The following is a 56,667-nucleotide window of genomic DNA, read 5'->3' on the forward strand; positions in this document are numbered from 1 at the left end:
ATGCTGCGGCGCAATCTCGTGCGTGCCAAGCGCTATCCGAGCATGACCTTCGGCGTCATCGTGATGCCGACGGTGCTGTTGCTGGTGTTCAACTTCGTCTTCGGTGGCGCGCTGGAAAAGTCGTCCGGCGGAAACTATATCGACTATCTCGCACCGGGCATGCTGCTGATGATTCCGGCGTACATGACGGTGTCGGTCGCGGTGGCGGTCGCCACCGACACGACCAAGGGCATCGTGAACCGGTTCCGCACCATGGACATCGCGCAGTCGGCCATGCTGACCGGTCACGTGGTCGGCGCGCTGATCCAGGCGTTGATCGGCATCGCCGCGATGGCGGGCGTCGCACTGCTCATCGGCTTCCGCCCGAACGCGAACCCGGTCGAGTGGCTCGCCGTGTTCGCGCTGCTCGCGTCGGTGATGTTCGCGCTCACCTGGCTGTCGGTGGCGCTCGGCCTGCTCGCGCCGACCCCTGAAAGCGCAAGCAACTCGCCCTTTCCGCTGGTGATGCTGCCGTTCCTCGGCAGCGGCCTGGTCGCCACCGACACCATGCCCGCCGGGTTGCGTCAGTTCGCCGAATACCAGCCCTTCACGCCGTTCACCGAGACCATCCGCGGCCTGCTGATGGGCACCGAGATCGGCGCCAACGGGATCATCTCGCTCGCCTGGTGCGTCGGGCTCGCGGCGGTCGGGTACCTGTGGTCGTCCTCGATCTTCCGGCGGCAGACGCGCTGAACCGGTCGCCGACGCAGAGATCCCCCGCGGGCAGCGCGCCTGGCGGGGGATCGCTCGTTGCTCAGACCGTGCCGGTGAGCAGAACCTTCCCGGTATTCGCCGCGCGGATCTCGACCGAGCGGACCTGGTCGGGCGGGCCCTCGATGGTCTGATCGATGGTCAGCTCGGTGCCGGGGCTCGCGGGCCACTGGCCGAGCTGCTGCTGCAGTCCGTTGATCCGGGTGGCGTACAGCACGAGATTCGGGTTGTAGGGCAATGGCTCGCCGGGGGGATAGCTGCAGGTCATCACGAGTCGCGTCTGGTCACCCGCCGGGATGAGCTTGAAGCTCGCCGAGACCGGAGTCGGCTCGACCGGCGTCATCTGCCGTTCGGCGAACGCCTGCTCGCTGGTGCCCGGCCCCGGCGCGTTGTGCGTTCCGGACACCGTGACCGCGATCGGAACCGCGATCGCCACCGCGGCCGCGGCCGAGGCCAGTGCGATGCCGACCGACGCCCACCCGCTGCGGCGGCGGCGCCGCTCGGCCGCGTCGGCCAACCGCGATGGCGGCGGGAGCTCGGGCATCGGCGGCGGCGGTGGTTCCGGCGCGGCGTGCGCGGGCGGCTCGATCATCGTCGTCGCGATGTCGGCATCCACGAGGGCGAGCATGCCGGGCAAGCCCGCCAGCTCGGCCACGGAGGCCCGACAGTCGGGGCAGCTCGAGAGGTGGCTCTCGTACTGCAAACGCTCGTGGCGGGTCAGGGACCCGAGCACGTACGGGGCGTCCCACGTGCTGAAATCGTCGGTGATATCTGTCACTGGTTTGTCACCCCCATCTCCTGTAATGCCAGGCGCAATGCGCGCATGCCGTAATGCATCCGGGACTTCACCGTGCCCGCGGGTACGTCGAGTTCCTCGGCGATCTGGTGGGTCGACAGTCCCCGGTAGTAGGCCCGCACGATCACCTCGCGATGATCGGCGCTGAGCCTGCCGAGCGCGTCGGCGACCAGCCAGCCGTCCAGCGCGCGGTCGGACTGGTCCGGGGTCGCCCGCTCGGGCGGGTTGTCGGTGCGGAACTCGCGCCTGCTGCGGGCGCTGCGGTGCTCATCCACGGCGAGATTGCGCGCCACGGTGAACAACCACGCCCGCGCCGACGTGGTGGACTGATCCAAGACGTTCGGGCGTTGCCATGCTCGCAGCAACGTTTCCTGCACGATGTCCTCTGCCCGTCCCGGGTCCCGAACCAGGCCGAGCGTGTACCGCCACAACGGGGTGGCGTGTTCGCGATAGAGAGCCCGCATCAATTCGGATTGATCGTCGGGCTGTCCCGTCTCGCCACGTTTCTTGCGCACAACTGGATACCTCTCCGCTCGAGTTGCGGGGCCGGTCGGTGGGCGCACCCGATGCGTCACCCATGCTTTCGCCGGTTCAGTTGTCGTGTCTCATGTCGTGTCTCCTTCGATCCTTTCGAGGAGTACACGTGCTCAGTTGCGTTCGAGTTCAATCGGGTGTGTCGCGAGCAGGGACAGCGGGAGCGGCTGGCGGCGCAGCACGTGCGCCCACAGGTCGGGGCGGCCGGTGCTGATCGGATCGGACGGCAGGGCCGATACCACGATCCAGTCGTCGTTCTCCAACTCGCCCTCCAGCTGCCCGAAGGTCCAGCCGGCGTAACCCGCGAAGATCCGGATGCCCTCGACCAGTGGGCCGACCCGCTCGGGGTCGGCGTCCAGGTCGACCAGCACGACGCGTCCGTCGATGCGGCGCAGCCCGGGGACACCATCGATCCGGGCGCCCACCCGGACCGTGCCCAGGCACAGCGCGGCGTCCCGTTTCACCGGGCCGCCGATGAACAGCGTGCGTGGGGCCGCGACCGCGTCGGTCCAGCGCGGCAGCACCTCGTGCACGGCCGTGTCGCTCGGGCGGTTCAGCACGACGCCGAGACTGCCCGCCTCGTTGTGCTCGATGATGTAGACGACGGTGCGCCGGAAGGTCGGCTCGACCAGTTCGGTGGCCGACACCAGCAGCGTCCCGGCACGAACCACCTGCTCACCGTGCCGGAAATCGCGTCGCCTGCGGTCGCCGTGCCCGCCGCGAGTCTTCCGATCGTCCGGGTCTTCTGCGCGTGCCACTCCGACATCATCGCAGCTGTTCGCCCACAATGCGCCTTCTGCGGCCCACTTGTGTGTTCCGGATTTGCCGAACGGGTCGCGGACCGGGCGTCGGACGTCACGTTGCGCCACCGCCGCCACATCGTAGAGTCCACGTCATGGAACTGCCCGAGGTGCGCCTCGAGAACAACGACGCCGTGTACGACTTCTATCGCGAGCACCGTCAGAACCGTCTGAAGGCATGGGGCGCGTACGCCATTCTCGGCCGCCGCTATCATCCGCGCGTCACCTACGCCGAGGGCGCGCGCGAAGCGCTCCGCACGGTGATCAGGCAGAACAGGCCGCTGCTGATCGCGATCAACCACCTTTCCGAGAGCGATCCGTACACCGTGGCGGCGGCCGCGTGGCGCAGCGGACTACGCCGGGTGATCGGCCGGGTGCGCGTACTGGCCAAGGACGAACTGTTCGCCGACCCCGATCAGCGGCGCAAGATCGACATGATGGGCGGCATCCCGGTGTTCCGTGGCAAGGACCACGGCATTCGCGCGGTGAACGCCGCTGGACAACTCATGATGGACGTCTGCGCGGAGCGGATGGCCCGTGGCGACGGCATCGCGGTGTTCCCCGAGGGCACCTGCAACGACGTGGACCCCTCCCGCGTGCAGGCGGTGGGCAGCGGCATCGGGCACATCGCCTTCCGGGCGATGAAACTCGGCGCCGAGCCCGTGCTGGTGTCCATGGCGCTGAGCTACGGTCCGCGCACGGACCCGGCGGTGCAGCCGACGAAGGAGGAGGCCAAGGGAGCCAGCTTCTACTTCAATGTCCCGGTGCTCGATTTGCCGCCCCGGCCCGGCGACATCGCCCGGCTGGTGCGCACCGATCTGCAACAGGCGCTCGACGGCGCTGTCGCGGCCTACTGAGGCAGGTTCAGCCGGTCGCGCGCCCAGTGCGGCACCATCACCAGGTATTCGGGGCGGGTCTCGATGAAGTGGTGGACCGCCCGGCACATGGGCAGCGCGCCGAGCTTGTCGTCGCGGGTGCTGTCGAGTGCGGTCTCGATCAACAGCCGCGCATAGCCCTGCCCCTCGTAGCGCGGATAGATCTCGGTGTGCACGAACGCGCGCTCGGAGGCCGTGTCCTGGTATTCGGCGTAGCCGGCGATCGCACCGTCGACGTAGATCTCGAAACGTTCCAGTGCGGTGTTGTTGCTGACCTCGGTCGACATGGCTCGACGCTACTCTGTGCGCCGGTGTCCCGGTAAATCACGCTCGCGGCGGGCGGAATCCCGCCACCGACTTGTCTGTCCGGGCGGGCCTGCGCAGAATGCTCTTGGTCGGGTCCGTCGTCGCGCGCGAGCGGGCAGGCTCGGGGAGGTACCGGAATATGTTGAGGACACCGCGCGTTTCGCGGGTCGCGGCCGCCGTCGTCGCCGTGGGCCTGCTCGGTGGATCGATCGTCGCGGGCGTGGCGGACGCCGCGCCGGGCGTCGCGTTCGGCAAGTGCCCCGAGGGTGCCGTGCCCGCCGATCGGGGCGTGCAGTGCGCCGTCGTGAGCGTGCCGATGAACTACGCCGACCCGGATGGCGCGAAGATCGAGCTGACGGTCAGCCGTATCGCGGCTACCGGCGAGCGGGAAGGTGTGCTGTTCGCCAATCCCGGTGGGCCGGGAGCGGATGCGCTGGACTATTGGGCGCGCCGGTTGGACGTGTTCCCCGCCGCGCTGGCCGAGCATTACGACCGGATCGCCGTCCAGCCGCGCGGACTGCGTTGGGCGACACCGCTGCAATGCGGCACGAGCGCGAAGAACGGAGAGGGGCAGCAGGTCTCGCTCGGCGGCGGCAACCGCGACGAGATCAAGAAAGCCTGTGACGCGGCGCAGCCCGGCTACCTGGACACCATCACCACCGAGAGCACCGCGCGCGACCTCGACGCCGTGCGTTCCGCGCTCGGCTTCGAACGGATCGACTACCTCGGCACGTCCTACGGCACCTACCTCGGCGCGGTGTACGCGGCACTGTTCGGCGACCACGTGGACCGGATGATCCTGGACTCCAACGTCAATCCGGACTGGGTGTGGACCGAGGAGTTCGCCCAGCAGCAGGTCGCGGGCAAACAGCGCCTGGACGATCTGTTCGCCTGGATCGCCGACCACGACGGCGAATACCACCTCGGCGACACGGCGTTGCAGGTCTACCGCACCTGGGTCCGGTTGGCGGCAGGCCAGGGCGGCGGTTGGTACGCCAACCTGACCCCGCCGCCAGCGAGCATCGCCGACCTGCCCGGCGTGCTGCCGGAGCCGTTGGCGGAGATCGCCCGGGACGGCTACACCGGCAGCGTGGAGCAACTCGGCAAACTGCAGAATCTGTTGCGCACCTTGGTCAGCGGCGGCGTATCCGCGCAGGTTCCGTTGCTCGGCGCCACCACCGTGGCCACCTATACCCGCACCTTCTGGCCCACCTTCGCCCGCGCGATGGCCGACGCCGCTGCCGATCCGGCGAACGTGCAGCGGCTGCGGGCCATCGAGGGCGCGACTTCGACCGACCCCACCGGGCGGTTCGTGTTCAGTGCGATCACCTGCAACGAGAACGCCGTGGCGGGCAGGCCGGAACTGCTCGGCGCGGCGGCAGGCACCATCGCCTCCGGCGGCAACGCCATGGACGCGCGCGCCGACCTGGTGCGCTCGGGGATGGCCTGTGGTTCCTGGAAACCCGTGACGAAACCGGTGCCGATCACGGGCGCCGGGCTGCGCACCCCGCCCCTGGTACTGCAGAGCCGCCACGACGCGCTGACCAAGTACGAAGGCGGCCCGGCCATGGCCACGGCGCTGGGCGGCGCGCTGGTCGTCGTGGACGGCGGCGACCACGGCACGTTCGGTCGCGGCAATCCGGCGGTGGACGAGGCCGTGCTCACCTACTTGCGCACCGGAAAGGTCGGCATCACACGGGCCGACGAGGCTCCGCTGCCCACACGCTGAAAGTCCGACCCCACGAAAGTGGTTCGCGACCGCTGTCCGACATCGCGAGCTGGGACTCATGGCGGCGCAAAAGCAACTCGTCATCTCGATCGGGCCGACGTTGTCCTCGCCCGCTGTCGATCCGGCCCGGGGTCGGTCGGAGCGCGGCGACCGGCGTGCAGGTCCGGATGTTCGTTCCCTGGCGACGCCGGTGCGATTCACGTCGCGCAGTTCAGCGATATCCGCCGGTCAGGACACCGTTTACCGCTTTCGTGTGCGGAGTCCACGCTTGTCCGAGGTCGGCGAAGGCCAACGACGACGGCTGTGGCGGATGTGTCGTGGTGCGACCGGTCCGGTCGCGTCCGAGAATGTGGGGATGACACCCGCTGCGCGAGTCATCATCGCTCCGGACAAGTTCAAGGGGTCGCTCGCCGCGCCCGAGGTGGCGGCGGCGCTGGCTGACGGTTTGCGGCGGAGCGCGCCGGAGACCGAGATCCGGCAGCTGCCGGTCGCAGACGGGGGTGACGGCACGGTCGAGGCGTTCGTCGCGGCGGGTTGGGCGCGGGTGGAGGTGACCGCTCCGGGGCCGACGGGGGTTCCGCGTCGCACATCCTATGCCCGGCGCGGCGCGACCGCGGTCGTCGAACTGGCGGCCGTGGTCGGACTGTCGATTTTGCCCGAGCGTCGACTGGACCCGTTGGGCGCGAGCACATACGGGCTCGGCGTCGTGCTGGCGCATGCCATGGAGCATGGCGCGACCGATATCGTGCTCGGTCTCGGTGGCAGCGCCTCCACCGACGGCGGCGCGGGCATGGTGCAGGCGCTCGGCGTCCGCGTGCTCGATGCCGACGCACGGGAATTGCCGCGCGGCGGAGCGGTCCTCACCCGTGCCGCGCGACTCGACCGTTCCGGCTTGCACCCCGGCGTCGCGGACACGACGTTCACGCTGGCTTGCGACGTCGACAATCCGCTACTCGGCCCGACCGGCGCGGCGGCGGTGTACGGGCCGCAGAAGGGCGCAGGGCCCGCCGAGGTCGATGTCCTCGAATCCGCTCTCGGCACTTGGGCGCAACTCGTCGGCCCGGAGTTCGCGCGGCTGCCCGGCGCGGGTGCGGCGGGCGGTACCGGTTTCGGCGCGCTCGCCGTGCTGGGCGCGCGGGTCCGCAGCGGCATCGAGGTCGTGCTCGAACTGCTCGATTTCCCCGCCCTGCTCGCTACCGCCACCCTCGTGGTCACCGGTGAGGGATCGCTCGATCGGCAGAGCTTGCACGGCAAAGCGCCGGTCGGCGTGTGCGCGGCCGCGCGTAAGGCCGACGTCCCGGTGATAGCCGTTGCGGGCCGCACGCTGCTCACGCCCGACGAGATCCGGGCCGCGGGCTTCGCGGACTGCTACGCGCTCGCCGCTCTGGAACCCGACCCGGAACGGTCGATGGCCGAGGCGGCGTCGCTGCTCCGACGCGTCGGCGCGCGGATCGCCGCCGACCGGCTGGATTAGCTCGCCGACGCCAGCGTGCTCGCGGCCAGTTGGTGCTTGTGCCGTTCGCCCCATTCCTCGAGCGGGCGCAGTGCCGCGGCCAACTCCTCGCCGAGCGGCGTGAGCGAGTACTCCACCCGGGGCGGGACCTCGGGATAGACCTCGCGGTGCACCACACCGCTGGCCTCGAGCTGACGCAGGTTCTCGGCGAGCACCTTCTCACTGACTCCGTCGAGCAGCTTGCGGATCTGGCCGAAGCGCTGGGGGCCGATGCCGAGGACCCACATCAGGTGCATCTTCCACTTGCCGCCCACGACATCGATCGCGACCGTCATGCCGCACACTTCGTGATCCGCGTCACTGCTCATGCCCACCGCGCTCCTCTGACCTCGTTTCGAACCTCGAGGTAAGCAACCGCACCTCCACGTTCGGTCTTCCCGACTCTACCTGCGGGAACGACGATGAATTCCGGCGCCGACGCAAGTAACCGACGAGAACCGAAGGGACACATCATGTCCGAACAGACCACCGCCCGCGCTGTCTCCGTCGTCGGCCTCGGGCCGATGGGGCAGGCGATGGTCCGGGCCTTCCTGGCCGCGGGCGTCGAGGTGACGGTGTGGAATCGCAGCCCCGAGAAGGTCGACGCCATGGTCGAACTCGGCGCGAAGCGCGCGGCGACCGTCGCCGCCGCCCTCGATGCCAACGAGGTCACCGTGCTCAGCCTGACCCACTACGCGGCGATGTACGACGTGCTCGGTCCGGCGACCGGCCACCTCGACGGCAAGGTGATCGCGAACCTGTCCTCCGATTCGCCGGAGCAGGCGCGCAAGGGCGCGGCGTGGGTCCGCTCGCACGGCGCGCAGTTCCTCTCCGGCGGCGTCATGTCGGCGGGGGACAACATCACGCATCCGGCGTCCTACATCTTCTACAGCGGCCCGCGTGCGGTGTTCGACGCCCACGCCGAGCTGCTGCGCCCCTTGAGCCCGCAGGAGTACCTCGGCGCGGACGACGGCCTGGCCCAGATCTTCTACCAGGGGCTGCTGACCATCTTCCATCCCTGGTTGCTCGCATTCGACCAGGCCACGGCGATGATCGATCGGTCCGGTCACGATGTCGCCGCGTTCGTCCCGTTCGCGATCCGCTCGGCCGCCGCCTTCCCCTACTTCATGGAGGAGCACTCGGTCGCCAACAAGAACGGCGGCTGGGCGTCATTGGCCAGTCTGAAGATGATGGACGCGGGCGCGCAGCACGTTATCGACGCGAGCGAGGAAATCGGCGTCGACGCCGTACTCTCGCACACCGCCCAGGGGCTGTGGCGCAAGGCCATCGCCGCCAGCGAGCGGGCCGGAACCCCCATTTCCACCTACGCCCTGCTGCGCGACCCCGCCTGACGTCGCGGAGTCGGCCGGGTCCTCGCACTGTCGACGCGAGGACCCGACGGGGTCTTCCTCGTCTACACGACCTACATCAAGACCACCGCCGAAAAGCTCTGGCAAGCGCTGACCGATCCGGCGTTCACCAACCGCTACTGGGGGCGCGAGCTTCGCCACGGACTGGCGTCCCGGATCGGAAACGACTTGGCGCCAGCAGAACTGGAGCAGCAAGGCTCCCGAACAAGTCGTGCTGGAGGCCGAACCGTACCGCCGCTTGTCCTACACCTGGCACACCTTCGACCCGGCGCGAAGAGAGCAGTGCTCTTGACTTTGTCGCGCCCTTCGTGGAACACTTCTCTCTATAGAGAGCAGTGCTCACAATAAGGAGTAGTCATGGACCTCAACACCCGCTACGTCGGCCCCGCCGGATTCGACGCGGTCTTCAACCGGATCGCCAACCTGCTGCCCAAGCTGGGCATCAGCGTGATGGGGTCGCGGCTGCTCGCGGTGCGCGGGCGCAAGAGCGGGGAATGGCGCACGACGATGGTGAACCTGATGGTGCGCGAGGACGGCGAGCGCTTCCTCGTCGCGCCGCGCGGGCACACGCAGTGGGTGCGCAACCTGCGCGTGGCGGGCGGGGGCGAGTTGCGGCTCGGCCGCAAGGTCGAGGTGTTCACCGCCACCGAGGTGCCCGATGCCGACAAGGTGCCGCTGCTGCGCCTCTACCTGCGGAAGTGGGGCTGGGAGGTCGGCAAGTTCTTCGAGGGCGTGACCAAGGACGCCACCGACGAGGAACTCGCCGCCATCGCGCCGGGGTTCCCGGTATTCCAGCTGAAGTGAGCTCAGCGCGAGCGGGCCAGGAATTCGATGGCGGCGGCGTAACCCTGGATGCCCATTCCCGCGACCACGGCGGTCGCGATCGGGGAGATGTAGGAGTGGTGCCGGAACTCCTCGCGTGCGTGCACATTGCTGATATGCACCTCGACGATCGGGAGTTCCGGGATCACCAGCGCGTCGCGGAGCGCCACCGAGGTGTGGGTGAGGCCGCCGGGGTTGATCACGATGCCCGACTCGGCGCCGCGCGCCTGGTGGATGCGATCGATCAGCGCGCCTTCGGAGTTGGACTGGAAGGCGACGATCTTCCGGTCGAACTTCGCCGCGGTCCGTTCGCACAGCTCCACGACGTCCTCCAGCGTCGCCGACCCGTACACCTCCGGCTGCCTGGTGCCGAGCATGTTGAGGTTCGGGCCGTTGAGAACCAGGATCGGGCCCGGTGTCGCGTCCGCGGTCACAGCCATGCACGGCAAGATACCGCGTCACACCGCGCCGCCCGACCGGGCCCGACCGGCTACAGCCCCTGCGGGCCTTCCGAACGCAGGTCGTCGACCTTGCGCATGGCTTCGCGCAATTCCTCTAGCCACGTCTCCGCGTGCTTGCCCGCCAGTTTCACCGTCCAGGCGAGCGCGTCGGCGCGGGAACGGGCGACGCCGGCGTCGACCAAGGTGTCGAGCACCTTGCGTTCCGGCTGACGCAACCGGGTCATCACAGGCACGGCCAGGTGGGTGAACAGAATCCGTTCCCCGTCCACCGAGACGCCCCAGGCCACATTGCGCCGGTAGCGGTGCTGCGCTTCGTTCGCGATCTGCATCCGGGCGGGCCGGGTGGACTCGCGGAACCGGGCGACCGCTCCCTCCTTGGTCGCGCGGGGAACGTCTTCGGTCGAGACTTCGGAATCGTCGGCGTCCGGCTTCTTCTCCGGCTGCGGAATCGGCAGCTCACCGATGACGACGATCTCGTCCCGGTCGATCTCGATCACCGGCGGACCGGTGAACCAGTCACTTGGCAATCTTCCGGCGAACCAATCCGGTACGTCCGACGGGTCCGGCAGGTCGGCTTGCTGCCAACCGCCCGTTCGTCCGAAACCCCGGCCGCGGTGTGCGTTTCTCATGGCGGGTCACCTATCTTACTGTGGTGCGTTGCTATCAGTGATTACAAGATTACGTCGCAAATCACGCGGGGGAGTTGCGCTCAGTGCGAACAAGGGTCCGGTTGCTTCGCTCCGCACCCGTCGGGGTATTTATTGATACGAAACGTCGAGTCGGGTAGTAACCGCGCGACTTTTCGAGAAGGCCGGTACGGTAGCGGCGCCGGTTGCCGCCAACCGGCTGGACGATGATCATGAAAGGCCCCCCGAGATGCGTCATCCCGGGGCAGAATTGGGATGCTGAGCATGGGTAACGTCCGCGCTACGGAGGCATCGCGGTCTGGTCTTTTTCGGGTACGGTGGTCTTGTTACTGGAGTGACAAGAGTGAAGAGTGGGCGACATGGACGTGTGGGGATCCCGCCGCTTTCGTGTTCGCGGCGCAATGGCACTCATGGGGGTGGCGGCGCTCGCGCTCGGGATCGGGTCGTGCGGGATACACGAGAAGCAGAATGAAGCGGAAGCGGTCGTAGAGCGCTTCACGGACCTGCTCGACGATCAGGACTACACCAAGGCGGCAGACCTGACGTCGTACCCCATCGCGGCTACAGCAACTCTGAAGCAAATGTTCGAGGGGTTGCACGGCGCCAAGGTCGACTACCGCAAGACCCAGTTCATCGGCCTGGACGCGCAGTCGGCGATCTTCAGCATGGACGTCGAGTGGAGCTTCGGCGAGCGCAAGACCTGGAATTACAGTCTCGAGGGCAACGTGCGCAAGCTCGCCATCGGCTGGCGGATCTCCTGGGAGCCCGCGGTCGTGATGCCGCAGCTGGCGCACAACCGGACGGTGCGGCTGGTGCGCACCTATCCGACGCCGGCGTCGCGGGTCAACGACATCGCCGGTGAACCGCTGATGACCGAGCAGACCATCAACGTCGTCAAGCTCGATCCCGCCAAGATGCCCGACCCGGTCGCGTCGACCGACGCGCTGGCCAAGGCCATCGAGCCGGTCGCGCCGCTGATCACCGGGCCGGCGCTGATGCAGCAGCTGGCCACCTCGCAGGGCAAGCCGATCATCGCGGTGAACTTGCGCGAGGGGGACTTCGCGATCCTGGAGCCGCGGATGGCGCCGATACCCGGCGTGGTGATGGAGAAGCAGCCACGGCTGATCTCCGCCGACCGCCGGGTCTGGTCGCCGATGCTGGACGCGCTGCGCAAGGTGCAGCAGGAGAGTCAGGAAGCGCATTCCGGTTGGGGCGTGCAGCTGTTCGAGCAGGACGGGCGGTTCATCACGCAACTCGCCGGTCAGCAGGGTCCGCCGGGACCGGACATCGCGGGCACGATGGACCAGCGCTTGCAACGTGCCGCCGAGGACGCGGTGGTCAGCGTGCCCACGCAGGCCTCGATCGTGGCGATCCAGCCGTCCACGGGGGCGGTGGTGGCGGTCGCGCAGAACAGCCAGGCCAGTGAGCACGGCTCGGTGGCGTTCACCGGACTGTATCCGGTGGGCGGCAACATGGACCTGTTCCGCGCCGTCGCGGCGTCGGCGAAGAACAAGGCGCCGCAAGATGTCTCGGTGCAGGACGCGGCCGAGGCGGCGACCGCGCTCGGCGTCGGCATCGACTTCAAGGTGCCCGGCCTCGACGAGGTGACCGGCCGCCTGGCCATCGCGGGGCGCAGCGCCGAGCAGGTGCTCCAAGGCGGTGGTTCGGACGCCGTCCTGGCCAGCCCGTACGGCATGGCCATCGCCGCGGCCGCGATCGCGCGCGGGGCCGTGCCGCCGCCGATGATCGAGGCCGGACGCCCGAGCGCCACCGACGCCCGGCTCGATCCGTTGCCGCCGCAGACCGCCGACCGGCTGCGCGGCATGCTGCGCGACGCCACGAACGCCCCGGAACTGGCGAGCGTGCGCCGCTACCGCGACGTCGCCGCGTTCGCCGCGACCGCGGGTCCGGACGGGTGGCTGATCGGGTCGATGGGCGATCTGGTCTTCGCGATCCACATCAACGACGTGGACAGCAAGGACGCGACCGCGCGGATGGCGGCCAGAATGTTGCAGGCGCTGGCGACTCCGGAGCCGTGATCACCGCACGGCTTTGTACACCGCGCGCCAGCCGAGCAGGAACACCGCGAGCACCACACCGGCGACCAGCACGAAGCTGACCGCTGTGCCCTGACCGCTGACCACGCGCAGCAGCATGCCCCCGACCAGGGTGCACGCCCAGATCACGACTCCGGCGGGCCACAGCGGGGTGATGTCGAAGCGCGCGTCGCCCGAGGCGGCGCGCCACCGGAGCGCCACGACCAGCCAGCCGACGACCAATCCCGTCGCGAACGGCCACACGGTGCGCAGCAGCCCGGCGAGCACCGCTTCGTCGTGGCTGCGCCTGCCGATCGCGCAGAAGACGACGACGAGCAGCGCATCGACCACGAAGGGCACCAGTTTCCTCACGCGGGCCAGCGTAACGGCAGCCAGGACGCGGCTTCCGTCACAGCCGCCGCTGCTCGAACTCCTTCTCGAACTCGGCGTCGTCGGCCTGCGGCCTACGGAACAGGAACAGGAACACGATCCACCCGGCGATGGCCACCAGGATGAAGCTCACCATCCGATAGACGAACGCCGCGGCCACCGCCTGCGCTGCGGACAGACCCGCGGCGGCGGTGAGGCCGTAGATCAGCGTCGCGTCGACGTAGACGATGCCGCCCGGCGCGAACGGAATGGACCCGACAGCCTTGCCCACGGCGAACGCGAGCAGCAGACCGGCGATGCGCGGATCGGCGCCGACCGCGTAACAGGCCGCGCCCAGGCAGGCCACGTCGGCGAAACGATGCACCAGCGCCCAGAGCGTGACCAAGACGCCGTCGCGCTTGCCGAGCTCGACCGACTCCAGCTGACCGAGCATGTCTTCGATCTTGGCGGCGCCGTGCTCGGGCGGGCGTTTGCGCAGCCGGTTGACCAGCGCCAGCAGGTTGCGCAGCAGCGCGTCGAGCGAACCGGGATTGCGTGAGACGTGATTGCCTGCCCACACCAGCCCGACGACGGCGGCCAGCGACAGGATCAGCTTCAGCGGGCCGATCTGCCCGCCCGCCAGCAGCGTGCCGCCGACGCCGAGCAGCGCCAGCCCCACCGCGGCCACCACGCCGGAGAACACCAGCTGCCAGGAGGCGACGACCGGACTGGCTCCCCAGCGTCTGGTCTGCCGGTAGGTGAACGTGGTGGAGAACACCTGGCCCGCGGGCAGGGTCACCGACATCGCCGTCGCACCGTAGACCACGGCGACGGACTTCCGCTGACTCACCGCGACGCCACCCGCGTTGAGCAACTGCTTCTGCACCCGGCCGAATCCACTCATCGACAGCGCCTGCAGCCAGATCGCGGCCGCCAGCCAACCCCAGTGGATCTCGGTGAGCTTGCGCCAGGACTCGTGTAGCCGCGGCCAGAGGTACACGCCCTCGGCGATCAGCAGGGCCAGCAGAGCGGCGCCGAGCACCCATTTCAACCAGCGGAATCTGCCACGGCGGGAACCCGCCGTGGGCGGCGGCGCAGGATCGTCTGCTCGTTCCCCGTCGGCCGTCACGCGGTCAGCCTAACGAACGCGCCGTTTCGACATCGGTATCGTCGGGCGCGTCGGCCCGTTCTCGTGGCCAGGCCAAAAGCGTTTTCCTGCGTCTGCCGCGCAGCTGTACCTCGTCGCCGGTTTCCCACTGGTCCTGCTCGCTCTCCTCGGCGAAATACAGCGCGCTGCCCGAGGCCAGCGTTCGGCCGGGACGTTCTTTGGCCAGCTCGGTGAGCCGGGACGCCTCGTTGACCGGATCCCCGATCACCGTGTACTCGAAGCGGTTGGCCGCGCCGATGTTCCCCGCGACGGCCAGTCCCGCCGAAACACCGATGCCGATGTCCAGGCCGGGCACTTCCCGCAGGGTCTCGCGCAATTCGCGCGCGGCGGCGAGCGCGGCGGTCGGCGCGTCCGGGCGGTCCAGCGGCGCGCCGAAGATGGCCAGCGCCGCGTCGCCGACGAATTTGTTGACGAAGCCGTGGTGGCGGTCGATCACATCGACCACGATGCGGAAGAACTCGTTGAGCAGGCTCACCACCTCGGTGGGCGGCCGCTCGGCGGCGGTGGCGGTGGACCCGACCATGTCGACGAACAGCACCGCGACGAACCGGGTCTCGCCGCCGAGTTCGGTGCCATAGTCCAGCGCCCGCTGCGCCACCTCTTCGCCGACGTGCTGACCGAACAGTTCCTGCAGCTGACGGCGCTTGGCCGCCTCCTCCATCATCCGGTTGAAGCCGACCTGCAACAGGCCGATCTCACTGCCGTCGAAGACCTCGACCTGCACGTCCCGCGCCCCGGCCTGGACCCGGTCGATGGCCTGGCTGAGCTGGCGCACCGGGTCGGAGATGCTCGAACCGGTGAGCATGGACAGCGCGAGCGCCTGCATGATCACCACGCCGCACAGCAGCAGGATGGAGATGGCCAGCGACTGGGCGGAGAACTTCACGTCCGAGGAGATCTGGGTCACGCACAGCAGCACGATGGCGATGGTGGGGGCGAAGGTGCCCATACCCCAGGTCATCCCCATCCTGGTGCCGACGCCGGGAGTGAGGGTGTGGTCGAAGGTGCCCTCGGTCAGCGCCTGGGCCGCCACCGGGCGCAGGATGCGCTCACCCAGCATGTAGGTGAAGCCGAACACGATGGTCGCGGCCATGCACTCGGTGACGATGACCGCGCCCGCCAGCGCGGGAGTGTCCCTGATGATCAGCACGGCCAGCACGGCTCCGCCGATCAGCCACAGCGCGAGGTGCAGGATCGCCTGGCGCAGCGGTGCGTGCAACGCGGCCATCTGCTCCTGGCGGCTCGGCGGTCCGCCGCGCATCTGCCAGCGCATCACCGGGCGCAGCATCAGCGCGGACGCGGCCATGCTGAGCAGGCCGCCCGCCACGAAGACGACGGCCGGAATCAGCAGGCCGGTGCTCCTGGCACCGGTTGGCTCGCCCTCGGGGACGGGTAGTCCGTACTGGATGAAGGCCCACACCAGAACCGCGCCGAAAGCGTTCGCCAGCAGCATCGATGTCAGGTACAGCGGCCAGCGCGTTCGCATGGTCTGTTTGACCGCTTCCAGAGGCGCCGACACGGGGTCCAATCTAGCGTTCCGGTCCGGTCGGGCTGTCCGCGGCGCTGACCGCCGGTGAAGGCCGGCAGGCTACGGCCGGGCCGGTTAGGCGTACCTCCGCCTTCGCTCCGGCCATGCGCGAGCTGAGGACGGACTAGGTCCGACAGCACCCGTTAGGCGTACCTCCGCCTTCGCTCCGGCCATGCGCGAGCTGAGGACGGACTAGGTCCGACAGCACCCATTAGGCTCACGGAGGTGACCGACCCGAAGCCAAGTCCAGAGCGGAAAATCACGCTGTCGCGGCCCGCGGCGGAGACGGTGCACCCGATCGTCCGGGTATCGGCGGAGTGGGGCTGGCGGCTGCTGGTGCTGTTCGCGCTGGGGCTCGCGGTCACGGCGATCGTGCAGAAATTGGCGACCGTGGTCATCCCGCTGGCCATCGCGCTGCTCGCGGCGGCGTTGCTCGCGCCGCTGGTGGACTGGATGCAGCGATTGGGCGTGCCGCGCTCGGTGGGTGTCTTCGTCGCGCTGGTCGGGTCGATCGGCGTGGTCGCGGGCATCATGACCTTCGTCGTGGAACAGTTCGTCGCCGGTGTGCCGCAGCTGTCGAACAAGTTCACCGACAGCATCCACCAGATCCAGGACTGGCTGATCAACGGCAGACTGCATCTGAGCAACGAGCAGATCCGCAACGTGGGCGACGCCGTCGTCAAGGCGATCCAGTCCAATCAGGACAGTCTGACCAGCGGGGCGCTCACCACCGCCACTGTGATCGGCGAATTGCTGACCGGCACCTTCCTGACGCTGTTCATCCTGATCTTCTTCCTCTACGGCGGCGATCAGATCTGGGAGTTCGTCACCAGGATCGTGCCCACCGACCATCGCGAGCGGGTCCGCACCGCCGGGCGGCTCGGGTTCGGCACGCTTGTCGGGTTCGTCCGCGCGACCGTCGTGGTCGCGGCGGTGGACGCCATCGGCATAGGCGCCGGTTTGGCCATCCTCGGTGTGCCTTTGGCGTTGCCGCTGGCCTCGCTGGTGTTCATCGGCGCGTTCATCCCGATCATCGGCGCGTTCCTGGCCGGATTCATCGCGGTGTTCATCGCGCTGGTGACCAAAGGGCTGGTCACCGCCCTGATCGTGCTCGGCATCATCATCGCCGTGATGCAGCTCGAGGGCCATGTGCTGCAACCGCTGCTGCTGGGGCGGGCGGTCAGTATCCACCCGCTGGCCGTGGTGCTGGCGATCACGGCGGGCGTGGTGATCGGCGGGATCGCGGGCGGTCTGCTGGCGGTGCCGTTCGTGGCCGTGATGAACACGGCGATCCGGTCGTTGCTGGAAGGCCCCGAGGAACTGTACGGGGAGCTGCAGACCGGCGAGGACCATCACGGGCTGTATTCGGCCGAACCGGATCGGCCCGAGCCCGGCCGGTTCGACGTGGCCGCGACGCTGATCGAGGCGACCAAGAAGCAGGCCACGGAGTCGGCGCAGCGGAAGGCGGAGTCCGATGACGGCGCGCAAGCCGGCGACGGCACGCCGAAGGGCTGAGCTGCGCTCGGCCGACGTTGCGACCACACCGCTGTGGCGGGCCGCGCAGGCGCTGCGGCTGGTCACGCTGCTGTACGCGGTCGGCCAGCAGATCGCTTCGGTGCCGTACTACACGAACCAGCGGTTGAGCTGGGTGCTCATCGCGTTGATGGCGGTGTGGTCGGGCGCTTCGGCGATCATGCTGTCGCAGTGGCATTTCCCCGAGGTGGCGCGGCTGCGCACTTGGGTGGTGATCGGCGATCACGTGGTCGTGATCGGGCTGATGGCCGCGACCCGCCTGGTCGCCGACTACGACTGGTATCACGGGCACCAGACGCTGCCCACCACGCTGTGGGCCACCAACGCCGTGATCGGCGCGGCGATCCTGCGCGGACCGTTCGCGGGCGTGCTGTCCGGAGCGTTGATCGCCGCGGTGTCGCTGACGGTGCGCGACCAGTGGGGTGAGGACGTGTGGGCGGACGCGACGGTGCCGGTGCTCGTCTCGGTGGGTCTCGCACTCGGCTTGGCCGCCAACACCGCGCGCCGCGCCCAGGACCAGCTGGAGCAGGCCGTGCGCCTGACCGCGGCGGCCGAGGAGCGCGAACGGCTGTCGCGCGAGGTGCACGACGGCGTGTTGCAGGTGCTCAGCTACATCAAGCGCCGGGGCAGCGAAATCGGCGGACCCACGGAGGAATTGGCCCTGCGCGCCGGTGAACAGGAGGTGGCGCTGCGCGTGCTGATCACCGAGCAGGCCGATCACCGGGACGCGGGCGGAGCCGAGGTCGACCTGCGGCCACTGCTGACCGCGCAGTCCACGCCGACGGTGTCGGTGTCCACGCCCGGCGATCCCGTGCGGGTCGGCCGCTGGATGGCGAACGAGATCGCCTCGGCCGTGGCCACGGCATTGTCCAATGTGGAGCTGCACGCCGGGCCGGATGCGAGAGCATATGTGTTGCTGGAGGACACCGGCGACGAAGTGGTGATCAGCGTGCGCGACGACGGCGTAGGCATCCCGCCAGGACGGCTGGCCGAGGCGGAAGCCGAAGGGCGCATGGGAGTTTCCCGGTCCATCGTGGGGCGGATCGCGGCACTCGGCGGCAGCGCGGACCTGCTCACCGAGATCGATGGCGGGGTCGGATTCGGCACCGAATGGGAATTCCGGGTGCCCAGATGAGCGAGCGTCGGCGAGGCGCGGGCACGAGCGAAGGCGGAGGCGCTGATGGCGGACCAGACGGCCGGGTCCATTTCGGTGATGGTGGTGGACGACCACCCGATGTGGCGGGACGGTGTCTCCCGCGATCTCTCCGAAGCCGGATTCCGGGTCACGGCCACGGCCGACGGTGTCGCCGCGGCGAGCAGGCGCGCCGGGGCGGTGCGGCCGGACGTGGTGCTGATGGACATGCAGCTGGCCGACGGCAACGGGGCACAGGCGACGGCCGAGGTGCTGCGGGTGTCGCCGCAGAGCCGGGTGCTGGTGCTCTCGGCATCAGCCGAGCGTGACGACGTGCTCGACGCCATCAAGGCGGGCGCCTCGGGTTACCTGGTCAAGAGCGCGTCGGCGGCCGAGCTCATCGACGCCGTGCGCGCCACCGCGGCCGGTCAAGCGGTGTTCACACCGGGGCTGGCCGGACTCGTGCTCGGCGAGTACCGGCGGATGGCGACCACGCCGACGCGACCCGACGAGCCGCACCGGCCCGCGCTGACCGAGCGCGAGACCGAGGTGCTGCGGATGGTGGCGAAAGGGCTGTCCGCCAAGCAGATCGCGACGCGGCTGGGACTGAGTCACCGCACCGTGGAGAACCATGTGCAGGCGACGTTACGCAAACTCCAGCTGGCGAACCGGGTCGAATTGACTCGCTACGCCATCGAACAGGGGCTCGAGTAGTCCGGAGGGTGCTCTCGAATCAGGGATCGCCCTGATGCGGTCGTGGCCGTCCGCTGGGTAACCTCGATCGCATGGGTGGGCCCGAATCGGTATCGAATGCGGTCGGCTCCGGCGGCGCGGTGGGCGACCGGGAACTGCGCGTGTCGGACGCCGAGCGGGAACACGTCGGTCAGCTGCTACAGCGCGCGGTCGGCCTCGGCATGCTCTCGCTCGGTGAGTTCACCGAGCGGATGGACACCGCGCTGGCCGCCAAGACCCGCGGCGAATTGAACGCCGTCCTCATCGATCTGCCCGGCGTCCGCCTGGTGGGGCAGCCCGCCGCGCCGCCGTCGACGTTCGTGAACTCCTCGCCCGCCTTCACCAGGCAGGCGTCCGGCTCGAACGGCGCGAGCAACGTGATCCGTTCGCGGTTGTCCGGGGTGAGCCGCCGCGGCCCGTGGCAGGTGCCGCCCACCCTGTATCTGAACAACTGGCTGTCCGGGGTCACCTTGGACTTCACCGAGGCGATCATGTCGACCCAGGTGGTCGAGCTGCGGGTCGACGACTTCGCCGGTTCGATCAATCTGATCGTGCCCGCGGAGGCCACCGTCGACCTGAACGGGCTGGAGCTGATCGGTTCCAGCGTGAACAACAAGGTCCGCACCGGGCCGCCGCTGGGCGCCCTGCACCTGGTGGTGCACGGCAAGATCCGATTCGGCTCGGTCACCGCGAAGCATCCGTTCATGGCGCAGTGGCGCCGGTTGATGGGGCGCTGAGCGGCTGGTCAGCCCGCCGTGGGAGTCAGGTCGAGCGTCGGGTAGTCGGTGTAGCCTTCCGCGCCGCCCACGTACATCAGATGCGCGTCGCGCACCGGGTTGAGTGGTGCGCCGGTGCGCAGCCGCTCGACCAGATCGGGGTTGGCCAGGAAGGAACGGCCCAGCGAGATCGCGTCCGCACCGCCTGCGAGCAGGCGCTGCGCGGCTTCCCGCCCGCCGTCCTCGGGCAGGGGGACGCCCCAGCCCAGATTCGGGTTGGCGATGAGGGCCCCCGGCCACAGCGCCCGAATCCGTTGGAACAGGGGCTGATCGGAGTCGGCGAAGACGTAGTGCAGGTAGGCGAGGCCCTTGCCGGCCAGCGCCGAGACGAGTGCGGGGTAGATGTCCTCGGTGTCGCCCTCATCGATGCCGTTGACGGACACTCCGGGGGAGATCCGCACGCCGACGCGCTCGGCGCCGATCGCGTCGGCGATCGCCTCGACCACCGCCACGGTGAATCGGATGCGGTTGGCCACCGACCCGCCGTAGGAGTCGGTGCGCTGGTTGGTGTTCTGCGCCAGGAATTGGTGCAGCAGGTAACCGTTCGCGCTGTGCACCTCGACTCCGGCGAATCCCGCCGCGATCGCGTTTTCCGCCGCGGACGCGAAATCGGCGATGGTGGCCTCGATATCGGCGGTGGTCATCTCCAGCGGGACGACGGCATCCTGCGCGCCGCTGGGAGTGTGGATGGGCTCGGGCAACGGAACCGGCGAGGGCGCGACCGGGTGCAGCCCGCTGTTGTCCGGATGGCCGACCCGGCCGCCGTGCTGGAGTTGCAGGAACATTCGCCCGCCCGCCGCCGCGACGGCGCCGGTCACCGCTCGCCATCCCGCCACATGCGCGTCGGTGTAGATGCCGGGGATGTCGGCGTAGGTCTGACCCACCCGGTTCGGCGTGGTCGCCTCGGTGATGATCAGGCCGGCGCTCGCGCGCTGTGCGTAGTAGGTCGCCATGATCTGGGACGGCGTGCCGTCGGCCGCGGCGCGGTTACGGGTCATCGGCGCCATCACCAGGCGGTGCGGCAGCGCCAGGGAGCCGAGGGTCGTGGGCTGGAAGAGATCGGAAGCCGCTGCGTTCGTCATGTTGGTACGGTAAAACTTGACATCAATGTGAGATTCAAGCCCGAAGGCGAAAGGCCAGGTGACGGATGCGAATCGGGGAACTCGCCGAGCGCACCGGCGTGAGCGAACGGTCGCTGCGCTATTACGAGGAGCAGGGCATGCTGGCCTCCGACCGCACGAGCGGCGGTCACCGCGACTATCCGGAGCGCGCGGTGGACCGGGTCATCCACATCCAAGAGTTGCTCGCGGCGGGACTCACCAGCAAGAAGATCGCGCGAATCCTGCCCTGCATGCGCGACGCGGACGGCGGTCCCAACGAGTACGCCACGCCCGCGCTGGTCGACGAGCTGCACACCGAGCGCGAACGGATCACCCGCACCATCAATGATCTCCTGCGCTCGCGCGAGGTGCTGGACGAGGTGATCGAACGAGCCGGGGAACGACCGGCGGGCTAGGTGTTGACCCCGATCCGGCGGGCGAACGCGCGCAGCGGCACCTTGCGGTCGTGGTCGAGCAGTTCGGACACGATGTGGCGCGGCAGCGACTGGTATTTCAGCCAGTCCGCGCCGCCCACCCGTTCCGCGGTGAGCAAGGCGTCCAGCGCGCGCTGGTGCCGGCCGGTGCGGGTCAGCGCGACCGCCGTGTCGGCGAGGTGCCGCGCCCGGGATGCCTGCGGGAGACTGCCGTTGACCGGCATGTCCTTGGCCGCGGCCAGCGCCTCCGGGTAGCGCTCGGAGGAGATGTTGACATCGACCGTCTGCATGACGACTTGGGAAGGGCCGAAATAGGTCTCGTAGTCCTGCCGGTCCGTGCCGATCCGCAGGGCCACCTCGCTCGCAGCCTCCACCAGGGACAAGGCGTCGTGCACGTCCTGGGCCCGGCCCGCCGCGGTCGCGCCCTGCAACACCAGCGAGCCGTAGGCGGACAGATGCGTTGGCGTGACGTCGCCGGAGGGCTCCAGGGTCGCGGCCGCGTTCAGCGCCACGCCGCGTGACTCGTCGTAGCGGCCCTGCACCAGCAACTGCCAGGCCACCGAACCGCGGATGGTGGCCAACAGTAGGGGATCGTTGCCCAGCTCGGCGGCGGCGAGCGCCTGCCGGATGGCCAGGAACGCCGGATCGGTCTGGCCGAGATGCACCAGCGTGCATCCGGTTACCCAGTACATCCGGGCCAGCAACTCGTTGGCGGGTGCGACCGAACCGTTGCGCGCGGCGTGCACGGTGGCGCGCAGCTGGGTCAATCCCGGCGGAAGGATCGAGGTCAGCAGCTCGTAGCGGCCCGACCAGTAGGCGCCCCAAGCGTATTCGACCGAGCGCCGGCCGTCGTCGAGGCTGACCGCCTCCTCTTCCCTTGTCTCGCCGAGCAGGTCGTCTACCGGCGTCAGCGCGCGGCGGATGGCCACGATGCCCGCGTCCGGATTGGTGGACGGCACGCCTTGGCGCTTGCCGATCAGATCGGCGATATCCACGTCCAAGGCGCGCGCGATCTTCTGCAAGCTGGCGATGGAGGCGGTTTGGCGGCCACCCTGCTCGAGTTTGCGCACCAGATCCACGCTGACCCCCGCCTGATCGGCGAGCTGGCGCTGCGTGAGCGCCTTCCCGCGGAATTGGCGGATCCGAACTCCGATCGACGATTCGTCCATACCCAAGTCCTTTTGTTAAATCTGGGTTTCAGAGTACGACGCTATGTTATCTGGGACTACCGAAGTGGGACATTGCGTACGACTCGTTCGCTGCTGGTTGGAATACCGTTGCCTTTCTGCAACTTTGAATGCAAAGGGCGGCGGCAATGAAAACCATGCCGAAGAACACCTTGCAGGCCGGGCGCGCCGATCGCGCGTGGCGGCCTGGTGCACAGACCACGCGACCGGCGCGCCACCGCGCGATTCGACCGCTACGCCAGGTCAGCGCTCTGCCCGCGAACGCCGGAACACGGATGCGCGACCAGCGCGGGTTGCTACCCCGAAAGCCTCTCGTTTCGACCGAATTCGGCTACTGCGATGCGGAGTAAAGCGATGTTCGAGGGCTGTCACGACCCCCAGGAAGTCGCGCATCTGCTGCGGCATACCTACGGGCTTCCGGTTCAGTTGCTGGCCGGACGCCCGACGATAACCACCGGCTCCATCATGGGCGCGATCGTCATGCCGCCGGAACTGGGTCGCAAGGTGCTCGTCCAATTGGACCGCAACCACACCGCACCCGTCATCGCCGATCCGGGCGAGCGCACGTGGACCTTTCTCGTCACGCCCCCGAGCCCCGCTCGGCCGGTCGAGGTCGCGGTCCGGCGCTGTCTCGCCGGTCACGGGGTCACCGTGGTCCCCGGCGGTCGCATCATCCTGCTCCCCAGCTCCGACTCGGCACTGGGCTGGCACTGGGCGGGCGAACCGGCGCCGGGCGTCCTGCGCATGCCGCCGCGCACCGCGGTGATCGAGGCCGTGCACGAGGTCGTCGGGTTGCGCACCTACTGACCACTTGGCGCGACCGGTCCTCATCCGACTGCCCCGGGTGAGGGCCGGTCGGGCGGGTAGAACCCGCCTGTCTACCAGGGGTAACTACTCATGCTCGCGCGCGTCGCGGTGACCAGCATGAAGTCATGACTACCTCCATCGATCCGGCGTTGCTCGCGCGTCTCTCCGGCGAGTTCACGACGCTGGGGACGCAGTTGGGCGTGCTCGGCCGGGATCTGCGTGTGCTACATGAGCAGGTCGTCGCGGATGCGGGTGTCCCGGTGCGTCCGGCCTCATCCGACACGCCGGGTGCGCCCGGGAACGAGGTACCGCGCGGGGCAGCGTCCGGCGAGGCGCGCGATTCGATCGCGCAACCGTCGGTATACGGCGAGACCGGCGGACAGGCGTTCGGCGATGCCTCGGAATCCGGTGCGCCCGCACGCCCGGTTGCGGGGTCATCGAGTGGAATCGGAGGGTCTGTCAGCGGTGGGTTCGCTGGGTCGTCGCGTGCGATGGATGCCCACGCCAGCGGTGGGTTCGCTGGGTCGTCGTCGCGTGCGGCCGACACGTTTGCCGGCGGCGGGTTCGCGGGATCGGGGTACGCGGCGTCCGGTGCGATACCACCGATTACGCCGCCCTGGCCGGGACAATCGTCGGCGGCCGGTGTGCCGGTTCACCCTCCGCAGCCCGCATACGTTCCGCGTTTCGCCCCACCGCCCGGCGGTGCGTGGGGTGGCGCTCCGTGGCCGCCCAACGCGCGGGGACCGATGCCGGGGGCGGTGCCGCCTCGCCCGCCTGTCCCACCGCGCGCGGGGCCACCGGTGCCGCATACGCCGTGGTGGCAACGTGACGGGGTGATCAGCCGGCTCTTGGCGCTGGCGGGTGTGGCGGTGACGTTGATCGGCGTCGCGATGCTCCTGGTTCTGGCTGCCCAGGCGGGATTCTTCGGGCCGGTCCCGAGAGTGATTGCGGGAGCGATTTTCTCGGCTGTGCTGTTGGCTGCGGGAGTACGAGTCTTCCAGCGGACCGGAGGGCGGGTCGGCGGTATCGCACTGGCGGCCACCGGCATCGCGGGCGCCTATCTCGATGTCGTCGCGGTGACCGCCATCTACCACTGGCTGCATCCGGCACTCGGGCTCGCCGTCGCTTTCGGTGTCGCCACCGCGGGCGTCGGTTTGGCGATGCGGTGGCGCTCGCAGCCACTCGCGGTCCTGGTGGTGCTCGCCGCGGCGGCGCTGTCTCCGGTGGTGACCACGCGGGTGGTACTGCTCGCGTTCCTGATCGTGTTGCAATTGGTTTGTGTGCCGGTGCAATTGACGCGGAACTGGCCATACCTGCACGTGGCGCGCACATTGCCCGCGGCGCTGGCGACGTTCGGGTTCGTCGCGGGTGCGGTTCTCGGAACTCCCGCTGGAGAGCGCAGTTGGGTGTTCGTGGCCGCGGTGGCGGTCGCGTTGGTCGGAATCACCGGGACGATCGTCGTCGTCCGGCACCGGCCCGCCGATCTCACCGCCTCGCTGACGATGGCGGCAGCGCTCGTGCCGATGCTGCTCGCCCCGGGGATGTATTCCGAACGGCACATCGCGGTGTCGGTAGCGTCGATCGCCGCCGCGGTGCTCCTGCTCGTCGCCGCGGTGAGCATGGCGCCGAAAGTGAACGAGTTGGTACGGATCCCGGGGCACACGGCCCTCGTGGCCGCCGTCGCGGGCTCGATCGCTGCGCTCGAGGCATGCGTCGGCGCTACCGAGACGCGGACCTTGCCCACGGCTCTGCTGCTGGTGGCGTTGGTCTTCCTCGGCGTCGCGGGCCAGCGGACGTCCCGCCCGGCGGCGGGCCTCGGCGCGGCGTTCGCGGTGCTCGGCGGCTTGGCGCTGCTGAATGTCGCGAGCCCGGGAGTGCTTGCCTCGCAACATCGCTCGGAGGCGAACCTCGGCATGGCGACCGTGCTCGGCGCGACGCTGGCCCTCGCGGTGATCGCGGTGGCGATGTGGTGCGCGCGGCGATTGCCCGGACCTGCCGCGGGCAGCGCGTGGCCGTGGATCGCCGCGAGCGTCGCCGGACTCTACGCGGTGACCACGACGACGGTCTCCCTCGGCGTCGCGACCGGAACGCCGAACGGGTTCCTCCTCGGCCACAGCGCCGCGACCATCCTGTGGATGGCAGCCGCGACCAGCGCCCTCCTGTTCGGACTTCGCGCACTCGCCGACGCACCCGCGGTCGCCAAACTCGCCTTGGGTTCCGGTTTACTGGTCACGGCAGCCGCACTGGCCAAACTGTTCCTCTTCGACCTGGCCACCTTGGACGGCTTGGTCCGCGTCGCCGCCTTCCTCGTAGTCGGCATTCTGCTGCTCTTGGCAGGCGCCCGCTATGCCCGCGCCTTCGCCGACGCGGGAACGGGGAGCGCACCTGATGGCACCGCAACGACTGTCGCGAAGCGAACGGAGGAGCCCGACGACTCCGGTCGAGCGAGCTGACTTACCCGTGACCCGGTCGCGGTGGCCCAGATCGTCGCCACGCTCACCGGGAACGCACTCAAAGCGAGAGGTCGCTGCGCGATCGCTTGCACCGCGTGAGCGAGATCGGCACCGCGTTCGCCCCCGAACAGTGGTCTGCGAACGGGCCGGGTGCCGCGCGGCTACGAACAGGCGAACGCGTGCTCGACCGCCTTCGTGCTCTGCTCGCAGGACAGTTCGGTCGGCAGGCCTGGCCGGTGGCGCTACGCAACGCGCTGAGCGGGAACCGCTGGGCCATGGTGGATTTCAACGACTACGGCGCGGCGGCTTCGCGTCAGCGGTGGCGTCGGCTCACTCGCGGTCGCGGCGGCGCAGGAGTTCGTTCACGCTCACCGTGCGGCCGTCGCCGCCGTGGTGCCTGCCCTCCTCGGGGGCCCGGCCGATGTGGCGGCGGGAGGAGCGCAGTTCGGCCATCCAGCTCTCGATGCTGCTGCGGTTGGTGGTGTCCGGTCCGTTGTACGGCTCCGCGGGGAGCTCGGGTTCGGGTGCGCGGTGCGCGGGGCTGTCGGAAGCGGCCGGAGCATCGGGCGGCAGGTGGCGCGCCGGACCGGGCGCGTCGGGGCGCTGTTGTGCGAGATCGACGGCGTGTTCCTGCGAGATGCCCGACAGCGGGCGTGGTTCCGGTGTGTGGGTCGGGCGCGGGGCGGGTGGCGTGATCGGTGAGACCGCGGGTCGCGGGCTGTGCTCCGGCAGGGTCACCGACGGCACACCGGCGTGCGATGCGTTCGGGTCCTGCGGCAGGCCGGTGGGCGGCGCCGGTCGCGGCGGGTGCACGGGCGGTGCCGGCGGCCGTTGCTCCGCCTGGCCGGGCGAGCGAGGATCGTTCGGAACCTGCGAAATCCGCCGCGGGCGAATCGGTTCCCCCTGCGGGGGTGTGGGATTCCGTGGTGGTTCCGTGCGTGGCCTGGCCGGATCGAGCGGCGGCGGCGCGGGGGTCGGGTGCGGTGCGGGCGACGGCGGTACCCGGTCCAGCCGCCTGGTCGGCGCCTCGGCCTCGATCTCGGCGACCGTGCGCGGCTTGCGCCTGCGCGGCACCTTGTTGGCGGCGGTGACGGCGGGGATCTGCATGGTCACCGGATCGGTGATCGGCGTGGTCTTCACCAGGTCGACGACATCGCTACCGCCGACGCGCTCGTCATCGAGGATCGGCTCACCGAGCCCGACCTTCTCCTGCACCTTCTTCATCCAGGCAGGCGCCCACCAGCAGTCGTCGCCAAGGAGCTTCATGGTGGCCGGGACGAGCAGCATGCGCAGCACGGTCGCGTCGATGAACAGCGCGGCGATCATGCCGTAGGCGATGTACTGCATCATCACCAGGTCGGAGAAGGCGAACGCACCGGTGACGACGAGCAGGATCAGCGCGGCCGCGGTGATGATCCGGCCGGTCTGCGCGGTACCGATCCGCACCGCCTCGGTGGTGCTCGCGCCTTGGGCGCGCGCCTCGACCATGCGCGACATGAGGAAGACTTCGTAGTCGGTCGACAGGCCGTAGATGATCGCGATGATGAGCACCAGCACGGGCGACATGATCGGCTGCGGAGTGAAATTCAACAGTCCCGCGCCGTGGCCGTCGATGAAGATCCAGGTGAGGATGCCGAGCGTGGATCCGAGACCGAGGGCGCTCATCAGCGCGGCCTTGATCGGCAACACCAGCGAGCCGAAGGTCAGGAACATCAGCAGCGTCGTCACGAACAAGACGAGCGCGATCATCAAAGGCATCCGGCCCAGCAGCGCGTTGATGCTGTCCTTCTGGATCGTCGGCTGACCGCCCACGAGCATGGTGACGCCGTCGGGCAACTGCAGCGAGCGGAGGTAATCGATGGTCGGGTCGGCGTCCTGCGAATTGGTCAGCGTGACGGACGTGTTGTAGATGGTCTTGTCGTTGGGAGCCGTGCTGGGCGGATAAGCGAATTCGCCGGCCAGCCCGGGCGCTTTGCTCGCCTCCTTCACCACCTTGGCTACCTGGGGAGCGAGGCTGGGATCGTCGACTACGAAAACCAGTTCGATCGGATCCGATTTGCGCAGCGGAAAGATCGTGTCGAACTCTTTCTGCGCCAAGCGGGTCGGATTGTCCGGCGGCAGATACCGCTCGTTGATACCGCCGAAGCTCAGATTCTTGACCGGGATGATCAGCAGCAGCAAGAGGATGCAGAGCGGGATCGCGATCTTGAGCGGGTGCTTCATCACCCAGCGGGTGGAGCGCCCCCAGATACCGTTCTCCACCTCATCGGCGGTCTTGGTCTGGCGGAACCGCTTGAGGCCGAGCAGGTCGACCCGCTTGCCCAGCACCGACAGCATGGCGGGCAACACGGTGATCGAGGTCAGCGCCGCGAGTGTGACCGTCGCGATGGCGCCGTAGGCCACCGATTTCAGGAAGCCCTGCGGAAACAGCAGCATGCCGCCGAGGCTGGCGACGATCATCGTGGCGGAGAACACCACGGTGCGGCCCGAGGTCATCACCGTTCGGCGGACGGCGGTCCTGGTGTCGTATCCCTCGGCGAGTTCCTCGCGGAAACGACTCACTATGAACAAGCCGTAGTCGATGGCCAGGCCCAAGCCGATCATCGAGACGACCGGCGAGACGAACGAATTCACCTCGGTGAACTCGGTGATGAACCGCACGATGCCCCATGCGCCGATCACGGTGAGACCGCCGACGATCAGCGGCAATCCGGCGGCGACGATGCCGCCGAAGACGAAGAACAGCAGCACGGCCACCGCCGGGATGGCGAGGATTTCCATGCGCTTCTGGTCGTCGGCCATGGTGTCGTTCAGCGTGCCCGCCACGGCCTGCAGACCCGTCACCTGCACATCCACCCCGGGGATGAAGAAAACGTTCTTCACCTTCCGGTAGTTGCGCACCATCTCGGTGTCGTTGTCGCCCTTGATGGCGATGGAGGCGAAGGCGTACTTCTTGTCCTTGGAGCCGAAAACGGAGGCCTGGACCGGAATGTTCGCGCTGTTCCGCCAGTAGACACCGTTGATCTGGGTGATCTCGTCGGGATGCTCCCGGGGGAGACTTCCCAGATTCTCGAGGATCTTGCCGCTGAATTCCGGATCGTCGATGGTCTTGCCGTCCGGCGCCGTGTACAACACGATGACGTCGGATTTGTGATCCCGTTCGAAGGCACCGTCTTTGATTCGCGCCGCGCGCGCCGACTCCGAGGTCGGATCATCCCACCCGCTGGAGCTGAGGTGGTCCTCCAACCCGAGGCCGTAGCCACCGAGAGCCAGAAGACCGGCCACGACCACGCCGATGACGGCGAATCGCAGCCGGTATACCAGATCGCCCCAGCGTGTGAACACTAAGCGACTCCTTGGGCGGGGCGAGAGGTGAGCAGTGCCGACAGCGGCCGGAACGGCTGCAGCCAGGCACCCTCGTCGGGCAGCGAGTCGAGGCTCACCCGGGGCAGCGGTTCACGGAACACGCCCGGAATGTCCTCGAGGTCGATGAATTCGAGAGTATCGGATGTGACGGCCCAACTCGCGTGCTCGCGGAAGCCGAGCACCTGAACCGGCACTCCTTTGGCGGCGAGCGCCTCCAGCGGTTCGCGGAACGCCTGGCCGTCGGCGGAGGCGACCATGATGCCCGCCAAGCCCGCGCCGCGGCTGCGTAAGGCGATGTGCGCCAGCATGTCGGCGTCGACGTCGGAGTCCTCGTCGATCTTCGGTTTGGCGAAGACCGCGTAGCCGACGTTGCGCAGCGCCTCCACCCAGGGCCGCACGACGTCGGCGGTGCCGGGCGCGATGTTGGTGAAAACGGTGGCCTCGGGTTCCACCCGATGCACCGCGCCCACCGACAGTTCCGCGGTCCGGGCCAGCAGCCAGCGGCCGAGCGCGTCGAACCGCGGGCGGTAGGCGGCGGTCGGACGACCGCCAAGAATGGCGCCGAGGCCCATGTCGAGGTTCGGGGCGTCCCACACCAACAGGACGCGGCGCACGTCCGGCCCCGAGCTGCCCAGACCTTCCGCTCCGCCGCCGTGCACCTCCCCGGCAACATCGACCACTTCGTGGGCCATTTCACTGACGCTCATCGGTCGATCTTCCCCCATATGAGCTCCGTGATGGCGCTACCGGCGCGATGTGCCTTGCCCTCGAATTTCGTGACGGGCCGCTCGAAACCGATCGGCGCGGTGGCGCGATGCTCCGCGCTGACACCGCCCGTCGCCTCGTTGAGACCCGAGAGCAGGGGCTCCGTCATGCCGACCGCGTGGATGTGCTCTGCGTAGCCCGCGTGGTCGGTGGCGACGTGCAGCACACCGCCCGGCTTCAGGCGGTTGGCGATCAGCGCGACCGTCGCGGGTTGCAGCAGCCGCCGCTTGTGATGGCGCGCCTTCGGCCACGGGTCGGGGAAGAACACCCGGACGCCGGTCAGCGACTCCTCGGCAATCATGTTTTCCAGTACGTCGACCGCGTCGCCGCGCAGCAGGCGGATGTTCTCGATCCCTTCGCGCTCGACGCGCTGCACCAACTGCGCCAGGCCGGGCTGATACACCTCGATGCCGATCAGGTTCAGGTGCGGTTCGGCCTGCGCCATGACGGCCGTCGCGGTGCCCGTGCCACAGCCGATCTCGATGACCAGCGGAGCGTCGCGACCGAACCAGGCGGCGGCGTCCAGCGGCTCGTCGGCGACCTCGCGGCCGATCGAGGGCCACATCCGGTCCCAGGATTGCTGCTGGGTGGCGGTCAGCGCGCCCCTGCGCGACCGGAAGCTGGTGACTCGTGGGTACAGGCGGGAGCCGGTCTTGTGCCTGGGCCCGCCCTCGGCCGGAGCCGAAGCTGTGGACGGCGGGCCCGGAACTGACTCGGCAGTATGGTTCGCGGCGTCGTTCACGGCGTCCATTGTCCAGCATCCGGCGATCAGTGCGGCAAGCGGTTGTGCACGGGCCGCTGAGCAGGAGGTCAGGCGGCGCGCGCGGGCGCGATCCTCGGCTCGGTCGGCCGTTGTTGACGCAGCGGTCTTCCGAGCGCGACCTTGGCCGCGGTCACCGCCATCTCCAGCAGTCCGCGCACGCCCGATGGTGAGGCCGCGACCGACCAGACAGTGCTGTCGCCCGCGTCGCTCACCGGTTGCCCGGCGAACCGGTCTGCCAGCCAGTCCAGGCTGATCGGCGTGGACAGCGGCAGCAGCGAGAAGTGCTCGCTGAGCCGGTCGCGAACGTAGGTCACCGCGGCGCCGCCGCGACGGTAGCGGGCCACCTGGCCGTCGATGCCCTCGATGTGGATGACCTGGTCGTGGATGGGTTGCACCACCAGCAGCGGGCAGGCCGGCGTCGTATTGCCGAGCCGCAGATCGTCGAACATCGCCCGCAGCTCCGGGGTGTCGAGCACCTCGGCGAGCGGGCGGTCGAGGAAGTCGTCCACCTTCTTGCCCGCCAGCCCGAGGATCGCGCCGACCGGCGTCGCGTTCTCGGCGCGGACGACGAACCGGTGGCCGTCCGGGCTGAGCTCGTTGTCGATCAGCGAGCTCAGCGCGGGATACAGCCTGCGCAGGGCGGCGATGACGATGGCGGGCAGACCCGCGAAGGGCGTGCCGTTGAGCCGGTCGAAGACCTGGCGCGGGTCGCCGACCGGGGCGCCGAGCACCGCGCCGACGATGTCGAGTTCGGGGGCGTAGGTCGGCGCCATCTCGACCGTCCACGAGCTGGCCATGCCGCCGCCGGAGTAGCCCCACACGGCGACGCGGGTTTCCGGGCCGAGCCCGAGGGGGTCGAAGCGCAGGGCGGCGCGGATGCCGTCGAGCGCGCGGTAGCCGGGCTCGCGCGGCGCGCCGAAGTTCCCGTGCGGTCCCTCGTGGTCGGCGATGCTCACGGCCCAGCCGCGCCGCAGCGCGTTCGCGACCAGGAGCCATTCGAACTGGGTGATCGAACCGAGCGCCCGCGAGCCGTGACGCAGCGCGTAGGACGGCGAGCATTTCTCGGTCACCGCGTCCATCGCGGTCTGGAAGGCCAGCAGCGGGCGATCCTCGTCCGGTTCCGCGCCGATCGGAAGCAGTACGGTGGTGATCGCCGCTTCCGGCGCCCCGTGCAGATCACAGCTGCGGTAGAGTAACTGCCAGGCCGAGACCTGTTGCGGGACAATTCCGAACAGCGCGACTTCGATCTTCCTGCTGCGCAGAATGGTGCCCGGCGCCTTGGCCGCGAACCCTTTCGGCGGTCGATGGAACGGGTCCGTGCTGGGCAGCAAGGGCTTGCGGTCCGCGGGACAGGCGGGCTCCCGGTCGACAGCGCCGATGACATTCGCGGTCATCGCAACCTCCTCATCTTCGAGGTCGGTTGCCGCATGCGAAAGTTCAAGCTGCGCACCGGTTATGGTGCCGACCACTTCTGCAGGGTAAGTGACCGACCGGGCGTCTGGGAACCCCGCGATACACGGCATTCCCGGCACTAGACTCCCCGGCATGAGCAGACCGACAGTATTCATCACCGGCGCGGCGGCGGGTATCGGGCGGGCCACGGCCTTGCTTTTCGCTGCGCAGGGATACCAAGTCGGGGCTTACGACATCGATGAAGTCGGGCTGACCAGGCTTTCCGGTGATATCACAGCCAAGGGTGGCGTAGTTAACACAGGAGTGCTCGATGTGACGAACGCCACGCAGTGGGCGGAGCGGCTCGCGGAGTTCCACGCCGCGACGGGACGACTGGACATCCTGGTCAACAACGCCGGGATCCTGCGCGCGGGGCCGTTCGAGGAGATCGACATCGCCGCCCATCGGGCGATCGTGGAGGTCAACGTGGTGGGCGTGCTCACCGGGACACACAGCGCGTTCCGCTACCTGCGCGACACGCCGGGCGCGCAGGTGGTCAACCTGTGCTCGGCTTCGGCGATCTACGGCCAGGCCGAACTCGCGAGCTATGGTGCGACCAAGTCCGCCGTCAAGAGCTTCACCGAGGCGCTCGACCTGGAATGGGAGCGCCACGACATCCGCGTGCTCGCGATCTGGCCGCTGTTCGTGGCCACGGCCATGGTGGACGGCGTGACGACCGGGACGACGAAATCGCTGGGCGTACGACTGACCGCCGACGACGTCGCGGCCGGGATCTGGGAGGCCACCCGCAAGCGCGCCCGGTTGCCGAAAGTGCACTATGAGATCGGCGCGCAGGCGAAGGTGCTCGCGACGGTGGGGAAATACGCGCCGAACTGGATGGTGCGCACCGCCAACAAATACTTCAGTGGCAGCTGAGCCCGTCGAACCTGCCCGGCGAGCCGACTTCTGACACAATTGCGCACCGTAAAAGGGGGTGTGTGCAGCATGCCGACAGCCACTGATTCCGATGGGCCGCTGCGGGAGCGTGGCGTGCCGACGTCCGCGCACGATCAGCTCGACAGGCTGCTCGCCGAGCTGCGCTTCGGCACCGGGCGGGATCCGCAGATCGGGTACGCCGCGGCGGCGGCCGTCAGCGCGTGGCGCAAGCCGCCGCGCATCCAGGTGACCGGGCGCGCGCACGCGGGGCGGACGACGGTGCTGCACGCGCTGGCGCTCATGTCTGCGGTGGAGACCGATCCGGTGGACCGGCCGGATGCGCCCGACCCCGACCTCGACGCCGACATCGTCGTCTACGTGCTGTCGGCCGCGCCGACGCCCGCCGATCGGAGGGTGCTGGCCACGCTGCCGCCGCAGCGCACGATCGCGGTGCTGAACAAAGCCGACGCGATCGGCTCTCGCTGGGGCGATGCCGTGGCCTCGGCCCAGCAGTACGGCAGTCAGCTGCGGATTCCGGTCGTTCCGGTGGTCGCCTCGCTCGCGATGCGCACCAGGGCGGGCGCGCTGACCGGCGCGGAGCTGGAGCTGCTGCGCAAACTCGCCACCGAAGCCGACACCGCGTTGCTCCTCGCGCCGGACCTGTTCGTCGCACCGGGGCCGGATGCCGCCGAGCGCGAGGAACTGCTGCGCCGCTGGGATCTGTACGGCGTGGCCTGCGCGTGCACGGCCCTACGGCACGATCCGGATCTCGCTCCGCAGGCGCTGCTGCAGATCTTGCACGCGGCCAGCGGCATCGACGCGCTCCACCAGTTGCTGCACCGCCGCTACGAACAAGTGTCCGCGCTGCGCGGCGGCGAGCTGCTCGACGAGCTGGCCCGGCTCGCCGCCCGCGCGGTCCCGGAGGAGGGCGGCCGGGCGCGCGACCTCCTGGAGGCCTATCTGTACGGCGACGACGCCGTCTGGCTCGGGCTCTGCGCGGGCTTGGCGGGGCCCGAAGTGGCCCACCTCGCCGCGGGGTATTCCGCGCCCGCTCCTTCCGACGCCGACGATGCGCTTGCCCGCGCCACGCGCTGGCACGCGGTCGTCACAAGCGATATGCCCCCGACCGCCCGCCGCGCCGCGTTGCGGGTGCACAACGGGTACGTCCGACTATGGGAACGGATGAGCAGTGCCGGTCTCTGAGCCGCCGGAATCGGCGTCGCCTGGTGCGGCTGCCGCGGTGGATCCGCCTTCTCACACGGCGGGCGACTCCGCCGACGGCGAAGCCGAGCGCCCCGCCGCGCTCGTCCCCGAGCTCGCGGCCGTGGTGGAGCGATGGAATCCGCAAGGTATGGCGCTGCTGCGCGCGGTGCACGACTCCGGTGGCGCTCGTACGGTCACGGTGATCGGCCCCGCCGACGTCAACACGACCTTGTTGCGCACCGAGTTGGCCCGGTTCGAACCGCGCCTCACGCTGTCGGAGCCCCGCGCCGACGCCGTATCGGAGTCCACCCCGCACGCGGTGGCGTTGATCCTGCTCGACGCGGGCACCATCATCGGCGCGGACACGCTCGGGGTGGTCGATCGGTTGCGCGCGGACGGCGCCCGCCTGCTGCTCGCGATGAACGGCGTCCACGCCCACCGGGACTGGCACGCCGTGCGGGAGCGCGACCTGGAGTTGCTCGCCGCGTCGGGCGCGGACGATCTGGACATCGTGCCGGTCTCGGCCCGGCTCGCGGCCGCCGCACGCGCCGCGGGCGACGCCGGACTGCTCGATCGCTCCGGTGTCGGCGCGTTGCACGCGCGGCTCACCGCGGCAGCCGCCGCAGGCGGTGACCGGCCGGGCGCGGTGACCGGCCGGGTCCTCGCCGACACGCGCCGACGGGTGGCCGAACAGGTGGCGGTGCTGCGCTCCGGCGCCGATGCGGCCCGGCTGCGCGAGGAGCGCGCCCTTCTGTTGGCCGGTCGCGACGGGGGGCGCGCCACCGCGATGTCCACCCTGCGCGGGCAGTTGCACCTGGCCCGGGTGGACCTGATGACCGAGATCGGCGCGAGCATCCGGGCGCTGCACACCGCCGTGCGCGCCGAGCTGGACCGGCTGCGGCCCGCCGAGCTCGGCGGCTACCCCACTCGGCTGCAGCAGTCCGTCACCGAACTGACCGGCGCCCTCGACCACGTCATCGACCAGCGCATCGCCGAACTGAGCGCCCGGATCGAGAGCACGGATCGGGGTTCGCCCACGCGGCGGCGCGACCAGGCCCCTCGAGTCGGCCCGGACCCCGAGCCACGCCATCGGGGTGTCGAAGATCACCTTATGATCGCGCTCGGCGCGTCGGCCGGTGTCGGTCTGGGTCGCTTGCTGGTTGCTCCGTTCTCCCTGGTATCGGCCCTCGACGTCGCGAGCGTGCCGGTAACGTTGCTGCTCGGCGGCGGTGCGGCGGCGTGGGTGGTCCGAGCACGCCGCCAGCTGGCCGATCGAGCGCACATCCGGCAATGGGTCGCCGACGCGTTGGTCAACGTAAAAGCGCAGCTCGAGCAGCGCGTGGTGACCGCACTCGTGGAAGCGGAGACCACTTTGGCCGATCACGTGGTCCAGGCAAGCACCGCGCGAATGGTCGAGACGGATCGCAGGGTGGCCCGGCTGGAGGCCGAATTGCGCCGGATGGCGGCCGAGCAGCCGGGGCAGCTCGCCGCATGCGAGCGCGACGTCCGGATCCTCGATCGCTGGATCGCGCCTGTTGAAACGAACGACCAATTGGGTACACAGTGAGGAACCCGATACCGTACCGGCCGTCACATCGCGTTAACCTCTATTCAGGAACTTGGGCGTCCGCTAAGTCCTGATCTGCCGCCCTCCTGGGGTGCGCGTTCGACCGGTCGGAGCGGGCGCCTTCCCGCCAACGGTGGCGCTCGGTGCATTCGCGCTGGTCATGGGCCTAGGGCCAGGCGGCGGAGCATCGAACAGCCGCCCATCTCAGGAGAGTTTTCATGACGTCAGCGACCATTCCTGGTCTTCGTGGATCCGACGGCAAGGCGCCGACCGAGCACAGCGAACTACTCGCCTGGGTACAAGAAGTCGCCGAACTCACCCAGCCGGATCGAGTGGTGTGGGCAGACGGCTCCGACGAGGAATGGGAGCGGCTCACCGAGCAGCTCGTCGCGGCGGGGACGTTCAAGCGGCTGGACGAGAAGAAGAAGCCGAACTCCTTCCTCGCCCTCTCCGATCCCTCCGACGTGGCCCGGGTGGAGTCGCGCACCTACATCTGTTCGAAGACCGAGGCCGACGCGGGCCCGACCAACAACTGGGTCGACCCGACCGAGATGCGCGCCACGATGACCGAGCTGTACCGCGGGTCGATGAAGGGCCGCACCATGTACGTGGTGCCGTTCTGCATGGGCCCGCTGGGCGCCGAGGACCCGAAGCTGGGCGTCGAGATCACCGACTCCGAGTACGTCGTCGTGTCGATGCGCGTGATGACCCGCATGGGCGCCGCCGCCCTGGAGAAGCTGGGCGCCGACCGCCCGTTCGTGAAGGCGCTGCACTCCGTGGGCGCGCCGCTGGCCGACGGCCAGGCCGACGTGCCGTGGCCGTGCAACGACACCAAGTACATCACCCACTTCCCCGAGGATCGGGAGATCTGGAGCTACGGCTCCGGCTACGGCGGCAACGCGCTGCTCGGCAAGAAGTGCTACTCGCTGCGGATCGCCTCGGCGATGGCCCACGACGAGGGCTGGCTGGCCGAGCACATGCTGATCCTGAAGCTGATCTCGCCGGAGAACAAGGCCTACTACATCGCCGCCGCGTTCCCCAGCGCCTGCGGCAAGACCAACCTCGCGATGATCCAGCCGACGGTGCCGGGCTGGCGCGCGGAGACCTTGGGCGACGACATCGCCTGGATGCGCTTCGGCAAGGACGGCCGTCTCTACGCGGTGAACCCCGAGTTCGGCTTCTTCGGCGTCGCGCCGGGCACCAACCGCAGCTCCAACCCGAACGCCATGGCGACCGTGGAGGCGGGCAACACCGTCTACACCAACGTCGCGCTGACCGATGACGGCGATGTGTGGTGGGAGGGCCTGGAAGGCGAGCCCGATCACCTGATCGACTGGAAGGGCAACGACTGGTACCAGCGCGAGACCGAGACGCTGGCCGCGCACCCGAACTCCCGCTACTGCACGCCGATGGCGCAGTGCCCGATCCTGGCGCCCGAATGGGACGACCCGCAGGGCGTGCCGATCTCGGCGATCCTGTTCGGCGGCCGCCGCAAGACCACCGTCCCGCTGGTCACCGAGTCCTTCGACTGGCAGCACGGTGTTTTCATGGGCGCGACGCTGTCCTCCGAGCAGACCGCGGCCGCCGAGGGCAAGGTCGGCACCGTCCGCCGCGACCCGATGGCCATGTTGCCGTTCCTCGGCTACCACGTCGGGGACTACCTGGGCCACTGGATCAACGTCGGCAAGAACGCCGACGCGGCCAAGCTGCCGAAGATCTTCTACGTGAACTGGTTCCGCCGCGGCGGCGACGGCCGCTTCCTGTGGCCGGGCTTCGGTGAGAACTCCCGCGTGCTGGAGTGGATCATCGGCCGCATCGAGGGTTCCGCCCAGGCGGAGGCGACCGCGATCGGCAACGTGCCGACCGCCGCGCAGCTCGACCTGGAGGGGCTGGATGTCGACCCCAAGGACGTCGACGAGGCGCTCGTCGTGAACGCCGACGAGTGGCGCAAGGAGATCCCGCTGATCGAAGAGTGGTTCGAGTTCGTCGGCGACAAGCTGCCTTCCGGCGTGCGTGACGAGTTCGAGGCGCTCAAGCAGCGTCTGGGCTGACACTCCACCCAAAGTAGCATTCGCCCGCACCATCCGGCAGATGGTGCGGGCGATTTGTTCTGCGAGACAAACGTTTCCGTGCTCAGCGCGGTCCGGAAGCACCCTTCGAGCGTCGCGGTCGGCCGTGGAGCTCGCCGGACCACTCCGCGCGGTCCGCACTCCACGAACCATGGCTTGTCGTCCAGCGTGGTCGTCGCTCTACCGCGCGGAGATCGCGGATCATGGCTGCCGGAAACGGCGACACCGTGTCGGTCATAGAATCCCGAGGGCTTCGAGCTGATCCAAAATTTCCGACACTCGTGTGTGAATCGATCTCATGCAGGCGACGAGCGGCACATCGTCATCGGTATCCGGAACATTGACGACGACAGTCGCCACGAGTCGGTTGTTGTATGTGAGCTGAGATTGTGTGAACCCAGGGCGAAGCTTCAAACGGAAATGTTTGAAAACAGCTCCCGGCACGAGTTCGTGGACTGCCAGTCCTGGAATATCCACGACTTCGTAGTCATCCGATGGGGCGAAAATAAGCTCGGTCCTGAAGGAGTTGGTGACGAGCACTCGGCGGTGCGCGTCACGGTCGACGAGTTCGCGGAGAAGCCCGAGTGGGTGATGTGTCGGCTGCGGATCGTTATATGGCTGATGGCGGAGAATTATGGCTGTGGTCGTGGCGTCGAATATCTCCTGAACGCATATCTCCTCACCCCTGCTGTCCGTGCTGCTCAGCAAGATCGGGAAATGCTCCGCGTGCGGGTAGACGGCGTGGTCGAGGGCGGCCCTCGAGTTGGTGAGCGCGTCACCGGTGATCAGTCCCCACTCGTCGGGCACCTCGGATACGCTCACTGCGGCTACCTGGCAATCGATCTCGTTCTCGTATTCCAGGCTCGGGGAAAGGTCGACCCGGACTTCGACCTGGTTCGCGTTCTGGTATTCCGAGATCATGCGTTCGAGGTCATTGATGTGGTGTCCCGCGCGAGCAAGCTTGTGCCGTGCGCTTGCGATGCCGGTGACACCGTTCATAACGTTGAGCATACCGATCGGTCTGACGGGGCGGCTTGGTTATTCGGCGAACGGGGACATCCGGATCATGGCCAGGAAACCCGCCCTGTTGAGCCAATGAATCCGGCCTTTCGGCATCGCCTTCGCTTCCGCTCGGAAGGCGGCGACGACATGCCGTGCGAACTCCAGTCGCGGGTGCCGCCGCAGCAGTTCGGCGACCCACTCGCGGTCCAGTTCCGCCAGTCGCGTCCCGAGTACGTCCACCGAGGCTCCCGCGGAGACGAAGCCGCCGGGGTCGCCGAGATCGTCGGCGACCCCGGGCGTGATGTGGGCGGCGATGGCCGCGCCGATCGCTTCGGCCCGTTCCGGCGGCGCGCCCGCGCCCAGTGCGACGGCGGCCGCCCGCTCGCCGCCGACCACGGCGAAACACCTTCCGGGCGTGGGATGTTCGAGTTGCAGGTCGTGCAGTAGACAGGAGACGTAGACGAGTTCGTCGTCGTAGGCGGCGCCGTCGAGATCCGCCAGGACCCGTCCGAAGTAGTAGGTCCGCAGCGAATGGTTCAGCACATGCGGCGACAGCGACTCCCGCGCCTCGGTCTCCGCCGCGACGGCGAGCTGGGAGTCGGGTAACCGCAGGCCGGCGAACTCCAGCCGCCCGCGTCCCCGCCTGCCCAGTGCCAGCCGGAGCCGGTTGGGCGCCATGGCGGGCAGCGTGCGGGCGGTCGCGACGGCCAACGCGCGGCGTTGCTCTTTCGACAGAGCGCCCCCGGTGCGGGTCGCCCATGCCCAGTCGAGGCCCGTCGGTGCGGCCACGATTCCTCCTTCTGGTCGGAACTCGGTGTGCACTGAAGTCAAGCGTGTGTCCGGATCCGCGGCGAGTGGCGGAAATGACAGTATTGCTCGGATTCGTGCCAAACTGGGGACGATGAAGCAAGTCGTGGCGCTCGCGCTGGACGGGGTGATGGCCTTCGACCTGGCCTGTGCTGTTCAGGCGTTCCGGCACGGGCCGGGCAAGACCGGCGAGCCGTCCGGGTTCGAGATGCGGACCTGTGGGGTGCGTCCCGGGCCGGTGTGGACACCCAACGGCTTCGAATTGCGCGTGGAGCACGGGCTGGAGGCGTTGGCGGAAGCCGATGTCGTCGTCGTGCCCGGCATCGGTATCCCGACGCTGCCCACCCCGCGGGAGGCGCTCGCCGCATTGCGCGGCGCGGCCGCGCGGGGCGCGACCATGGTGAGCATCTGCGTCGGCGCGTTCGTCCTGGCCGAGGCCGGGCTGCTGGACGGACGACGCGTGACTACGCACTGGGCCTATTGCGACGAGTTCGCCGAGCTGTATCCGGCGGTGCGTTTGGACCCGACGGCCCTCTACGTCGATGACGGTGACGTGCTGACGTCGGCCGGGCTGTCGGCGGGTCTCGATCTGTGCCTGCATATCGTCCGCCGCGAGCTGGGCGCGCACGCGGCGGCGGAGCTGGCCAGGTGGAACGTCACGGCCCCGCACCGGGAAGGCGGTCAGGCGCAATACATTCCGGATGCACCCGCCGCGCGTACCGATGACGGTCTCGCCGCGACGCTGGCCTGGGCGGTGGCGGAACCAGCTGCGGCGGTGGATGTTTCGGCGCTGGCCGCGCACGCGCTGATGAGCGAGCGGACTTTCATCCGCCGCTTCAAGGCGCAAGTCGGCACCACGCCGCGGCGGTGGCTGGATGCCCAGCGCACCGCACGGGCGCGCGAACTTCTGGAAACCACGCGTTTGCCAGTGGAAGTCGTCGCGGTGAAGGCCGGGTTCGGCAGCGTCACAGCGCTCCGGGCGCACCTGCGTGCGGCGACGGGCGCGACACCGGCCGCGTATCGCCGGTCGCTGGGCCGGTGAACGCACCGGGGTGAAGTGCCTGGTGCGGCGAATGACCCTGCGGGGGAGATGATTCGGTTGCGCCGACCTCGGCGCTCTGGAGTCGGGCGGTCGGATCGGTGTCCCGCGTCACACTCGAGTTCGCGAAATTCCCACGGACCGATCGGTTTAGCCGGATGGGAAAGGGGGTAATGATCTTGTCGAGAGATTTCGTGTATTCGTAACCTATGCTTGGCGTGTTCTTCCTTCCGCATCACCCAGTCGGATTACTAGCGGTTAACTGATCGACTGAACGACTTCCCTACCGATATCGGACCCGCGATGCCGCGGCGCACGGCGAGATCGACGCGAGAGGTGGATGGAGCATGGCCGATCCGGAGATGACGATGTCGGTTGCCCCGATGGTGGCCGAATTCGAGTTCGAGACCGTGAGCACCCCGCTGCGCCGGGCCGCGGGACGGCTGCGCGCGGTGCTGCCGCCCGGGTGGCGCGTCGAGATCGTCGACGCACCACCCCGGCGTTACGGCAACCGTGCTCCGCTGCTGCGTGTGGTCATGCCACCGGAGTGATCAGCCGGTCCAGCCGAGCGGCATGAGCAGCGACTTCTGCTCGCAGAACGAATCGAGACCCTCCGGGCCGTTCTCGCGGCCGAGTCCGGAGGCTTTGTAACCGCCGAACGGCGAACTCGGATCGAACGCGTACCAATTGATCGCGTAGGTGCCGGTGCGCACCCGCGCCGCGATCTCGGCGCCGTGTTCGATATCGGTCGTCCACACCGAGCCCGCGAGACCGTAGACCGAGTCGTTGGCGATGGCCACGGCCTCGTCCTCGGTCTCGTACGGGATGACCGAAAGCACCGGTCCGAAGATCTCCTCTTGGGCGATGGTCGACTTGTTGTCCACGTCGGCGAAGATCGTCGGCTCGACGAACCAGCCCCGGTCCAGCCCCTCCGGGCGACCGCCGCCGAGCACGAGTCGCGCTCCCTCGGCCTTGCCCTTGGCGATGTAGCCCTCGACCCGATCGCGCTGGCGTTCGGAGATCAGGGGACCCAGCTGCACGCTCGGGTCGTTCGGGTCGCCCACCTTCATCGTCTTCACGTGTTCGACCAGCGCGTCGAGAATCTCTTCGTACCGGCTGCGCGGGGCGAGGATGCGGGTCTGCGCGACGCAGCCCTGCCCGCTGTTCATCAGGCCGGAGAACGCGAGCACCGGGATATTGGCCGCGACGTCCATGTCGGGCAGCAGGATCGCCGCCGACTTGCCGCCGAGTTCGAGCGAGACGCTCTTGAGCTGACCGGTGGCGATGGCGCCGATCTTGCGGCCGACCGCGGTGCTTCCGGTGAAGGTCACCTTGTCCACGCCGGGGTGTGACACGAGGTACTCGGCCGCGTCGGGCTCGGCGGGCAGCACCGAGAGCACGCCTTCGGGCAGGCCCGCCTCGGTGAAGATGTCGGCGACCAGGTTCGCCGTCAGCGGAGTCAGCGGGGCGGGCTTGAGCACGATGGTGCAACCGGCCAGCAGGGCGGGCGCGAGCTTGTTGACCGCGAGGAACAGAGGGACGTTCCACGCGGTCACCGCCGCGACGACACCGCGCGGCTCGCGGGTGACCCGAGTGGTGCCGAACCCGCCCACCCGGGTCTCCGACCACGGGAAGGACTCCGCCAGGGCCGCGTAGGCGTCCAGTGCGGCGACCGCGGGCAGCTGGTTCAGCGTCATCGCGATCATTTGCGGCGCGCCGACCTCGGCGGTCAGCGCGGCGAGCAGATCGGCGGAACGCTGTTCGATCAGCCGGGCGGCGCGGGTGAGTACCTCGGCTCGCTCCTTCGGGGGCGTGGTCGGCCACGGTCCGTGATCGAAGGCGTGCCTGGCCGCGGCGACCGCGGCGTCGACATCGGCCCGGCTCACCGCGGGGACGCTGCCCACCGGCTCGACCGTGGCCGGCGAGATGACCTGGATGCGCTCGGCGGTGGCTGGCGCGGTCCAGCGGCCGCCGATGAACAAGCTGTCGTAGTGCATGAGAACACGTTACAGTTTTGCCTCCGCATTGTCTGTAACCTGTTCCAGTTTTGCGGCGCGGCGGCGCCCTGGCCAGTGTGAATTCCGACCTCTCGGTTCGCTTTTCGCAGAACGCACTATTGCGTTCTGTTGCTGGAAGGGGGATGCTGTATCGACATATCAGCTCGCTCCATTACCGAATCGTTACCGCAAACTGGGGAGTCCGAGTCATGGCGGTGCAAGTGATCGGCCGGTCGCTGATGACCAGTGATCAAACCGAGCATCAGGCTAAGAGTGTCGGCAGCGGCGGGTGGGTGGTCTCGTTCCTACCCGGACGCACCCTGACAATCGAGCAGGCGACGGCGGCTATGCAGGCCGCGGAGGCGGTCGCCGCCGTAGGGATGCTGGCCGACCTGGTCGGGCTCACCACGCTCGAGACCGTCGGGTTGGCTATGCGCGAATCGCCGTGGAGCGAGCCCGTGCACGCTCCCTGTGGGAAGCGGCACTGGCGTCGCGGATGGCTGGAGCCGTACTTCGGCTAACTTTTGGTTGCCACCACGACCAGATTGCTCACAAGTAACTCACGCACCATCGGCACCCGGATCAACCACCACGCCCAGCGGGGGTGGTAGCGCGGGAAGACCGTGTGCACCTCCGCCGGAGTACGTGCCGCCCAGCGCAATCCGTCAGCGGCCCGCACCGCGAACAGCGACGTGCCGAACCTGTTCTTGGGATCGCGCCCGTGCTTGCGCCGATACCGCCGGGCGGCGTACTCGCCACCGAGGTAGTGCCACGGCCCGGTCTCGTGGCCGCCGAACGGGCCGTGCCACACCGTGTAGGAGAGCACCATCAGCCCGCCCGGCCTGGTCACCCGCACCATCTCGTCGGCCATCACCCACGGCTTCGAGACATGTTCGGCGACGTTCGACGAGAAACAGATGTCGACCGCGTCGTCGCGGAACGGCAGCGCCATCCCGGACCCGCGGACCGCGCCCGCCACGGAAAGGCCCGCGGCGTGCATCTCCGTCGGGTCGGGCTCCACCGGAATGTAGCGAGCCCCCGTCCGGGCGAACTCGTCCGCGAAGTAGCCCGGACCGCCGCCGACGTCGAGTATCGTCGCCCCGTCCAGCGACCGGCCGGTGAGATCGGCGTAGAAGTCGGCGATCAGCGCCGCGCTGTCGGCGGCCAGACCTCCGTAGAACAGGGCCGGGTCGGTCTGCTCGAACCGGAAACTGCCGAGCAGTCGCAGCGACCGGCGCAGGGTCGCCCGGCGGGCGAACCGAGGCGAACTCCTGCGTGTCGGCGTCTTCGCGGCTTTGAGCACGGCGCCGAGTCTCGCACAACCCCGATGCCGGCCTGCTCGGGCGGGTGCTCGGGATAGGGTGTAGCGCGACGTCCGACATTCCCACCGGGACCTACTGACCGAGAGAAGCTCCACCGTGCGCGAAGTCCTCCTGCTCTGCTGGCGCGACACCGGGCACCCACAGGGCGGCGGCAGCGAGCGGTACCTCGAGCAGGTCGGCGCGCAGCTCGCGGCGCGCGGGGTTCGAGTCACCCTCCGTACCGCCCGCTATCCGGGGGCGCCGCGGCGCGAACACGTCGACGGCATCACCATCAGCAGGGCGGGCGGACGCTACACGGTGTACCCGCGAGCGCTGGCCGCGCTCCTGCTCGGCAGGATCGGTCTCGGCCCGTTGCGCGGCGTGCGGCCGGACGCGGTGATCGACACCCAGAACGGCATACCGTTCTTCGCCACCGCCGTCACCGCGGCCCCGTCGGTGGTGCTGGTGCACCACGGTCACCGGGAGCAGTGGCCGGTCGCGGGTCGGCTGGTCGGCCGCGTCGGCTGGTGGATCGAGTCGTGGCTGTCGCCCCGCGTGCACCGCCGCAATCAATACCTGACCGTTTCACTGCCGTCGGCGGAAGAGCTGGCCACGCTCGGTGTGGACCGCTCCCGAATCGCGGTGGTTCGCAACGGAGCCGAACCTGTTCCAGTGGACGCACCCACCGGCGCCGCGGAAACCCGCACTCCCACACCAACTGTCGTGGTGCTGTCCCGGCTGGTGCCGCACAAGCAGATCGAGGACGCGCTCGCGGCCGTGGCCCGGCTGCGCGACCGCATCCCGGGTCTGCGCCTCGACGTGATCGGCGGCGGCTGGTGGGCGGACAACTTGCGGGACAACGCCCGCGAACTCGGTATCGCCGACGCCGTCACCTTCCATGGGCACGTGGACGAGCGCCGCAAGCACGAACTCCTCGCGCGCGCCTGGGTGCACGTGCTGCCTTCCCGGAAGGAGGGGTGGGGGCTCGCGGTGATCGAGGCGGCCCAGCACGGTGTTCCGACGGTCGGCTACCGCAGCTCGCGCGGGCTCACCGATTCCATTGTGGACGGCGCCACCGGAATCCTGGTCGACGACGTCGCCCAGTTGGCCGACGCCGTCGGCGACCTGCTGGACGATCCCGGCGCACGCACGGTCATGGGGGAGAAGGCCCGCGCCCGCGCGCGCGAATTCTCTTGGGAGCAAACCGGAAACGGAGTCTACGAAGTACTGGCGGCGGCCGCCCGCGGCGAGCACACGAGCGGGTTGATCGCGCCGCGGACGGCGGACTGAACGACGCCTCTACGGCCTCGCACATCGTTCCGCGCGCCCTTCAGTCGTTCGCAAAGCACTATTTCACAGCAGTATTCGCGTCGCACCTGGTCGGGCTCGTCGTGTCCAACGGGTGACGCTGTCTACTGTGCTGATCCCGAGGTGGTCCGCCCGGCGTGAGGTATTCGACGCCTTCGCCTCGTTCGTGCGGGGATGTGCGGCTAGAGGGGCGCGTTCGTACGACGAGGTCCGGTGGTCAGCCTGCCTGCCCCGCTCCGGCGCTCATGAATTCGACGTCGCGGTACCGAAATTGCCGACGAGACATTTCATACCGTTGTTCAACGGGACGATATATGGTGGTTCGTTGACTGCGTCTTCGATGGCGACGCCGTGACAGGAGGCCGATGCGGTTCAAAGTGGCTACCACGATGCTCATCGTCGTGGCGCTGGTGTTCGCTGTAGCGGGTTGCGGTAGCGACGGGTCCCGTGCGAACACGATCAGGGTGGTGTACCGGAGCTATAGCGACTTCACCGCGATGGGTCCGTTGCTGACGGCGGTCAAGACGGAGTTCGAGGCCGCGAACCCGGGCATGACGGTGCAACTCGTCCCGGTGACGGCGCTGGACGACGACTATCAGCACAAGCTCCAGTTGATGCAGCGGTCCGCGGCGACGGCGCCGGACGTGTTCTTCGAGGACAGCTACTACGTCAACTCAGACGCCGCCGCGGGCTATTTGCTTCCGCTGGACGACTATCTGGGTTCCTGGTCGGATTGGCACAGCCAGTTCATCGAATCCACGAAGCAGGCCGGCAAGTCCGTCGACGGGAAGACCTACGGCGTCCCGTTGGGTACGGACAGTCGCGGTTTGTGGTTCAACCGGAACATTCTCGCTCGAGCCGGGTTGCCTGCTGACTGGCAGCCCGCGACGTGGGACGACGTACTGGGAGCAGCCAGGAAGATCAAGCAAGTCGAGCCCGACGTCGAACCGCTGTATCTCCCGGTGGGAAAGCCTATGGCGGAGGGCACCTCCATCACGCTGCAGATGCTGCTCCACGGTACCGAGACCGCGAACTTGTACAACGCCGCGACCAATAGGTGGGTTGCCCCGAGCCGGGGGATGCAGGATGCGCTGAACTTCGTCGCCACGGCAATGCGGGAGGGCTTGATGCAGACGGCGGCGCAGGCCGAGGACACCCAATGGTCTCGTGTCGAGCGAACCCGCCTGATCGCTCAGGAGAAGATCGCCATTGTCATGGACGGCAGTTGGTATCCCTCGTTCTGGAAACCGGGTGGTGTGTCCCCTTGGCCGAACTGGTCACAGACGCTGGGTACGGCCGCGTTCCCCACCCAGCACGGTCAGGCACCCGGAAAGGTGAATCTGTCCGGTGGTTTGACCCTGGCGCTCGGCGCGCGCACCGCTCATGCGCAGGCCGCCTTCCAGTTCGTGACCATCGCTGTCAACCAGAAGAACTCGGCGGCCATGGCGCTGGCATGTTCGTGGTTGCCCGTGCGTAAAGATGTTCAGGCGGATCCGCGGCTGTCGCAGGCCGACTCGAGCGAGCCCTTCTGGGCAGGTCTGCTTCCGCTTACCCACTATCGCCCCACCTTGGCCGACTACCCGAAAGTATCGGACACGATGCAGACCGCGGGTGAGTCGGTCATCAACGGTGCCGACCCGAGTCGAGCCGCCCAGCAGTGGGCCGACGCTGTTGTTCGTCTCGTCGGGTCCGGTGAAACCGAGGCCGGATGATCTCCGTACCCATCACCGCCCGCGCGCGGATCGGCCGATGGCTTCCGTTGACCCCGGCGACCGTGCTACTCGGAATCTTCGTTGCGGGCCCGGTCCTGTGGTGTGTGTTCGCGGCTTTCACCGATACGGCGTTGACCGGGGCGGCGGCCCGGGATCCTGAATTCGTCGGTTTCCAGAACATCGAGCGGGTACTGACCGGTCCGGACATCGGCGCGTCGATGTGGTCGACCGTGGTGTTCGTCGTCGGGTCGGCGGTGATCGGGCAGAACGGCCTGGGCCTGCTGTTGGCGGTACTGATCCAGCACCGGAGTCGATTCGTGCGTCAAACCGTAAGTGCAACTGTGATATCGGCGTGGGTGCTGCCAGAAGTTGTCGCGGCCTTGGCGATTCACGAAGTCCTCAACGACCACGGACCGATGAATCAGCTGTTCCGGTTCATGGGCACCGGTCCACAGGAGTGGCTCTACACGGCGCCGATGTCAGTGGTGATCGTGGCCAACGCCTGGCACGGGGCAGCCTTTTCGCTGTTGATCTACCAGGCTGCGCTCGATGAGGTGCCGGGCGAGTTGATCGAGGCGGCACAGATTGACGGTGCCGGACCGGTACGCCGATTCCGTTACGTGGTGCTGCCGCTGATCCGGAGGACCATCGCCGCCAACCTGGTGCTGGTGACTCTGCAAAACATCGGCATGTTCAGCCTCATCTTCGTGCTGACCGGTGGCGGACCGGGTAACAAGACCGAGACGCTGCCGTTGCTGATGTACGAGCAGGCGTTCAAGTACGGCCGGATCGGGTTGGGGGCCGCGATCGCCCTGGTGCTGCTACTACTCGGCGCGGTGTTCTCATCGGCCTACGTTCGTAGCCTGAGCAGGCAGGTGTGAGCGGTGCCGCGTGCCAGAATCACGGTCGACCTCATCCTTGCCGCGGTGGTGTTGCTGTTCGCCGCCCCGATGGTGTGGCTGTTGGTGACGGGCGTCGGCGTGGACGGCATAATCGGCGGCCCGGCTCCAGTGCGGTTCACCGGTGCCAACTTCGGTGCGGTGCTGACCTGGGACGTCGCCGGTCGGCCGCTGCTCAATGGCCTGCTGATCAGTGGGGGAGCAGCGATCATCACAGTGCTGGTGGCGTTGCCCGCCGCTTATTCGCTCTCGCGTTACCAACTTCGTTTCGGCCGGATTTTTCTCTACACGGTCTTGTTCGCCACGGGACTTCCGCTCAGCGCCGTGATGGTGCCGGTGTACGGGTTGTTCGTACGCCTGCAACTGGTCGACTCGCTCGTCGGCACAACCCTTTTCCTGGCAGCCACCTCGCTGCCGATGGCCATCTGGATGACCAAGAACTTCATCGACGGCGTGCCGCTGAGCCTGGAAGAAGCCGCCCAGACCGACGGCGCCTCATCCCTGCAGCGGCTGCGGCACGTTGTTCTGCCGCTGACGTTGCCGGGCCTCACCGTCGTCGCGATCATCACCTTCATCAGCACCTGGGGCAACTTCTTCGTCCCGTTCACCCTGCTGCTGGACCCGGGCAAGCAACCGGCCTCGGTGGATATCTTCTCGTTCTTCGGCGAGCACGGCGCCATCGCCTACGGCCAACTGGCCGCATACTCGATCGTCTACACCACCCCCGTGATCGGCCTGTACCTCCTGGCATCGAAGACGCTCGGCGCGGGCTTCGCACTGACCGGCGCGATCAAGGGATAGCCGATCCGGCCAATGGTGCCTTCGGCGCTCGATATCGAGCTTCCCGCCGGTCACTGTCCTCCGACTGCCGATGAGGAGTTGCACGGCGGCGTGGGTCAGTTCCGTGCTCGTCTATGGAGTCGCGCTCGCGCGCCGAGGACGACGACGGGCCCTGCGATGAGCGACGCGCCCCAGAGCACATGGGCTGCCGCCGCGACCCAGCGTTGCGCGGTAGTCGGTGCACCACGCTCGATGACACCCGGCACGCGATACAGCGCGAGGTCGGGGTCCTCGTAGACCCGCTCCACCTGGGCGAGGGTCGAGGCCGATGCGCCGAGCGGTCCAGGGGTGGTCCGTTCGACGAGGATCCAGCCCACTCCGAGGCGTGCCAGGTCTGCGGGCGGGCCACCGTGGAGCAGCAGGTTCTCCACTTCTCGTGCGCGGGCGCCTTCACCGGAGACGGTGCGTCCGCGCACCGGCAATTCGCCCGTCTGCAAGACGTCGTTGGGCAGCATGCGCGGGGCGGGGTCGAGCACGGGAGCCGCGCCGCTGTAGCGGAACTTGCGGAACATTCCGCCCGGCAGCACCGCGACGTCGCCCGGACCGTCCATCCTTGCGGCGACCTGCTGCCAGCCGGCGGGATAGTGCACGGGACGGACGGCTCCACCGACGCCCCAGGCGAGGTCGTAGAGCGGCAACACCAGAAGCGCCACGAATACCGCTGTGACCGTTGCCGTCGTGGCCGGAGACGCCGTCGCGGGCCGGTCGGTCGTCGCGTCCGCGCGGGAAAGACGCCGAGCCGTCACCGCGCACCCCGCCGCCGCGCACAACGCGAAAGCAGGCATGGCCAAGGCCGCGTACTTCTGGGTGTCGCGCAGTAGACCCGCGCCGGGAACGTGGGCGACCAGCCATTCCAGTGCGTGCATGCCCCACGCGGTCGCGCCGAGCGTGGGGAACAGGATCGCGATCACGGCGAGCAGCAACAATGCCCGGCGGACGTGGCGGTTGTCGGGATCGGGGCCGCCGGTGGCGACGGAGCGCACGCCCAGCACGACTATCGCCAGCAGCGCCAGCGTGCCGATCGCTGCCAGCGGTATGGTGCGCGAGTCCGGTACCGCCTCGGCGTTCCAGATCCCGCCGAGACCGGCCAGGCTCCCGAGCGTGCCCAAACCGGGTTCGGCCCGCGCGGCGAAGGCCGCGATACCCGCGGGATCGGATGGCTCCGCGCCCGCGCCGGACAGCGCGGTCGCGGCCAGCCATGGCGCGGAGGCGGCCAGCCAGAGGACGAACGTCGCGGCGAGTTGACGTCGATGGACCAGGGCGAAAGCGGTCACGCCCGCCAGCAGTGCTCCGGTCGGAGTGAGTCCGGCCGCGGCGAGCGATCCGGCCAGGGCCGCCCAGGTGGATGCCGTTCGGACGGTCGCGCGCGGCGCCGCTGTGACGCTGAGCCGATTCGACCCGCCTTCGCCCGCCGTGCCGGTTGGTACGGAGTTGCGCGGATGTTCGGCTGAATCGGCCGGAGCGGTGTCGTCGGAACAATGGGAGGAGCCGGGCGCGGCTGGTTGCCAGGGTGACTCGGCTGCCCCGCCGCGGTGTCCGGGTGGGTGACGCGTAGCCAGTGGCGGTTCGGCTCGGCCGGTCGACCCGGTGTGCTCACGGGCCTCGGTCGGTGCGACTCGGCTCGCACGATCCGACACGTGGTGCGTAGTCGCCGGCGCTTCCGCTGGGACAGCTGTTTCGGAACGCGGGCCGTTACCGGTGGTGTCAGCAGGCGCTTCGCTGGGGTGATCGATTGTGTCCGGGGTGCCCAGCGGTTCGGCGTGCGGGGTGGGCTCGGTGGTGTCGGCCGAGGCGGGTGTGTTCGACAGGATTCGTCGGCGTCGCTTCGCAGTGGCCGTACCTCGAAGGCGGTAAGCGGCCAGCGCTGTCCACGGCAACGCCGCATAGCCCGCGAGCAGGCTCCAGTGTCCCTGGAGCAGGCGCTCGGCCACGTACGGATTCCACAACGCGACCGTCGCGGCGACCAGTTGCGGGCCGAGCGACGCGCGCAGCAATTCACGCGCGAGCGTCGCCGCTCCGTACGCCGCGGCCCACAGTGCGACGAGCAGAATCGCCTTGACCACCAGCCCGCCGTCCGCGAACGACGTCAGGGCCGCGAGCAGAGCGTCCTGCGGCACCGCCCGTGGCGCGGCGTCGCCGAGGCCGAGCGCCGCGTCGGTCGCATAGTTGCGCGGCGTGCTCACCGCGTCCCGCAACAACAGATACCCCGGCGCGAGCAACGGCCCGGCGACGAGCAGCGCACCGGCCGCGCTGTATGCCGCGACCACCGCTCGAGTCCGACTGCTCCCGCTCACGCCTGAGCACTGTACGTCCCGGCCACCACCGCCGCCGATCCAGCGGCGTCGGCGCGGAAATGTCACGGCTGAATTCGGGGGGACCGTGGGGGTGCTGTGTACCAGCGCCGTCGCAGCCGCCCGTACTCCGGTATCAGCTGGCAGGCGCACCGTCTGCTGGGGTGATGTGTTGCCGCGAGGATGACGAGGACCAGCGCGGCTGCTGTGTGGTCGCGAGCCTGTCGAAGCCGAAGACTGTCGGGACGGCGGCGAGCGCATTGCCTGTCCCATGGTCCGGCGGGGCGCGACAGGCGGCGGTCCGTGCGAGTGGGACGATGGGCGGCGTGTCTGCTGTCCGTCGATTTCCTGTGGTGGCGGATCTGACGTGGGTGACGGCCGGTGCGATGACCGCGAACGTCGCAGGGTATCTGCTGCAATTGCTGGCCGGGCGGTGGCTTGGCGTCACCGGGTACAGCGAGTTCGCGAGTCTGCTCGCCGTCCAGCTGCTGTGCGCGGTGCCCGCGCTGGCGTTGCAGAACGTGGTGGCAAGGGAACTCGTTCGCGGCGCGGGAACGGCGGCGCTGCGCGGGCTGCAGTGGCGCTGTGCGGTGATCGTCGCCCTGGTGGCCGCGGCGCTGGTGCCGCTGGTCGCCGTCACGTTGCACGTCGGGGTGGCCGCCACCGCGGCGGCACTGGGTGCGGCGCCCGCGCTGGTGCTGTTGTCCGGCGAGCAGGGCGTGCTGCAGGGCAGCAAGCGGTTTCGAGCGCTGGGAGTCGTGCTCGGCGCCGCCGGGGTCGCTCGGGTCGCGCCCGCGCTGATAATCCTCGCGCTGGGCGGCGGTGCGACGCTCGCGCTGTGGGCCGCCGCATGCGGCATCGCGACGGCGGCAGTGTTGGCCAGGATCGTCGCCGGTGCGCCGTCCGCGCGCGCCCGAAACGAACCCGGCGAGATCTCCACGCCCGGGGTGCTGCCGGTGCTGCGGGCCGCCCAAGTGCAGGCGGCGATGATGGCTCTCTCGTCGGCGGACCTGATCGTGGTCCGGATCGTGCTCGACGACGTGGACGCCAGCCGTTACGCCCTCGGCACCATCGCCACGAAGATCGCCTTCTGGCTGCCGCAGGCGGTCGGTGTCGTGCTCTATCCGCGAATGGCGCAGCCGACGCACTCGGCGAGCGCGATCCGGGCGGCGCTGGCGGTGCTCAGCGGCATCGGTCTCGTCGCCGTGCTCGGGGCCGCGCTGGCCGCGCCGCTCGCCCCGCTGCTCGCGGGCGAGGACTATGCCCCGATCCAGGGCCTGCTGTGGTTGTTCGCGTTGCACGGCGCGCTGCTGGCCGTGCTGCAAGGCGCGGTGCTCTCGGCCATCGCCGTCGACCGCACTTCCCTCGCACTGGTCACCTGGCTGGGCCTGGTCGTCGAAGTCACCCTGATGCTGTCGCTGGCCCGCTCGATTCCGGCGCTGATCACCACGGCGGTATCGGTCGCGGCCGCCACCACCGTCGTGGTCGCCGTCATGGTCCTGCGCGCGGCCGACCACACGGCGCGCCCCGAACCGCTGCGCCCGGTCGGCTGACCGAAACGAATTCGGCTCCCCCGCCGGAGGGCGGGGGAGCCGAATTCAGGAACGCTCAGCCGGTCAGGGCTGCTTATCGATCCGAATCTGTTCGGTCGGCGCGTCGTCGGCGCCGCGGTTGATGCGCGGGGCGGGGCTGGTCGGTGCCGAGCCGCCCGGACGCTGGAACGGGGCGCCGCCCGCCCGGGCGGGCGTCGGAGCCGAGCCGCCGCGAATGCCGAGAACCACACCGACGATCAGCGCGATCACACCGAGGACGCCCAGGATGATCGGCAGGATCCGGCCGTACAGCGACAGCTTGTCGATGTTCTCCTTGGCCACCGACAGCTGCGACTCGATCGTGTTCTCGTCGAACACCAGGTGCGACTTCAGCGCGGTGACCTCCGGCTTGTCCGCGGTGCGCGAGTAGTAGAGGTGGAGCGCCTCGCCGCCCTTGACGACCGTGCCGGTCTGCGGCTCCACCCACAGGTCACGGGTGTTGGTGTAGTAGCGGGTCATGGTCACCGGGGCATCGCCGCCCTCGACGCCCCACTTGGCGGCGGGCAGACTCAGCCGGTTGGTCGGCGCCTGCACGACGTCCCAGAGGCTGGTGGCGGGCACCGACATCTGGAAGTGGTAGACCTTCGTGTTGTTGATCTCGGTCTCTTCGATGAAGTTCGCGTCGAAGGTCTTGCGGACGTTGAGATCGAAGTACGGGTAGGTCTTCTTCTCGGTGCCGATCGGGAATCGGTACTGCAGACCGGTGTGCTGCACCGGCTCCGCGAGGCTCTGGCCCTCCAGGTTCGCGGTCACCGCGATCGAGCCGTTGGGCTCGGTGCTGACGGGCTCACCGGTCACCCGGTCGATGGTCACCCGGTCGACGGTCGCGGTGAGCAGGCCGGTGTCGCCCTGTTTGTCGATGCGCCGCAGCGTCTGGCCCGCCTGCACGGTCATCTGGTGGGCGTCGGCCGGGTCCTCGACGGTGAGGAAGCGCTGCGAGACCAGCGGGACGTTGGTGTCGACCTTCGCCGAGCCTTCCGGAGCGGTCAGCGACTTGGCGTCGAGTACCAGGCTGTCCTCAGCCTGCTGGTTCGTCGCGATAGTGGTGATCTCCAAATCGAGGGGAGTTTTCGCCAGTTTGTCGACGGTGTAGGTCGGGATCATGATTGCGGCGACGATCAGCAACGCGCCGAGACCCACGAGCAGGCAGGCCACCGTCCTTCTGGTACCGGCACTCAGTGCCATGCAAACTCTCCTCGTCGTAGAACACAGGTCGCTCCGGCGAGTACTGCGGGCACGCCGCGGCACTCGTGAGCCCCGACACTAACAGTCCGATGTCGTACCATGCGGCGTCGAGGCCGGAAACGGCCGAGAAATCGCCCGAGTCTAGCGCGAAATCTGAAACGTCGGGTTATCAACTGTGGACCCGCCGAGGCAGACTGGAGCCCGATGACCGCAACCCTGCCCAGCACCGCGCCCGCGACCGAACGGGTGCGCCCCCGCGCGTTCGTGCCTGCCTTGGAGGGCATGCGCGGTATGGCCGCCCTCGGTGTGCTGCTGACCCATGTCGCCTTCCAGACCGGCGCCGCGGGCACGCCGGTCGTCGGACGGGTGTGGGGCCGGTTCGATATGGCGGTGGCGGTGTTCTTCGCACTGTCCGGTTTCCTGCTCTGGCGTCCGCACGCGGCGGCGGCGCGCGGACTCGACACCGCCCCGCCCGTGGGCTACTACCTGCGGCATCGCGCCGCCCGCATCCTGCCCGCGTACTGGGTGGTGGTGTGCGCGGTCCTGGTGCTGCTGCCCAGCGCCGCCGGAACCGCGGGCCTTCGGGTCTGGGTGTCGAACCTGGCGCTGTTGCAGGTATTCGTGCCGCTGACGCTCACCGACGGCCTCACGCAGATGTGGAGCCTCTCGGTGGAGGTGGCCTTCTATCTGGTGCTGCCGTTGCTGGCGTTCGCTCTGGTGCGCCTGCGCGGACCGGCGGCGCGGTGGCGGGTGCCGGTGCTGGTCGCCGTCGCCCTCATCAGCCTCGGCTGGAATTTCATTCCGGTCCCGACACCCGACGCGATCCACGCGGACAACTGGCTGCCCGGATATCTGCCCTGGTTCGCCGCTGGCATGCTCCTCGCAGAGCTCGCTGAACATAGCGTTCGGCTATCACGCTGGTGGAAAGTCGGCGGGAATCAGCCGCTGATGTGGACCGTCGCGGCGGTGGCATTCCTGCTCGCGGCTACCGATCTGGCCGGTCCGGCGGGTCTGACTCGGGCCGAACCATGGCAGTACGCGGTGAAGATGGGGCTGGGCGCGATCATCGGCTTCGCGCTGCTCGCGCCGCTGGTGCTGCGGGACCCGGACGCGCGCGGGCATCGCTGGCTGGAGTCGCCGGTGGCCGCGACGCTCGGACGCTGGTCCTACGGCATCTTCATCTGGCACCTCGCGGTGCTGTCGATCGTCTTCCCGGTGTTCGGCATCCTGCCGTTCCAGGGCGACTTCGGTTACGTCCTGGTTCTCACGCTCGCCATCACCCTTCCGGTCGCCGCGGCCAGCTATGCACTGGTGGAGGAGCCGGTGCGGCGCTGGGCTCGCCGCCGGGACCGGGTGCGACGGAGCTCCGAACCCGAGCCCGCGCCCTGATCGGCGGTCCCGCCCGAGGTCAGCCGTCGAGTTGCCGGTGGATGTCCATCAGGTGGTGGCGCAGCTCGTGCAGGGTGTGCACCGCCAGCCAGCGCAGGGAGCGATCCGCGGGTTCGGGGTAGAGGAAGACGAGGGTGCGTTCCCAGTCGTCGTCGCCGAGTCGTTCCAACACGTTGGCGAACAGCAGGGCGGCGTCACGGATCTGTCGGGCCACGTCGGCGGGGTTCTGCTGGGCGTAGCCGTCGTGCTCGACTCGTTCGTCCCGGCCCATCGCGGTGATGGGCGGGTTGTCCGAACGGCGAGCGGCCAGCACGCGTTCGCGCTGGGCCAGCAGCACATCCCGGACGTGACAGGCGTACTCCAGCGGCGACCACACATCGGGCTTGCCGCGCTCGCGCAACTTGACGCTGTCGGCGCCGAGCAGGTCGGCGTATTCCACGGCGTGCTCCCGCGCCAGCGACGGCACGTCGGCCGCCGAAGCCAAGTCGTAGACGAAACCGCATTCGGCACAGGTGTTCACGCGTGGTCACGTTAGCAACGGGCGCTGTTGCGGCGCACGGCGAATGGGCGTCTTGTCCAGCGGCGCCGCCGCGCGTTCACGCGGGCCGAGGTCGCCGGCCGGCGCGCGGGCCGAGGGTCAGTGCTCTCCGGTCGACGGATCGGTTTCGTCCGGCCGGATCGCGCCGGGCCGACCGGCGTGTTTCGGCCGAGGCAGCGCCGCGATGCCCACCGCGATGATCGCGAGCACCGCGGGCAGCTGCACCAGCACGGAGCCGCCCATATAACGGTCGGGCGAACGCCACGGGCCCGTGGACAGCGCGGCAGCGGACAGCATGGCGCCCATGCCCGCGACGACGACGAGCGCGCGCGGAGTGACAAACCGCGTGAAACGCGTTGCGGCCAAGGCGATCACCGTGGCGGCACCGCCCACCGGACCCGCGATCACGGTGGCCGCGCCGGTGAGCCCGATCGCGCCCATCCAGCGACGGCCCCAGGTGCCGGGCACTTCGGTGCTCGAATTCGCCTGGTCGGTAGGCATACCCGCGGCAGGCCGCGCGCGGCGGGGAACGGCCAGCACCGCGAGCGGAAGGAGCAGCAGCAATCCGCCGAAGATGGCGAGGCGATACCACCGGTCGACCGGGAAGGTGATCGTCACCGGGCCGGTGGCATCGGCAGGCAGCAGCCAGGCTTGCTGCCAGCCGTCGACCACCACGGGTTCGAGCACGCGCCCGTCCGCGTTGGTCGCGCGCCATCCGACATTGGTGCTCAGCGGCAGCACGAGCAGGCGGTCGCCCGCGTTCGTCGGCGGTGCGGCGGCGGCTTCCGCCCCGGTTCGGTTCAGGCGCAGGCGATCCACGAAGAATAGGTCGGTCGGACCGACCGCCACGTCGGCCCGGCCTTGCGGCA

At 68.9% G+C, this 56,667-nt stretch carries 52 protein-coding genes (2 of these 52 only partly in view); 28 read left to right on the forward strand and 24 right to left on the reverse strand.

Features of this window, described 5'->3' with window-relative positions:
- A protein-coding gene (locus tag ACIA5H_RS09860; RefSeq protein WP_355071293.1) for an ABC transporter permease crosses the window boundary here: on the forward strand, window positions 1-732 show its 3' portion. Its footprint begins 36 nt before the window's first position; the window shows 732 of its 768 coding nt (coding positions 37-768); the start codon falls outside the window, past its left edge; its stop codon occupies window positions 730-732.
- A 61-nt stretch (window positions 733-793) separates the two neighbouring features.
- Here ACIA5H_RS09860 and ACIA5H_RS09865 read toward each other — a convergent pair whose 3' ends face one another.
- From ACIA5H_RS09865 to ACIA5H_RS09875, 3 genes are all read right to left on the reverse strand, one after another.
- Complete coding sequence (locus tag ACIA5H_RS09865) at window positions 794-1,528, reverse strand: anti-sigma factor family protein (protein WP_379249375.1); 735 nt, start codon at window positions 1,526-1,528, stop codon at window positions 794-796.
- Entirely contained in the window at window positions 1,525-2,061 is a 537-nt protein-coding gene (locus ACIA5H_RS09870; RefSeq protein ID WP_355071297.1) for a sigma-70 family RNA polymerase sigma factor, read from the reverse strand. Before ACIA5H_RS09870 ends, ACIA5H_RS09865 begins: the two co-directional genes overlap by 4 nt.
- A 132-nt stretch (window positions 2,062-2,193) precedes the next feature.
- Entirely contained in the window at window positions 2,194-2,838 is a 645-nt protein-coding gene (locus ACIA5H_RS09875; protein ID WP_039803016.1) for a YqgE/AlgH family protein, read from the reverse strand.
- A 137-nt stretch (window positions 2,839-2,975) separates the two neighbouring features.
- On the opposite strand from ACIA5H_RS09875, the gene ACIA5H_RS09880 reads away from it, so the two are divergent.
- Window positions 2,976-3,737: a 1-acyl-sn-glycerol-3-phosphate acyltransferase gene (locus ACIA5H_RS09880; protein WP_355071299.1), complete on the forward strand. Its 762-nt coding sequence runs from the start codon at window positions 2,976-2,978 to the stop codon at window positions 3,735-3,737.
- On the opposite strand, the gene ACIA5H_RS09885 is transcribed toward ACIA5H_RS09880, so the two are convergent.
- Complete coding sequence (locus tag ACIA5H_RS09885) at window positions 3,731-4,042, reverse strand: GNAT family N-acetyltransferase (protein WP_355071301.1); 312 nt, start codon at window positions 4,040-4,042, stop codon at window positions 3,731-3,733. The two genes, ACIA5H_RS09880 and ACIA5H_RS09885, sit on opposite strands and share 7 nt — an antisense overlap.
- Window positions 4,043-4,200: 158 nt before the next feature.
- Between ACIA5H_RS09885 and ACIA5H_RS09890 the strand changes: the two genes are divergently transcribed.
- Both ACIA5H_RS09890 and ACIA5H_RS09895 read left to right on the forward strand, forming a co-directional pair.
- Window positions 4,201-5,790, forward strand: coding sequence for an alpha/beta hydrolase (locus ACIA5H_RS09890; RefSeq protein ID WP_397075226.1), 1,590 nt, complete (start codon window positions 4,201-4,203; stop codon window positions 5,788-5,790).
- A 355-nt stretch (window positions 5,791-6,145) separates the two neighbouring features.
- On the forward strand, window positions 6,146-7,264 hold the full coding sequence (locus tag ACIA5H_RS09895) for a glycerate kinase (protein ID WP_397075228.1): 1,119 nt from the start codon (window positions 6,146-6,148) through the stop codon (window positions 7,262-7,264).
- Here ACIA5H_RS09895 and ACIA5H_RS09900 read toward each other — a convergent pair.
- The gene (locus ACIA5H_RS09900; RefSeq protein ID WP_379249368.1) at window positions 7,261-7,611 is read right to left on the reverse strand and encodes a winged helix-turn-helix transcriptional regulator; all 351 of its coding nucleotides are present in this window, start codon (window positions 7,609-7,611) and stop codon (window positions 7,261-7,263) included. The two genes, ACIA5H_RS09895 and ACIA5H_RS09900, sit on opposite strands and share 4 nt — an antisense overlap.
- Before the next feature lie 144 nt (window positions 7,612-7,755).
- On the opposite strand from ACIA5H_RS09900, the gene ACIA5H_RS09905 reads away from it, so the two are divergent.
- The 3 genes from ACIA5H_RS09905 to ACIA5H_RS09915 all read left to right on the forward strand — a co-directional run bounded on the left by ACIA5H_RS09905 (window position 7,756) and on the right by ACIA5H_RS09915 (window position 9,456).
- Window positions 7,756-8,634, forward strand: coding sequence for an NAD(P)-dependent oxidoreductase (locus ACIA5H_RS09905; protein ID WP_397075230.1), 879 nt, complete (start codon window positions 7,756-7,758; stop codon window positions 8,632-8,634).
- A 115-nt stretch (window positions 8,635-8,749) separates the two neighbouring features.
- Entirely contained in the window at window positions 8,750-8,944 is a 195-nt protein-coding gene (locus ACIA5H_RS09910) for an SRPBCC domain-containing protein (protein WP_397075490.1), read from the forward strand.
- Between the two features lie 65 nt (window positions 8,945-9,009).
- Window positions 9,010-9,456, forward strand: coding sequence for a nitroreductase family deazaflavin-dependent oxidoreductase (locus ACIA5H_RS09915; protein ID WP_355071310.1), 447 nt, complete (start codon window positions 9,010-9,012; stop codon window positions 9,454-9,456).
- Between the two features lie 2 nt (window positions 9,457-9,458).
- Here the strand turns inward: ACIA5H_RS09915 and aroQ are convergent, their stop codons facing one another.
- Together aroQ and ACIA5H_RS09925 are read right to left on the reverse strand one after the other, a co-directional pair.
- Complete coding sequence (gene aroQ, locus ACIA5H_RS09920; RefSeq protein WP_355071312.1) at window positions 9,459-9,914, reverse strand: type II 3-dehydroquinate dehydratase; 456 nt, start codon at window positions 9,912-9,914, stop codon at window positions 9,459-9,461.
- 50 nt (window positions 9,915-9,964) lie between these two features.
- Window positions 9,965-10,564, reverse strand: a complete 600-nt coding sequence (locus tag ACIA5H_RS09925; protein ID WP_397075233.1) for a hypothetical protein — start codon at window positions 10,562-10,564, stop codon at window positions 9,965-9,967.
- Window positions 10,565-10,941: 377 nt separating this feature from the next.
- Between ACIA5H_RS09925 and ACIA5H_RS09930 the strand changes: the two genes are divergently transcribed.
- Window positions 10,942-12,621, forward strand: a complete 1,680-nt coding sequence (locus tag ACIA5H_RS09930) for an NTF2-like N-terminal transpeptidase domain-containing protein (protein WP_397075235.1) — start codon at window positions 10,942-10,944, stop codon at window positions 12,619-12,621.
- Here the strand turns inward: ACIA5H_RS09930 and ACIA5H_RS09935 are convergent, their stop codons facing one another.
- From ACIA5H_RS09935 to ACIA5H_RS09945, 3 genes are read right to left on the reverse strand one after another with little or no spacing between them, the layout of a single operon-like run.
- A complete protein-coding gene (locus ACIA5H_RS09935; RefSeq protein WP_397075237.1) occupies window positions 12,622-12,990 on the reverse strand; it encodes a DUF3054 domain-containing protein in 369 nt (122 codons plus the stop codon).
- A gap of 37 nt (window positions 12,991-13,027) precedes the next feature.
- On the reverse strand, window positions 13,028-14,116 hold the full coding sequence (locus ACIA5H_RS09940; protein WP_379249354.1) for a YbhN family protein: 1,089 nt from the start codon (window positions 14,114-14,116) through the stop codon (window positions 13,028-13,030).
- Between the two features lie 4 nt (window positions 14,117-14,120).
- Window positions 14,121-15,641: an adenylate/guanylate cyclase domain-containing protein gene (locus tag ACIA5H_RS09945; RefSeq protein ID WP_379250098.1), complete on the reverse strand. Its 1,521-nt coding sequence runs from the start codon at window positions 15,639-15,641 to the stop codon at window positions 14,121-14,123.
- Between the two features lie 267 nt (window positions 15,642-15,908).
- On the opposite strand from ACIA5H_RS09945, the gene ACIA5H_RS09950 reads away from it, so the two are divergent.
- The 4 genes from ACIA5H_RS09950 (at window position 15,909) to ACIA5H_RS09965 (ending at window position 19,817) form a co-directional block, all read left to right on the forward strand.
- Window positions 15,909-17,198, forward strand: coding sequence for an AI-2E family transporter (locus tag ACIA5H_RS09950; RefSeq protein ID WP_397075240.1), 1,290 nt, complete (start codon window positions 15,909-15,911; stop codon window positions 17,196-17,198).
- A complete protein-coding gene (gene macS / locus ACIA5H_RS09955; RefSeq protein WP_379249350.1) occupies window positions 17,158-18,351 on the forward strand; it encodes a MacS family sensor histidine kinase in 1,194 nt (397 codons plus the stop codon). The genes ACIA5H_RS09950 and macS overlap by 41 nt, the downstream gene beginning before the upstream one ends.
- 45 nt (window positions 18,352-18,396) lie before the next feature.
- A complete protein-coding gene (locus ACIA5H_RS09960) occupies window positions 18,397-19,062 on the forward strand; it encodes a response regulator (protein ID WP_379249348.1) in 666 nt (221 codons plus the stop codon).
- A 119-nt stretch (window positions 19,063-19,181) separates the two neighbouring features.
- Entirely contained in the window at window positions 19,182-19,817 is a 636-nt protein-coding gene (locus ACIA5H_RS09965) for a DUF1707 domain-containing protein (RefSeq protein ID WP_356963483.1), read from the forward strand.
- Window positions 19,818-19,825: 8 nt separating this feature from the next.
- Here the strand turns inward: ACIA5H_RS09965 and ACIA5H_RS09970 are convergent, their stop codons facing one another.
- Window positions 19,826-20,938: an alkene reductase gene (locus ACIA5H_RS09970; protein ID WP_397075243.1), complete on the reverse strand. Its 1,113-nt coding sequence runs from the start codon at window positions 20,936-20,938 to the stop codon at window positions 19,826-19,828.
- A 65-nt stretch (window positions 20,939-21,003) separates the two neighbouring features.
- Between ACIA5H_RS09970 and ACIA5H_RS09975 the strand changes: the two genes are divergently transcribed.
- Window positions 21,004-21,372 carry a MerR family transcriptional regulator gene (locus ACIA5H_RS09975; RefSeq protein WP_355072089.1) on the forward strand — a complete coding sequence of 123 codons (369 nt, stop codon included), beginning with the start codon at window positions 21,004-21,006 and terminating at the stop codon, window positions 21,370-21,372.
- Here ACIA5H_RS09975 and ACIA5H_RS09980 read toward each other — a convergent pair.
- Window positions 21,369-22,559 (reverse strand): helix-turn-helix transcriptional regulator, encoded by a 1,191-nt coding sequence (locus tag ACIA5H_RS09980; RefSeq protein WP_355071325.1) that lies wholly within the window; start codon window positions 22,557-22,559, stop codon window positions 21,369-21,371. The two genes, ACIA5H_RS09975 and ACIA5H_RS09980, sit on opposite strands and share 4 nt — an antisense overlap.
- 357 nt (window positions 22,560-22,916) lie before the next feature.
- Between ACIA5H_RS09980 and ACIA5H_RS09985 the strand changes: the two genes are divergently transcribed.
- Complete coding sequence (locus ACIA5H_RS09985) at window positions 22,917-23,384, forward strand: hypothetical protein (protein WP_355071326.1); 468 nt, start codon at window positions 22,917-22,919, stop codon at window positions 23,382-23,384.
- A gap of 833 nt (window positions 23,385-24,217) precedes the next feature.
- The gene (locus tag ACIA5H_RS09990; protein ID WP_397075247.1) at window positions 24,218-25,837 is read left to right on the forward strand and encodes a DUF2339 domain-containing protein; all 1,620 of its coding nucleotides are present in this window, start codon (window positions 24,218-24,220) and stop codon (window positions 25,835-25,837) included.
- A gap of 330 nt (window positions 25,838-26,167) precedes the next feature.
- Here the strand turns inward: ACIA5H_RS09990 and ACIA5H_RS09995 are convergent, their stop codons facing one another.
- Genes ACIA5H_RS09995 through ACIA5H_RS10010 form a run of 4 tightly spaced genes read right to left on the reverse strand, consistent with a single transcriptional unit; the run spans window position 26,168 to window position 32,125 of the window.
- Complete coding sequence (locus ACIA5H_RS09995) at window positions 26,168-29,182, reverse strand: MMPL family transporter (RefSeq protein WP_397075250.1); 3,015 nt, start codon at window positions 29,180-29,182, stop codon at window positions 26,168-26,170.
- Window positions 29,182-29,910, reverse strand: a complete 729-nt coding sequence (locus ACIA5H_RS10000; RefSeq protein WP_195044044.1) for an NYN domain-containing protein — start codon at window positions 29,908-29,910, stop codon at window positions 29,182-29,184. Before ACIA5H_RS10000 ends, ACIA5H_RS09995 begins: the two co-directional genes overlap by 1 nt.
- Window positions 29,907-30,719, reverse strand: coding sequence for a tRNA (guanosine(46)-N7)-methyltransferase TrmB (gene trmB, locus ACIA5H_RS10005; RefSeq protein ID WP_379249339.1), 813 nt, complete (start codon window positions 30,717-30,719; stop codon window positions 29,907-29,909). The genes ACIA5H_RS10000 and trmB overlap by 4 nt, the downstream gene beginning before the upstream one ends.
- A 59-nt stretch (window positions 30,720-30,778) precedes the next feature.
- Window positions 30,779-32,125, reverse strand: coding sequence for a lipase family protein (locus tag ACIA5H_RS10010; RefSeq protein WP_355071331.1), 1,347 nt, complete (start codon window positions 32,123-32,125; stop codon window positions 30,779-30,781).
- Between the two features lie 151 nt (window positions 32,126-32,276).
- On the opposite strand from ACIA5H_RS10010, the gene ACIA5H_RS10015 reads away from it, so the two are divergent.
- The 4 genes from ACIA5H_RS10015 (at window position 32,277) to ACIA5H_RS10030 (ending at window position 37,880) form a co-directional block, all read left to right on the forward strand.
- Entirely contained in the window at window positions 32,277-33,059 is a 783-nt protein-coding gene (locus tag ACIA5H_RS10015; RefSeq protein WP_355071333.1) for an SDR family oxidoreductase, read from the forward strand.
- A 69-nt stretch (window positions 33,060-33,128) separates the two neighbouring features.
- Window positions 33,129-34,262, forward strand: a complete 1,134-nt coding sequence (locus ACIA5H_RS10020; RefSeq protein ID WP_397075253.1) for a hypothetical protein — start codon at window positions 33,129-33,131, stop codon at window positions 34,260-34,262.
- 37 nt (window positions 34,263-34,299) lie between these two features.
- Complete coding sequence (locus ACIA5H_RS10025; protein ID WP_397075255.1) at window positions 34,300-35,829, forward strand: hypothetical protein; 1,530 nt, start codon at window positions 34,300-34,302, stop codon at window positions 35,827-35,829.
- Between the two features lie 218 nt (window positions 35,830-36,047).
- The gene (locus ACIA5H_RS10030; protein WP_379249333.1) at window positions 36,048-37,880 is read left to right on the forward strand and encodes a phosphoenolpyruvate carboxykinase (GTP); all 1,833 of its coding nucleotides are present in this window, start codon (window positions 36,048-36,050) and stop codon (window positions 37,878-37,880) included.
- A gap of 252 nt (window positions 37,881-38,132) precedes the next feature.
- Here the strand turns inward: ACIA5H_RS10030 and ACIA5H_RS10035 are convergent, their stop codons facing one another.
- Window positions 38,133-38,897, reverse strand: coding sequence for a hypothetical protein (locus tag ACIA5H_RS10035; protein ID WP_355071340.1), 765 nt, complete (start codon window positions 38,895-38,897; stop codon window positions 38,133-38,135).
- 39 nt (window positions 38,898-38,936) lie between these two features.
- Window positions 38,937-39,689: a phosphohydrolase gene (locus tag ACIA5H_RS10040; protein ID WP_356962981.1), complete on the reverse strand. Its 753-nt coding sequence runs from the start codon at window positions 39,687-39,689 to the stop codon at window positions 38,937-38,939.
- A gap of 103 nt (window positions 39,690-39,792) precedes the next feature.
- On the opposite strand from ACIA5H_RS10040, the gene ACIA5H_RS10045 reads away from it, so the two are divergent.
- On the forward strand, window positions 39,793-40,749 hold the full coding sequence (locus ACIA5H_RS10045) for a GlxA family transcriptional regulator (RefSeq protein ID WP_397075494.1): 957 nt from the start codon (window positions 39,793-39,795) through the stop codon (window positions 40,747-40,749).
- A gap of 344 nt (window positions 40,750-41,093) precedes the next feature.
- Window positions 41,094-41,297: a hypothetical protein gene (locus ACIA5H_RS10050; protein WP_356962979.1), complete on the forward strand. Its 204-nt coding sequence runs from the start codon at window positions 41,094-41,096 to the stop codon at window positions 41,295-41,297.
- Here ACIA5H_RS10050 and ACIA5H_RS10055 read toward each other — a convergent pair whose 3' ends face one another.
- Window positions 41,298-42,743 (reverse strand): aldehyde dehydrogenase, encoded by a 1,446-nt coding sequence (locus ACIA5H_RS10055; RefSeq protein ID WP_379249328.1) that lies wholly within the window; start codon window positions 42,741-42,743, stop codon window positions 41,298-41,300.
- A gap of 209 nt (window positions 42,744-42,952) precedes the next feature.
- On the opposite strand from ACIA5H_RS10055, the gene ACIA5H_RS10060 reads away from it, so the two are divergent.
- Window positions 42,953-43,264, forward strand: coding sequence for a hypothetical protein (locus tag ACIA5H_RS10060; protein WP_355071348.1), 312 nt, complete (start codon window positions 42,953-42,955; stop codon window positions 43,262-43,264).
- Here ACIA5H_RS10060 and ACIA5H_RS10065 read toward each other — a convergent pair.
- Complete coding sequence (locus ACIA5H_RS10065; RefSeq protein ID WP_379249326.1) at window positions 43,261-44,046, reverse strand: class I SAM-dependent methyltransferase; 786 nt, start codon at window positions 44,044-44,046, stop codon at window positions 43,261-43,263. The two genes, ACIA5H_RS10060 and ACIA5H_RS10065, sit on opposite strands and share 4 nt — an antisense overlap.
- 115 nt (window positions 44,047-44,161) lie before the next feature.
- Between ACIA5H_RS10065 and ACIA5H_RS10070 the strand changes: the two genes are divergently transcribed.
- From ACIA5H_RS10070 to ACIA5H_RS10085, 4 genes are all read left to right on the forward strand, one after another.
- Window positions 44,162-45,334, forward strand: coding sequence for a glycosyltransferase family 4 protein (locus ACIA5H_RS10070; protein ID WP_364424766.1), 1,173 nt, complete (start codon window positions 44,162-44,164; stop codon window positions 45,332-45,334).
- Between the two features lie 383 nt (window positions 45,335-45,717).
- On the forward strand, window positions 45,718-47,064 hold the full coding sequence (locus ACIA5H_RS10075) for an extracellular solute-binding protein (RefSeq protein WP_397075261.1): 1,347 nt from the start codon (window positions 45,718-45,720) through the stop codon (window positions 47,062-47,064).
- Window positions 47,065-47,195: 131 nt separating this feature from the next.
- Complete coding sequence (locus tag ACIA5H_RS10080) at window positions 47,196-47,945, forward strand: carbohydrate ABC transporter permease (RefSeq protein ID WP_397075263.1); 750 nt, start codon at window positions 47,196-47,198, stop codon at window positions 47,943-47,945.
- 51 nt (window positions 47,946-47,996) lie between these two features.
- Window positions 47,997-48,764, forward strand: a complete 768-nt coding sequence (locus ACIA5H_RS10085) for a carbohydrate ABC transporter permease (RefSeq protein WP_397075265.1) — start codon at window positions 47,997-47,999, stop codon at window positions 48,762-48,764.
- A 95-nt stretch (window positions 48,765-48,859) separates the two neighbouring features.
- On the opposite strand, the gene ACIA5H_RS10090 is transcribed toward ACIA5H_RS10085, so the two are convergent.
- Entirely contained in the window at window positions 48,860-51,097 is a 2,238-nt protein-coding gene (locus tag ACIA5H_RS10090; RefSeq protein WP_397075267.1) for a hypothetical protein, read from the reverse strand.
- Window positions 51,098-51,411: 314 nt separating this feature from the next.
- Between ACIA5H_RS10090 and ACIA5H_RS10095 the strand changes: the two genes are divergently transcribed.
- Entirely contained in the window at window positions 51,412-52,647 is a 1,236-nt protein-coding gene (locus ACIA5H_RS10095; protein ID WP_397075269.1) for a polysaccharide biosynthesis protein, read from the forward strand.
- A gap of 63 nt (window positions 52,648-52,710) precedes the next feature.
- Here the strand turns inward: ACIA5H_RS10095 and ACIA5H_RS10100 are convergent, their stop codons facing one another.
- Window positions 52,711-53,871 (reverse strand): DUF3068 domain-containing protein, encoded by a 1,161-nt coding sequence (locus tag ACIA5H_RS10100; protein WP_397075271.1) that lies wholly within the window; start codon window positions 53,869-53,871, stop codon window positions 52,711-52,713.
- 204 nt (window positions 53,872-54,075) lie between these two features.
- On the opposite strand from ACIA5H_RS10100, the gene ACIA5H_RS10105 reads away from it, so the two are divergent.
- Entirely contained in the window at window positions 54,076-55,260 is a 1,185-nt protein-coding gene (locus ACIA5H_RS10105) for an acyltransferase family protein (RefSeq protein ID WP_397075273.1), read from the forward strand.
- Between the two features lie 19 nt (window positions 55,261-55,279).
- Here ACIA5H_RS10105 and ACIA5H_RS10110 read toward each other — a convergent pair whose 3' ends face one another.
- Entirely contained in the window at window positions 55,280-55,699 is a 420-nt protein-coding gene (locus tag ACIA5H_RS10110) for a DinB family protein (RefSeq protein ID WP_379250094.1), read from the reverse strand.
- A gap of 198 nt (window positions 55,700-55,897) precedes the next feature.
- Window positions 55,898-56,667 carry the 3' portion of an alpha-(1->3)-arabinofuranosyltransferase gene (locus ACIA5H_RS10115; protein WP_397075275.1) on the reverse strand. 3,613 nt of this gene lie beyond the right edge of the window, so only the last 770 of its 4,383 coding nucleotides appear in the window; the start codon falls outside the window, past its right edge; its stop codon occupies window positions 55,898-55,900.

This window comes from Nocardia sp. NPDC051900, assembly GCF_044452545.1.
Taxonomy (GTDB): domain Bacteria; phylum Actinomycetota; class Actinomycetes; order Mycobacteriales; family Mycobacteriaceae; genus Nocardia; species Nocardia sichangensis.

What these genes read in the sequence shown, in the direction of transcription:
- ACIA5H_RS10100 (WP_397075271.1), bottom strand. Translation starts at nt 53,871, where the DNA reads ATGGCACTGAGTGCCGGTACCAGAAGGACGGTGGCCTGCCTGCTCGTG.
- ACIA5H_RS09885 (WP_355071301.1), bottom strand. Translation starts at nt 4,042, where the DNA reads ATGTCGACCGAGGTCAGCAACAACACCGCACTGGAACGTTTCGAGATC.
- ACIA5H_RS09900 (WP_379249368.1), bottom strand. Translation starts at nt 7,611, where the DNA reads ATGAGCAGTGACGCGGATCACGAAGTGTGCGGCATGACGGTCGCGATC.
- ACIA5H_RS09890 (WP_397075226.1), top strand. Translation starts at nt 4,201, where the DNA reads ATGTTGAGGACACCGCGCGTTTCGCGGGTCGCGGCCGCCGTCGTCGCC.
- ACIA5H_RS09895 (WP_397075228.1), top strand. Translation starts at nt 6,146, where the DNA reads ATGACACCCGCTGCGCGAGTCATCATCGCTCCGGACAAGTTCAAGGGG.
- ACIA5H_RS10035 (WP_355071340.1), bottom strand. Translation starts at nt 38,897, where the DNA reads ATGAACGGTGTCACCGGCATCGCAAGCGCACGGCACAAGCTTGCTCGC.
- ACIA5H_RS10020 (WP_397075253.1), top strand. Translation starts at nt 33,129, where the DNA reads ATGCCGACAGCCACTGATTCCGATGGGCCGCTGCGGGAGCGTGGCGTG.
- ACIA5H_RS10075 (WP_397075261.1), top strand. Translation starts at nt 45,718, where the DNA reads ATGCGGTTCAAAGTGGCTACCACGATGCTCATCGTCGTGGCGCTGGTG.
- ACIA5H_RS10010 (WP_355071331.1), bottom strand. Translation starts at nt 32,125, where the DNA reads ATGACCGCGAATGTCATCGGCGCTGTCGACCGGGAGCCCGCCTGTCCC.
- ACIA5H_RS09980 (WP_355071325.1), bottom strand. Translation starts at nt 22,559, where the DNA reads ATGGACGAATCGTCGATCGGAGTTCGGATCCGCCAATTCCGCGGGAAG.
- ACIA5H_RS09880 (WP_355071299.1), top strand. Translation starts at nt 2,976, where the DNA reads ATGGAACTGCCCGAGGTGCGCCTCGAGAACAACGACGCCGTGTACGAC.
- ACIA5H_RS09915 (WP_355071310.1), top strand. Translation starts at nt 9,010, where the DNA reads ATGGACCTCAACACCCGCTACGTCGGCCCCGCCGGATTCGACGCGGTC.
- ACIA5H_RS09985 (WP_355071326.1), top strand. Translation starts at nt 22,917, where the DNA reads ATGCGGAGTAAAGCGATGTTCGAGGGCTGTCACGACCCCCAGGAAGTC.
- trmB (WP_379249339.1), bottom strand. Translation starts at nt 30,719, where the DNA reads ATGGACGCCGTGAACGACGCCGCGAACCATACTGCCGAGTCAGTTCCG.
- aroQ (WP_355071312.1), bottom strand. Translation starts at nt 9,914, where the DNA reads ATGGCTGTGACCGCGGACGCGACACCGGGCCCGATCCTGGTTCTCAAC.
- macS (WP_379249350.1), top strand. Translation starts at nt 17,158, where the DNA reads ATGACGGCGCGCAAGCCGGCGACGGCACGCCGAAGGGCTGAGCTGCGC.
- ACIA5H_RS10030 (WP_379249333.1), top strand. Translation starts at nt 36,048, where the DNA reads ATGACGTCAGCGACCATTCCTGGTCTTCGTGGATCCGACGGCAAGGCG.
- ACIA5H_RS10000 (WP_195044044.1), bottom strand. Translation starts at nt 29,910, where the DNA reads ATGAGCGTCAGTGAAATGGCCCACGAAGTGGTCGATGTTGCCGGGGAG.
- ACIA5H_RS09960 (WP_379249348.1), top strand. Translation starts at nt 18,397, where the DNA reads ATGGCGGACCAGACGGCCGGGTCCATTTCGGTGATGGTGGTGGACGAC.
- ACIA5H_RS09925 (WP_397075233.1), bottom strand. Translation starts at nt 10,564, where the DNA reads ATGAGAAACGCACACCGCGGCCGGGGTTTCGGACGAACGGGCGGTTGG.
- ACIA5H_RS09905 (WP_397075230.1), top strand. Translation starts at nt 7,756, where the DNA reads ATGTCCGAACAGACCACCGCCCGCGCTGTCTCCGTCGTCGGCCTCGGG.
- ACIA5H_RS10015 (WP_355071333.1), top strand. Translation starts at nt 32,277, where the DNA reads ATGAGCAGACCGACAGTATTCATCACCGGCGCGGCGGCGGGTATCGGG.
- ACIA5H_RS10105 (WP_397075273.1), top strand. Translation starts at nt 54,076, where the DNA reads ATGACCGCAACCCTGCCCAGCACCGCGCCCGCGACCGAACGGGTGCGC.
- ACIA5H_RS10050 (WP_356962979.1), top strand. Translation starts at nt 41,094, where the DNA reads ATGGCCGATCCGGAGATGACGATGTCGGTTGCCCCGATGGTGGCCGAA.
- ACIA5H_RS10095 (WP_397075269.1), top strand. Translation starts at nt 51,412, where the DNA reads ATGGGCGGCGTGTCTGCTGTCCGTCGATTTCCTGTGGTGGCGGATCTG.
- ACIA5H_RS09930 (WP_397075235.1), top strand. Translation starts at nt 10,942, where the DNA reads ATGGACGTGTGGGGATCCCGCCGCTTTCGTGTTCGCGGCGCAATGGCA.
- ACIA5H_RS09945 (WP_379250098.1), bottom strand. Translation starts at nt 15,641, where the DNA reads ATGCGAACGCGCTGGCCGCTGTACCTGACATCGATGCTGCTGGCGAAC.
- ACIA5H_RS09975 (WP_355072089.1), top strand. Translation starts at nt 21,004, where the DNA reads ATGCGAATCGGGGAACTCGCCGAGCGCACCGGCGTGAGCGAACGGTCG.
- ACIA5H_RS10055 (WP_379249328.1), bottom strand. Translation starts at nt 42,743, where the DNA reads ATGCACTACGACAGCTTGTTCATCGGCGGCCGCTGGACCGCGCCAGCC.
- ACIA5H_RS10060 (WP_355071348.1), top strand. Translation starts at nt 42,953, where the DNA reads ATGGCGGTGCAAGTGATCGGCCGGTCGCTGATGACCAGTGATCAAACC.
- ACIA5H_RS09970 (WP_397075243.1), bottom strand. Translation starts at nt 20,938, where the DNA reads ATGACGAACGCAGCGGCTTCCGATCTCTTCCAGCCCACGACCCTCGGC.